This window comes from uncultured Croceicoccus sp. (assembly GCF_947496385.1).
GTDB lineage: Bacteria > Pseudomonadota > Alphaproteobacteria > Sphingomonadales > Sphingomonadaceae > Croceicoccus.
The window spans coordinates 170998-226579 of record NZ_CANMCP010000006.1 but is presented as its reverse complement, the minus strand read 5'-3'; the positions used below and the strand labels follow the sequence as shown (position 1 = coordinate 226579).

Annotated in this window: 52 protein-coding genes (1 of these 52 cut by a window edge); 27 read left to right on the top strand and 25 right to left on the bottom strand. The window is 64.9% G+C overall.

The annotated features are described in order from the left end of the window. The first annotated feature begins 78 nt into the window (after positions 1 to 78). Both Q0897_RS11560 and purU read left to right on the top strand, forming a co-directional pair. The gene (locus Q0897_RS11560) at positions 79 to 1038 is read left to right on the top strand and encodes a fumarylacetoacetate hydrolase family protein (RefSeq protein WP_299309602.1); all 960 of its coding nucleotides are present in this window, start codon (positions 79 to 81) and stop codon (positions 1036 to 1038) included. Between the two features lie 159 nt (positions 1039 to 1197). After that, positions 1198 to 2046 (top strand): formyltetrahydrofolate deformylase, encoded by an 849-nt coding sequence (purU, locus tag Q0897_RS11555; protein ID WP_299309601.1) that lies wholly within the window; start codon positions 1198 to 1200, stop codon positions 2044 to 2046. Between the two features lie 356 nt (positions 2047 to 2402). Here the strand turns inward: purU and Q0897_RS11550 are convergent, their stop codons facing one another. Then, the gene (locus Q0897_RS11550) at positions 2403 to 2936 is read right to left on the bottom strand and encodes an adenine phosphoribosyltransferase (RefSeq protein ID WP_202084998.1); all 534 of its coding nucleotides are present in this window, start codon (positions 2934 to 2936) and stop codon (positions 2403 to 2405) included. Between the two features lie 185 nt (positions 2937 to 3121). On the opposite strand from Q0897_RS11550, the gene Q0897_RS11545 reads away from it, so the two are divergent. Both Q0897_RS11545 and Q0897_RS11540 read left to right on the top strand, forming a co-directional pair. After that, positions 3122 to 4024, top strand: coding sequence for a hypothetical protein (locus tag Q0897_RS11545; protein WP_299309600.1), 903 nt, complete (start codon positions 3122 to 3124; stop codon positions 4022 to 4024). A 108-nt stretch (positions 4025 to 4132) separates the two neighbouring features. Beyond that, positions 4133 to 5128 (top strand): hypothetical protein, encoded by a 996-nt coding sequence (locus tag Q0897_RS11540; RefSeq protein WP_299309599.1) that lies wholly within the window; start codon positions 4133 to 4135, stop codon positions 5126 to 5128. Here the strand turns inward: Q0897_RS11540 and Q0897_RS11535 are convergent. The 5 genes from Q0897_RS11535 to Q0897_RS11515 are packed head-to-tail and all read right to left on the bottom strand — an operon-like array spanning position 5125 to position 12161. Further along, the gene (locus tag Q0897_RS11535; protein ID WP_299309598.1) at positions 5125 to 5931 is read right to left on the bottom strand and encodes a transporter; all 807 of its coding nucleotides are present in this window, start codon (positions 5929 to 5931) and stop codon (positions 5125 to 5127) included. The genes Q0897_RS11540 and Q0897_RS11535 overlap by 4 nt on opposite strands. Beyond that, a complete protein-coding gene (locus Q0897_RS11530; protein WP_299309597.1) occupies positions 5928 to 6887 on the bottom strand; it encodes a response regulator in 960 nt (319 codons plus the stop codon). The genes Q0897_RS11535 and Q0897_RS11530 overlap by 4 nt, the downstream gene beginning before the upstream one ends. Then, positions 6887 to 8350: a hypothetical protein gene (locus Q0897_RS11525; protein WP_299309596.1), complete on the bottom strand. Its 1464-nt coding sequence runs from the start codon at positions 8348 to 8350 to the stop codon at positions 6887 to 6889. Before Q0897_RS11525 ends, Q0897_RS11530 begins: the two co-directional genes overlap by 1 nt. Then, positions 8347 to 10233, bottom strand: a complete 1887-nt coding sequence (locus Q0897_RS11520; protein WP_299309595.1) for a glycosyltransferase — start codon at positions 10231 to 10233, stop codon at positions 8347 to 8349. The genes Q0897_RS11525 and Q0897_RS11520 overlap by 4 nt, the downstream gene beginning before the upstream one ends. A 2-nt stretch (positions 10234 to 10235) precedes the next feature. Next, positions 10236 to 12161, bottom strand: coding sequence for a hypothetical protein (locus tag Q0897_RS11515; RefSeq protein WP_299309594.1), 1926 nt, complete (start codon positions 12159 to 12161; stop codon positions 10236 to 10238). A 201-nt stretch (positions 12162 to 12362) separates the two neighbouring features. Here Q0897_RS11515 and Q0897_RS11510 point away from each other — a divergent pair, with 201 nt between their 5' ends. Further along, a complete protein-coding gene (locus Q0897_RS11510) occupies positions 12363 to 13343 on the top strand; it encodes a response regulator (protein WP_299309593.1) in 981 nt (326 codons plus the stop codon). A 33-nt stretch (positions 13344 to 13376) separates the two neighbouring features. On the opposite strand, the gene Q0897_RS11505 is transcribed toward Q0897_RS11510, so the two are convergent. Both Q0897_RS11505 and Q0897_RS11500 read right to left on the bottom strand, forming a co-directional pair. Next, positions 13377 to 13733, bottom strand: a complete 357-nt coding sequence (locus Q0897_RS11505; RefSeq protein ID WP_299309592.1) for a response regulator — start codon at positions 13731 to 13733, stop codon at positions 13377 to 13379. Between the two features lie 12 nt (positions 13734 to 13745). Continuing rightward, the gene (locus Q0897_RS11500; protein WP_299309591.1) at positions 13746 to 14825 is read right to left on the bottom strand and encodes a PAS domain-containing protein; all 1080 of its coding nucleotides are present in this window, start codon (positions 14823 to 14825) and stop codon (positions 13746 to 13748) included. A 334-nt stretch (positions 14826 to 15159) separates the two neighbouring features. Between Q0897_RS11500 and Q0897_RS11495 the strand changes: the two genes are divergently transcribed. Beyond that, positions 15160 to 15330, top strand: coding sequence for a CsbD family protein (locus Q0897_RS11495; RefSeq protein WP_299309590.1), 171 nt, complete (start codon positions 15160 to 15162; stop codon positions 15328 to 15330). A 113-nt stretch (positions 15331 to 15443) separates the two neighbouring features. On the opposite strand, the gene Q0897_RS11490 is transcribed toward Q0897_RS11495, so the two are convergent. Next, positions 15444 to 16247 carry an enoyl-CoA hydratase-related protein gene (locus Q0897_RS11490; protein WP_299309589.1) on the bottom strand — a complete coding sequence of 268 codons (804 nt, stop codon included), beginning with the start codon at positions 16245 to 16247 and terminating at the stop codon, positions 15444 to 15446. A 138-nt stretch (positions 16248 to 16385) separates the two neighbouring features. Between Q0897_RS11490 and Q0897_RS11485 the strand changes: the two genes are divergently transcribed. The 5 genes from Q0897_RS11485 (at position 16386) to Q0897_RS11465 (ending at position 20617) form a co-directional block, all read left to right on the top strand. After that, positions 16386 to 16721, top strand: a complete 336-nt coding sequence (locus tag Q0897_RS11485; RefSeq protein ID WP_299309588.1) for a septum formation initiator family protein — start codon at positions 16386 to 16388, stop codon at positions 16719 to 16721. A gap of 143 nt (positions 16722 to 16864) precedes the next feature. Next, positions 16865 to 17941, top strand: coding sequence for a pyruvate dehydrogenase (acetyl-transferring) E1 component subunit alpha (gene pdhA, locus Q0897_RS11480; RefSeq protein WP_236672157.1), 1077 nt, complete (start codon positions 16865 to 16867; stop codon positions 17939 to 17941). Then, on the top strand, positions 17941 to 19326 hold the full coding sequence (locus tag Q0897_RS11475) for a pyruvate dehydrogenase complex E1 component subunit beta (RefSeq protein ID WP_299309587.1): 1386 nt from the start codon (positions 17941 to 17943) through the stop codon (positions 19324 to 19326). The genes pdhA and Q0897_RS11475 overlap by 1 nt, the downstream gene beginning before the upstream one ends. A 94-nt stretch (positions 19327 to 19420) precedes the next feature. Continuing rightward, positions 19421 to 20086 carry a squalene/phytoene synthase family protein gene (locus Q0897_RS11470; protein ID WP_299309586.1) on the top strand — a complete coding sequence of 222 codons (666 nt, stop codon included), beginning with the start codon at positions 19421 to 19423 and terminating at the stop codon, positions 20084 to 20086. A 63-nt stretch (positions 20087 to 20149) separates the two neighbouring features. Further along, the gene (locus tag Q0897_RS11465; protein ID WP_299309585.1) at positions 20150 to 20617 is read left to right on the top strand and encodes an EF-hand domain-containing protein; all 468 of its coding nucleotides are present in this window, start codon (positions 20150 to 20152) and stop codon (positions 20615 to 20617) included. Here Q0897_RS11465 and trmFO read toward each other — a convergent pair whose 3' ends face one another. After that, positions 20618 to 22000: a methylenetetrahydrofolate--tRNA-(uracil(54)-C(5))-methyltransferase (FADH(2)-oxidizing) TrmFO gene (trmFO, locus tag Q0897_RS11460; protein ID WP_299309584.1), complete on the bottom strand. Its 1383-nt coding sequence runs from the start codon at positions 21998 to 22000 to the stop codon at positions 20618 to 20620. 76 nt (positions 22001 to 22076) lie between these two features. Between trmFO and Q0897_RS11455 the strand changes: the two genes are divergently transcribed. Further along, positions 22077 to 22733 carry a lysoplasmalogenase gene (locus Q0897_RS11455; RefSeq protein WP_299309583.1) on the top strand — a complete coding sequence of 219 codons (657 nt, stop codon included), beginning with the start codon at positions 22077 to 22079 and terminating at the stop codon, positions 22731 to 22733. A gap of 14 nt (positions 22734 to 22747) precedes the next feature. Here Q0897_RS11455 and gyrA read toward each other — a convergent pair whose 3' ends face one another. Then, the gene (gyrA, locus tag Q0897_RS11450; RefSeq protein WP_202084959.1) at positions 22748 to 25522 is read right to left on the bottom strand and encodes a DNA gyrase subunit A; all 2775 of its coding nucleotides are present in this window, start codon (positions 25520 to 25522) and stop codon (positions 22748 to 22750) included. 318 nt (positions 25523 to 25840) lie between these two features. Here gyrA and Q0897_RS11445 point away from each other — a divergent pair, with 318 nt between their 5' ends. Then, positions 25841 to 27202, top strand: a complete 1362-nt coding sequence (locus Q0897_RS11445) for a hypothetical protein (protein ID WP_299309582.1) — start codon at positions 25841 to 25843, stop codon at positions 27200 to 27202. Positions 27203 to 27280: 78 nt separating this feature from the next. Here Q0897_RS11445 and Q0897_RS11440 read toward each other — a convergent pair whose 3' ends face one another. From Q0897_RS11440 to tyrS, 3 genes are all read right to left on the bottom strand, one after another. Continuing rightward, positions 27281 to 28027 carry an NYN domain-containing protein gene (locus Q0897_RS11440; protein ID WP_299309581.1) on the bottom strand — a complete coding sequence of 249 codons (747 nt, stop codon included), beginning with the start codon at positions 28025 to 28027 and terminating at the stop codon, positions 27281 to 27283. A gap of 61 nt (positions 28028 to 28088) precedes the next feature. Continuing rightward, a complete protein-coding gene (locus tag Q0897_RS16105) occupies positions 28089 to 28289 on the bottom strand; it encodes a hypothetical protein (RefSeq protein ID WP_366519931.1) in 201 nt (66 codons plus the stop codon). A gap of 232 nt (positions 28290 to 28521) precedes the next feature. Continuing rightward, entirely contained in the window at positions 28522 to 29745 is a 1224-nt protein-coding gene (gene tyrS / locus Q0897_RS11430; protein WP_299309580.1) for a tyrosine--tRNA ligase, read from the bottom strand. An 83-nt stretch (positions 29746 to 29828) separates the two neighbouring features. Between tyrS and Q0897_RS11425 the strand changes: the two genes are divergently transcribed. Together Q0897_RS11425 and Q0897_RS11420 are read left to right on the top strand one after the other, a co-directional pair. Next, on the top strand, positions 29829 to 30383 hold the full coding sequence (locus tag Q0897_RS11425) for a DOMON-like domain-containing protein (protein ID WP_299309579.1): 555 nt from the start codon (positions 29829 to 29831) through the stop codon (positions 30381 to 30383). Next, positions 30380 to 31579 (top strand): DUF1343 domain-containing protein, encoded by a 1200-nt coding sequence (locus Q0897_RS11420; protein ID WP_299309578.1) that lies wholly within the window; start codon positions 30380 to 30382, stop codon positions 31577 to 31579. Before Q0897_RS11425 ends, Q0897_RS11420 begins: the two co-directional genes overlap by 4 nt. 1 nt (position 31580) lies before the next feature. Here Q0897_RS11420 and Q0897_RS11415 read toward each other — a convergent pair whose 3' ends face one another. The 4 genes from Q0897_RS11415 to Q0897_RS11400 all read right to left on the bottom strand — a co-directional run bounded on the left by Q0897_RS11415 (position 31581) and on the right by Q0897_RS11400 (position 37023). Next, positions 31581 to 32762 carry a VWA domain-containing protein gene (locus tag Q0897_RS11415; protein WP_299309577.1) on the bottom strand — a complete coding sequence of 394 codons (1182 nt, stop codon included), beginning with the start codon at positions 32760 to 32762 and terminating at the stop codon, positions 31581 to 31583. Between the two features lie 4 nt (positions 32763 to 32766). After that, entirely contained in the window at positions 32767 to 33615 is an 849-nt protein-coding gene (locus tag Q0897_RS11410) for a MoxR family ATPase (RefSeq protein ID WP_299309576.1), read from the bottom strand. 94 nt (positions 33616 to 33709) lie between these two features. Beyond that, positions 33710 to 35707, bottom strand: coding sequence for a DNA topoisomerase IV subunit B (parE, locus tag Q0897_RS11405; RefSeq protein ID WP_299309575.1), 1998 nt, complete (start codon positions 35705 to 35707; stop codon positions 33710 to 33712). 92 nt (positions 35708 to 35799) lie between these two features. Next, on the bottom strand, positions 35800 to 37023 hold the full coding sequence (locus tag Q0897_RS11400; protein ID WP_299309574.1) for a penicillin-binding protein activator: 1224 nt from the start codon (positions 37021 to 37023) through the stop codon (positions 35800 to 35802). Between the two features lie 39 nt (positions 37024 to 37062). On the opposite strand from Q0897_RS11400, the gene rsmI reads away from it, so the two are divergent. The 5 genes from rsmI (at position 37063) to Q0897_RS11375 (ending at position 40570) form a co-directional block, all read left to right on the top strand. Next, positions 37063 to 37926: a 16S rRNA (cytidine(1402)-2'-O)-methyltransferase gene (rsmI, locus tag Q0897_RS11395; protein WP_299309573.1), complete on the top strand. Its 864-nt coding sequence runs from the start codon at positions 37063 to 37065 to the stop codon at positions 37924 to 37926. Continuing rightward, entirely contained in the window at positions 37923 to 38273 is a 351-nt protein-coding gene (locus Q0897_RS11390; RefSeq protein WP_299309572.1) for a YraN family protein, read from the top strand. Before rsmI ends, Q0897_RS11390 begins: the two co-directional genes overlap by 4 nt. A 39-nt stretch (positions 38274 to 38312) precedes the next feature. Further along, the gene (gshB, locus tag Q0897_RS11385; protein ID WP_299309571.1) at positions 38313 to 39281 is read left to right on the top strand and encodes a glutathione synthase; all 969 of its coding nucleotides are present in this window, start codon (positions 38313 to 38315) and stop codon (positions 39279 to 39281) included. 103 nt (positions 39282 to 39384) lie between these two features. Next, positions 39385 to 40017 carry a DedA family protein gene (locus Q0897_RS11380; protein WP_299309570.1) on the top strand — a complete coding sequence of 211 codons (633 nt, stop codon included), beginning with the start codon at positions 39385 to 39387 and terminating at the stop codon, positions 40015 to 40017. Positions 40018 to 40057: 40 nt separating this feature from the next. After that, entirely contained in the window at positions 40058 to 40570 is a 513-nt protein-coding gene (locus Q0897_RS11375) for a DUF2721 domain-containing protein (protein ID WP_202084945.1), read from the top strand. Here the strand turns inward: Q0897_RS11375 and Q0897_RS11370 are convergent. Genes Q0897_RS11370 through rph form a run of 4 tightly spaced genes read right to left on the bottom strand, consistent with a single transcriptional unit; the run spans position 40567 to position 44065 of the window. Then, on the bottom strand, positions 40567 to 41496 hold the full coding sequence (locus tag Q0897_RS11370; protein ID WP_299309569.1) for a tyrosine recombinase XerC: 930 nt from the start codon (positions 41494 to 41496) through the stop codon (positions 40567 to 40569). The two genes, Q0897_RS11375 and Q0897_RS11370, sit on opposite strands and share 4 nt — an antisense overlap. After that, positions 41493 to 42644: a radical SAM family heme chaperone HemW gene (gene hemW, locus Q0897_RS11365; protein ID WP_299309568.1), complete on the bottom strand. Its 1152-nt coding sequence runs from the start codon at positions 42642 to 42644 to the stop codon at positions 41493 to 41495. The genes Q0897_RS11370 and hemW overlap by 4 nt, the downstream gene beginning before the upstream one ends. A 59-nt stretch (positions 42645 to 42703) precedes the next feature. Then, positions 42704 to 43339 (bottom strand): RdgB/HAM1 family non-canonical purine NTP pyrophosphatase, encoded by a 636-nt coding sequence (rdgB, locus tag Q0897_RS11360; RefSeq protein ID WP_299309567.1) that lies wholly within the window; start codon positions 43337 to 43339, stop codon positions 42704 to 42706. A 12-nt stretch (positions 43340 to 43351) separates the two neighbouring features. Further along, the gene (gene rph / locus Q0897_RS11355) at positions 43352 to 44065 is read right to left on the bottom strand and encodes a ribonuclease PH (RefSeq protein WP_299309566.1); all 714 of its coding nucleotides are present in this window, start codon (positions 44063 to 44065) and stop codon (positions 43352 to 43354) included. 171 nt (positions 44066 to 44236) lie between these two features. On the opposite strand from rph, the gene hrcA reads away from it, so the two are divergent. From hrcA to Q0897_RS11335, 4 genes are all read left to right on the top strand, one after another. Beyond that, a complete protein-coding gene (hrcA, locus tag Q0897_RS11350; RefSeq protein ID WP_299309565.1) occupies positions 44237 to 45292 on the top strand; it encodes a heat-inducible transcriptional repressor HrcA in 1056 nt (351 codons plus the stop codon). A 76-nt stretch (positions 45293 to 45368) separates the two neighbouring features. Further along, entirely contained in the window at positions 45369 to 45944 is a 576-nt protein-coding gene (gene grpE, locus Q0897_RS11345; protein ID WP_299309564.1) for a nucleotide exchange factor GrpE, read from the top strand. A gap of 97 nt (positions 45945 to 46041) precedes the next feature. Continuing rightward, positions 46042 to 46341 carry a hypothetical protein gene (locus Q0897_RS11340; RefSeq protein WP_366519930.1) on the top strand — a complete coding sequence of 100 codons (300 nt, stop codon included), beginning with the start codon at positions 46042 to 46044 and terminating at the stop codon, positions 46339 to 46341. A gap of 112 nt (positions 46342 to 46453) precedes the next feature. Next, entirely contained in the window at positions 46454 to 47434 is a 981-nt protein-coding gene (locus Q0897_RS11335; protein ID WP_299309563.1) for an endonuclease/exonuclease/phosphatase family protein, read from the top strand. Positions 47435 to 47437: 3 nt separating this feature from the next. Here the strand turns inward: Q0897_RS11335 and Q0897_RS11330 are convergent, their stop codons facing one another. Continuing rightward, positions 47438 to 47938, bottom strand: coding sequence for a vgr related protein (locus tag Q0897_RS11330; protein ID WP_299309562.1), 501 nt, complete (start codon positions 47936 to 47938; stop codon positions 47438 to 47440). 17 nt (positions 47939 to 47955) lie between these two features. Then, positions 47956 to 48519, bottom strand: a complete 564-nt coding sequence (locus tag Q0897_RS11325; protein WP_299309561.1) for a copper chaperone PCu(A)C — start codon at positions 48517 to 48519, stop codon at positions 47956 to 47958. A 182-nt stretch (positions 48520 to 48701) separates the two neighbouring features. Here Q0897_RS11325 and dnaK point away from each other — a divergent pair, with 182 nt between their 5' ends. Then, positions 48702 to 50624 carry a molecular chaperone DnaK gene (dnaK, locus tag Q0897_RS11320; RefSeq protein WP_299309560.1) on the top strand — a complete coding sequence of 641 codons (1923 nt, stop codon included), beginning with the start codon at positions 48702 to 48704 and terminating at the stop codon, positions 50622 to 50624. 178 nt (positions 50625 to 50802) lie between these two features. Beyond that, on the top strand, positions 50803 to 51924 hold the full coding sequence (gene dnaJ / locus Q0897_RS11315) for a molecular chaperone DnaJ (RefSeq protein WP_299309559.1): 1122 nt from the start codon (positions 50803 to 50805) through the stop codon (positions 51922 to 51924). A gap of 9 nt (positions 51925 to 51933) precedes the next feature. Here dnaJ and Q0897_RS11310 read toward each other — a convergent pair whose 3' ends face one another. Beyond that, entirely contained in the window at positions 51934 to 54249 is a 2316-nt protein-coding gene (locus Q0897_RS11310) for a patatin-like protein (protein WP_299309558.1), read from the bottom strand. A 111-nt stretch (positions 54250 to 54360) separates the two neighbouring features. On the opposite strand from Q0897_RS11310, the gene radA reads away from it, so the two are divergent. Next, a protein-coding gene (gene radA, locus Q0897_RS11305; protein WP_299309557.1) for a DNA repair protein RadA crosses the window boundary here: on the top strand, positions 54361 to 55582 show its 5' portion. Its footprint extends 155 nt past the window's final position; the window shows 1222 of its 1377 coding nt (coding positions 1-1222); it begins with the start codon at positions 54361 to 54363; the stop codon falls past the right edge of the window.

Below are 55582 nucleotides of genomic sequence, written 5' to 3'. Positions count from 1 at the left end.
ATGGGCCAATCGCACCGACAGCAACTGCCGCATCTGCTTCGTCCTCATCGACGGCAGGTTCGAACCGGAGTTGGAAGCATGAGGCTCGCGACGCTCGATAACAATACGTCCGATGGTGCGTTGGTGCTTGTCTCTGCCGATGGTGCGCGCATGATGGAGGTCGGGGCCGGCGCGCCGAATCTCCTTACGCTCATGGCGGACTGGACCGCGGGTCAGCCGGCGCTTGGCGACGCCGCGGCCCGGCTCGCCGCAGGGGAGGGCATGGCAACGGGGACACTGCGCGCGCCGATGCCGCGCAGCTGGCAATGGCTCGATGGTTCGGCCTTCGATCAGCATGGCAAGCTGATGCAGATCGCGTTCGGCCTCGATCCGATCGAAAGCGACCGGCCCCTGATGTATCAGGGGATGTCCGATCGTTTCTACGGCCCGAATGACGACATTCCCTTCCCGTCGGAGGAAGATGGCATCGATTTCGAGGGCGAGTTCGGCGTGATCGTCGATGCCGTGCCCATGGGAACGAGCGCCGCCGACGCAATGAAGCACATCCGCCTGATCGTGCAGATCAACGACTGGTCCCTGCGCACGATCGCCCCGATCGAGATGAAGACAGGCTTTGGCTGGGTGCAGGCCAAGCCTGCCTGTTCCATGGCGCCGATCGCCGTCACGCCTGATGAACTGGGTGAGGACTGGCGCGACGGGCGGGTATGTCTCGACCTTGACGTCGAATGGAATGGCGCGCGTTTCGGCGCGGCCAACGGGCGCGAAATGGCGTTCGGCTTCCATGAACTCGTCGCCCACGCCGCCCGCACGCGCGATCTGGTGGCCGGCACCATCATCGGATCGGGCACCGTGTCGAGCCCGGATTACGCCAAGGTCGGTTCAAGCTGTATTTCGGAGCGTCGCGCCATCGAGATGATCGAAAACGGCCTGCCCGAAACGCCGTTCATGCGCTTTGGCGACCGCGTCCGCATGGCGGGGCGGCGGGCAGATGGTACGTACCCCTTCGGAATGATCGAGCAGACGGTCGTCCAGCGCTGATCGCCGGGAATGACGGCGCGCGTTTGCCAACCACGGCAGGCGTGCGCCTTCGTTCGCGCCGGCGCTTGCGGTTTTGCCTTCGCCCGTACGGATTTTCGCCTATAGCGCGTCACCGGGGCATCGCGGCCCTTGCGTATGGGACGGAGCGGGAGAGACGCATTGGCACCAAGATTTGTTCTGAACCTGACCTGTGACGATCGTGCTGGTCTTGTCGCGAAGGTTGCCGGCTTCCTCGCCGAAAAGGGCGGGAACATCACCGAGGCGCAGCATTATAACGATGCCGCGACCGGGCAGTTCTTCATGCGGGTTCAGTTCGATCCCGGCGCCGCGACGCTGGACACCTACCGGGACGATTTCGCGGGGTCGGCCCAATCGATGGCGGCGCGCTGGACGCTTCGCGACACGGCGGTACGGCGCAAGGTCGTGTTGATGGTGTCGAAATTCGACCATTGCCTGGCCGATCTCCTCTACCGGCACAGGATTGGTGAGCTGTCGATGGATGTGGTCGCCATCGTGTCCAACCATCCGCGCAACGCGCTGACCCTGTCGCTGATTGGCGATATTCCGTATTATCATTTCCCGATCACGGCCGAGACCAAGCCGCGGCAGGAAGCGCAGGTCAAGCAGGTGATCGCGGATACGGGCGCCGAGCTGGTGGTGCTGGCGCGTTACATGCAGATCCTTTCGGACGATTTCGCGCGCTTTCTCTCAGGCCGGTGCATCAATATCCATCACAGCTTCCTGCCGGGATTCAAGGGTGCGAAGCCCTACCATCAGGCGCATGATCGCGGCGTGAAGATGATCGGCGCGACGGCCCATTACGTGACCGCCGATCTCGACGAAGGCCCCATCATTCACCAGGATGTCGAAGCCGTAACCCATTCCGATACGCCCGACATGCTGGTGGCCAAGGGGCGCGATGTCGAACGGCGCGTGCTCGCCCGCGCGGTCCGCGCGCATCTTGAGGACCGTGTCTTCCTCAATGGCTTCAGGACCGTGGTTTTTTAGACGCGTTGGCGGGCGGGCCGTCGCGGCGGCAACGCTTAATTCAGAATAACGTAATAGCAGGCCGCGAAGACCACGGCTGAAATCAGAAAGATGAAAAGTTCCGAATGCTTGCGCCGAAACCGACGCAACGCGCGTTTTCTGGAATGGTGTTTCAAGAGTGCCCCCCGACAATCGTTGAATATGGTCGACAATCTCACCGCTTTGCATCCGTGTCGCGGAATTTCGCCAAAAGCGACATCGCGCATCATGCTCTGGTCAGGTGATGTCTTAACATCCCCAAAGCGGAGGGGTGATGTCAAACGCTACTGCAGCAGAGCGCAGTCCCTTCTTGGGACAGTGGGTGCGAAAACCCGTCGTTAACCGATATTTATGAGCGAGCGCACCGCGATATTTTCTTCGCGCAGACGGTCCCCGCCGCCAAGGTCGACGAGATCGATCGCGAAGAGCGCCTGCTCGACTCGCGCACCCGCATCGCGGAGCAGGCGCGCCGCCGCCAGCGCGGTTCCCCCGGTGGCCAGCAGATCGTCGACCAGCACGACGGGTGTGTCGGGAACGCACGCATCGTCATGCATTTCGAGCGTATCGCTCCCGTATTCCAGCTCGTATTCGATCGACAGGCGCGTACCTGGCAGCTTTCCCGGCTTGCGAAGCATGATCATCCCCCACCCCATGCGATAGGCAAGCGCGGAGGCAAAAATGAAACCGCGCGCCTCGATACCGGCCAGCATGCACGGCTGCGTGCCGTTCAAAAGTTCCGCCATGCGGTCGATCGTGGTGCGAAACGCCGCACCGTCGAGCAGCAGCGTGCTGATATCGCGAAAGGCGATGCCCGGTTTGGGGTGGTCGGCGATTTCGCGGACGAGGGCGAGAAGATCGGCATTGTCGGTCATCGCCCGACGCTAGCCGCTCTTGCGCAATTGCTAAAGAGCGATCAAGGCGCGGCAAGCCGAAGCGCGCCCATCCCACGCACGCTGGCCAGCGCGACCGCCGGAACGGAACGACGGACGCCCTGCTCCATTATAGAAAAGCCATGCTGCGACATTTCAATTTGCCCGCGAATCTTCGCCCTTTTCCCATGGGCGCCGCCCTGATCGCCGCGGCCTCGGCCGGTTCTCCCGCGTTCGCACAGGATATCGAGGCTCCCGATGGCGACGAGCGTCCGCCCGAAGCGGTTCCGCCCGGCGCGGCGAAGGCACGGACGCAGGACCCGGATCGCGTGACCTGGTCCGTCGGGGCGACGGCGGTCGGCAAGTATATCTCGCGCGGCGTGGCATTTTCGGAGGAGCCGAGCCTGCAACCCTTCGCGTCGGCGCGCATTGCTTTGCCGGAGCTGGAGGGCGGGGCGCTCACCGTGGTAACGGCCTTCGTCGGCACCTGGAACAGCATTCAGAGCGGCGGCCCCGGCCTGGGCCAGGCGAACGACGGCCCGGTGCCGGGATGGTACGAAGCGGACATCTATACCGGCGTTGCCCTCACATTCCGGGAGCGGTTCACCGTGTCGCTCGCGTGGTATCGCTATATCTCGCCGGCCGATTCCTTTACCGATTACGACGATTTCGAAATGATCCTGCGTTTCGACGACACGCAATTCTGGAAAGGGCGGGTCCCGCTCGATAATTTCACCCTCTCGCCGTCGCTGCGCATGGTACAGGAAGAGGGGCAGCCACTGCGCGACGACGCCCTTTACGTGCAGCCATCGCTCACGCCGAGCTTTACCGTGGGCACGGAAATGCCGGTCACGGTGTCGGTGCCGTTGATGATCGGATTGTCGGACAGTTTCTACAGGGGCGTGGATGGCGGCAATCCCGATTTCGGTTTTTTCCGCACCGGCGTAACCCTCGCGATCAGCCCGATCGAGGCGGCGCCGGCGCTGTCTGTCAATGGCGGGGTGGATGTCTGGATGCTCAATGACGATGTCGCGAACGGACTGGACGACAATGAATTCATCGGCCGGATCGGGGCGCGCTACAGTTTTTGAGCCATCGCCGGGTGGCTATCGCCATGATCGCGCGCGTGGCCTATCCATGATCGTGACAGGCGATGGATCGGGCGGGGCATGACACTAAAAGGCGCATTGCGGACAAGGATGATCGGGCGGCGCGGTTTTGTGCAGGCGGCATGTGCGGCGCCGTGCCTCTCCGCGCTGTCCATCGTGGGACGTAGCGGGGGTATGCGGGTCGGTGTGAACCTTGTCGAGGATGCCGCCGCCCCCTTCGGCAGCGCGGCCGCGCTCCGCAGCTTTCGCCAGCTTGCCGAGGCGGGCGCGTCCGTCGTCGCGCTGATCCCCTTTTTCTGGCAGCCGGGGGAGAACGATCCGCAGCTCGTGCCGGGAAGCGCGCTGTCCCCCGATGGCTTGCGACGCGGCATCGCGCAGGCGCGCGAATGCGGGCTCGATGTCGTGGTGAAGCCGCATGTCTGGGTGCCGGAACGGTGGGCCGGGGCGATTTCCTTCGCTCGCGAGGAAGACTGGGCCACATGGTTTGCAGCCTACGAAGCGGCGCTGCGCCCCCATGCCGCGGCGGCGGCGCAGGCGGGCGCCTCGACCCTCTGCATCGGGACGGAGCTGCGCCATACGACACGACGGCCCGAATGGCGCGGCATCATCGAACGGCTGCGCGATGTGTTTCCGGGGCGGCTGACCTATGTGGCGCATAATGCCGCGGGGGCGGAAGCGGTCGCATTCTGGGACCGGCTCGATATGATCGCCATGACGTCATACCCCGTTCTGGGACCGGGTTCGGATCGCGGGGCATGGCGGGCGGCGATGCGTGCAGAGCTGAGCGTGCTGCGCGCGTTGAGCGAGCGTCATGCGAAACCGGCATGGCTGGGCGAGATCGGCCTGCGCTCGGTCGGTGGTGCGACGTTGCGCCCGTGGGAAAGTGCGGAGGAGCGGGCCGGAACGCCGAACCTCGCCGTGCAGCGCGACGTGCTGTCGATCTGGCTGGACGAGGCGCGTGCCTTCGGGATCGAAACGGCGCTGATCTGGCGGTGGTTGAGCGATCCCGACGGGGGCGGGAAAAGCGACACCGACTTCACCATTCAGAACAAGCCGGCGGCCCGGCTGCTCCGCCGCGGACGCTAAAACGCGAACCATACCCCGGTGAAGAAACCACGTTCGCGCAGGGCATTCGTGCCACCAATGGTGCCCATCAAGCCGGCCTGGAGCGCGACCGCCGGCGACACCTGCTGCACCGCGCCCAGTTGCACGTTATAATAGCGATATTCATCGAAAATGCCCTGTCCCGCGCCATCGCTGATCGTGTTGAAGCTTTGCGCCATGATGAGCAGTTCGGCGCTCGGCCGGTAGCCCAGCGTCACATCGGCGTGAAATTCGTTCGGCGGGTCGCCGTCGCGAAGGCGGTAGCTCGCCTGTGCATCGACGAAAGCACCATGCGCACCCGCCGCGATATTGTGAAAGCCGCGCAGGCGAAGATCATATTCGGTGCCGGTGTTGCCGACCTGCGCGAGCCGGTCGTCGCGCGTGAAGCCGGGAATGCGCACCGCCCCTTCGGCTGCGAGCCAGGCACCGTCGTCGCCCATCAACCGGTAACGCGCACCCAGATCGGTGTAGCCAAGCCCGCTGTCGTCGTCCTCGCCCTCGACCGAGATGTTGCGAAAGCTGGGCTTCACCACCAGCGTGAGGTCCGGCGTGACGCGATATTCGGCGAGCAGGAAAAGCTCCATCTTCTCGTAATCGGGGATGTCGATCGTGTCGCCATCCGCGCCGAAACCGCGTGTGCTGTCGGAATAGTAGAACGTGGCGATGATCTGCCCGTCGCTTGGCGGGGGCGGCGCCGCGTCGACCCCGCCATCCTGCGCAAAGGCGGGCAGGGCAGGGAACAGGGCGGCGCAGGCCAGCCCGATAATGCAGATTCGGGGGGTCATTGGCGCTCCACTAGCATAGTCTTGGTTTCGTGAATGATGCGATCGGCCGCCGGGCCGAGATCGCCCGGTTTCGCCCAGGCCGTCCGGATCATCAGGGCGACATGCCCCGACTGTATCGAATTGCCGTGATGGATGCGCCGCTCCGCGATCGCGCGCGCGGCCTGCGCCCCCCAATGGTCCAGCACGCCGGGCGACGAGGCGCCCGGCTCGATCGCCATGAACATGCCGGGGCCATAGGCGGTCAGCATGACGCCCACCGGCGCCGGGATCGTCCGCAGCATGCCGGCGACGTCGCGCACCATCGCCTCCGCGCTATCGTGGCCATGCAATTCGACGAAGCCGGGAAAATCGACGATCCGCACGAGAGCGATCGCGGCGGGCCGGTCGCGCTGGCGGCAATCGGACACGACGAGATCGAACGCCCGTTCGCGCAGGAGATCGGTGTCGGGGTCGATGAGGCTGAAACTGATCTGTCCCTGCTTGAGCGCGGCGTTCTGCAATTGCAGCTCTTCTTCGCGCAGGGCACGCCGCTCACGCTCGCGCTGCATCCGCAAGAGCGTGCGTATGCGGGCCAGCAGACGGACATCGTTGATCGGCTTGGTCAGGAAATCGTCCGCGCCTGCCATGAATGCCTGATTCAGCGTTTCGGCATCGTTCGTAGCGGTCAGCATTAGTATGGGCAGACGGCGCGTATGGCGCGACAATCGCATCCGCGCGCAGACCTCCAGCCCGTCAATATCGGGCATCCGGATGTCGAGCACGACCAGCGCATAGGAATGGGCAAAGGCCGCCGTACGGCCATCGTCGCCGATCCCGCACAGGCGCAGCGCTTCGCGCCCACCGCGCGCGATGTCGACATGGTCGAAGCCACCTTTGGTCAGCATCGCCTTCGTGATGAACGCACTTTCGGGCACGTCGTCGACCACGAGGATTTTCGTCTGTTCGCCTGTGCCCATTATCCTGCCTCGCCGCTTGTTTCGTAAACACGCCATCGAAGGCCATCGTAGACGAGATCGTAACCGGGATGGCCGTCGTCATAAAGATCGGGGAAAATACGGCCCACCCGGTCACTTCCGTAAACCGATCCCCGGTCGCGCACGACCAGCATGCGCGCATCGGTTCGCCCGCGTAGCGAGGCAAGCGTGAAGGGCGTGTCCGCGCTCGTCCATATTCCGTCCGGCCCCCCGCGCAAGGCGATGACCGCAGGCGCCGCCTCCGCATCAAAAAGAATCTCCGACCGGCCGCGAAGCACGCGGGATAGCCCGACCAGCTCCGGGTCGGCGACGGGAACGGGGCGCTGCAATGCGGCGGCTTTCCACCGCTCTGTCTCCGGCGAACCATCCGCGAGGATCAGCACCCCCCCGCCGACCGCACCTGCGAGCAGGAGCAGCAGTTCCACCCGGCGCAACCGGTTGAGCGGCCAGCGCGCGACGCAGCATGCCGCCGCCGTGACGCCGAGGCTGGCCGCGACCGCGGGGGAGGGGAACATGCCGAAAGCGAAGGCCAGAACCATCGCGCCGAGCAGCGAGAGAAACAGCGCCATCACGGCATAGCGCAGCGGAGCCATCCCGCGCGCTGCGAAAAACATCGACACTGCCGCCGGGCATACCGCGAAAAGACCGGCCGCGGCGAGGGCAACGGCCTGCCATGGTGCCGCGATGGCACGACCCGACGGATCGGCGCCCAGGCCGGCGGCCTCCCGGCTGATCGCGTGCGCGAAGGACAGCGGATCGAACGCGAAGACCCAGTTGACGTAGAGAAACGAAAGCAGGGCGAACATGACCGGGAAAAGCAGGATGAGATAAAGCGCCACGGGCGCCGTGCGCAACCGATCCGCCGGCATGATCAGCGCAAGGAAAGGCAGGCTCGCGAAGACGAGGATCAGCCCGTAGGGATGCGCGAATGCCATGATGCACAGCCCGACCGACACCAGCATCAGATCATTGACCCGTTCCCCCCGCCGCAGGCCGAATGCGCCCAGCGCGGTGAACCAGAAGCCCCAGTGAAGGATCACGAAGCCGATCCCCTCGCCCGCCGCGCGCAGGAATACCGGATTGAACAGCAGCGCGCCGCTCGCCGCCGCGGCCTCCCACCGGGACAGGCCATTGATGGTGAAGGCGCGATACCACGCCAGCGCAAGCAGCGCCGAAAGGCCCGCGCTCAACAGCGAAAGCCCGGATGTCCCTGCATCGGGAAGGACATAGCCGAACATCACCGCGGCAATGTAGGGCACGGGCGGAAACGCCGTCACGATGGAGGCGAAGGACAGCGATCCCGAAAGGCCGAGCAAGGTGCGGCCATGAAGGTCGAGATCGCTCGCCGATACGAAGCCGCGCAGGTGAAACGCGAACACTGCCGCGACGAACAGGCAGATGAGCAGCGACAGGACCGCGGGGAGGGCGAAACGCGATACGCTCATGCCGCCTGCTGTCCCGCGCGCGCCTTGCTCACTTCCTCGGCGGTGTGTTTCGACAGGCCATGCTCGGTCTTTTCCCAGTAGAACGGCTTGGTCACGAGCTGCCATGCGCCCTTCCACGCGGCGATGGACATGAGGACCCAGTACCAGATGACCGTCAGGCTGAACGGGACGAGCGAGAGCCAGTTTCGCCGGAACGGGGCAAGCATCATGATGAACACGAACAACCCATTGCCCGCCAGCAGGTTGAACAGCGAAAGATACAGCAGCGCCGGAGGGAATAGCACATCGAACGCGCCGATCTCGGTCACGAGCCAAGCCGCGAATATCGCCCAGAAAACGGGGTTCAGCAGGCCCGAAAGCATCGTCCCGCCGATGAAGAACACGAAGCCCAGTATGCCCAGCGTGCCGATGGTGCGGTAGAGATGCAGCGGCCGGCGCGTATGCACGAGGAACGTCTGCATATACCCCTTGATCCAGCGGGAGCGTTGCCGGATCCAGTTGGATTGCGAGACATTCGCCTCCTCGAACGTGGTGGAGGCGGCGAGCCGGACCTCGTAACCCTTCTGCGTAAGGCGAATGCCGAGATCGGCATCCTCGGTCACGTTGAAGGGATCCCACGCCCGCAATTCGCGCAGCACATCCATGCGGAAATGGTTCGACGTGCCGCCGAGCGGGATCGGGATCTTCAGCTTTTCCAGGCCCGGCAGCATGAGATCGAACCATAAGGAATAGTCGAGCGTGAACAGCCGGGTCAGCCAGTTTTCCTCGCGGTTGAAATAGTTGAGGCGGCATTGCACGCAGGCGACGTGGGCCGGCGAACGCTGAAACGTGACGACGACTTTCTTGAGCTGGTCGGGCTCGGGCTTGTCCTCCGCATCATAGATCACGAGATATTCGCCCCGCGCGAATTTCAGCGCGTAATTGCACGCCTTGGGCTTCGTCTGCGGCTGCGAGGGGGGGACGAGCACGATCTCGAATATGCTCTCCAGACCGAGCGCGGTCGCGGCGTCGATCGTGACCTGGTCGCCTTCCTCCAGCACGATCTTGATGTCGAGCCGGCTGGTCGGGTAATCGAGCTCGCGCAGAGCATTGGCGACGATCGGCAGCACGTCGGGTTCGCGAAACATGGGGACGAGCACGGTATAGACCGGCAGATCCTCGTCGCGCAGCATGGCGACCGCGGCCTCGAGCTGCCGCTCGCTCGCATGTTGACGCCGCCCGCCGGACCAGACCAGCACGCTCTTGAACACGAAATTGCCCAGATAGAACACCGTCATCACGAGGTTGACCGCGATCAACGTGGCCACGGGCGCGAGTGCGAGGCCGACAGCGATGGCGCTTATCCCGAGCCAGGCGCACACGATCTGTGCCGGGGTGAAAACCGTCTGCGCCGACATGACGGGATCGTGTTCGGCAAGATCGTAGACCGCGGCATGGCTGAACCGCTTTGAAAAGGCGTTTTGCACTGCATGCTGTATCTGCTGTTTCGAGGCGATGGCAATGCGGACATTTTCGCCCCAGCCTGTCCGCGCATAGAGGATCACCTCGGGCCCCGGCAGTGCGGTCACGATGGTCGTGACGCCGCCGTCCTCGCGCCAGGGAATGACCAGCGCGCGCATGTAATGGGCGACATCGCCTTCATTCAGAAGGTCGGGTGCGGGGGGATCGCGTTCGAGATCGACGAGCGCCACGCCGAACCGGTCGGCGAGCGCGGCATAATAATCATCCGCCGCGATCCAGTTCTTCGTCAGCATGACGTCGACGAGGCTGGAGCCCCAGCGCACGGCAAGCTCGCTCGCCTCGTTAAGCTGGCGCGTCGTCACCAGCCCGCGTTCGGCAAGGAAATCCCCTGTCCAGCTGTCGATGGAAAGGAAGCTCGCCACGCTTAATCGTCCGAGCGGTACGAGGACAGGACGCGCCGCAAGAGATAGACGAAGCCCAGCGTGACGAGCAGCCAGCCAAGGCCGATGATCCAGAGCCGATAGCGTTCGAAAAACTGCCAGACGGAGAACCGGTCCGGATAGCGAATGTCGATGAGCCTCTCACGCTCGCTATTGAATGCGAAGTCGATGCGGTCCCCGTCGAGGAACGCGACATTGCCAAAGCCGAGCACCGCCGGCTCCGCGCTCTGTGCAAGGCTTGCGAAGGCGCTGCCCGGCCTGATCCAGAGGAGCGTGCGGTCGCCCATTTCGCCGAACTGCACCGTAGTATGCCGGGCGATTGCGGCGGAATCGAGGATCGTTTCGCCCGCCGGGCTGTCGAGCCGGATCGCGCCCTGATCGAAACGGACCACCGGGTCGAAGCCCGCGGGCGCGTCGGTCCCGACGAACACGACGGGGCCGTGGTCGGGCACCTCGCCATAGGTCACGGCAAGGTCCGCGTCCGCGTTGACGAGCGGGCCGAGGAGTGCCGCCACCGGGCCAAGATCGCCGGGCCCGCGCAGCACCGCGGTGAACCCGCCATTGAGCGCGGCGGGCAGGTCGGAAAAATCCGCTGGCGAACCCGCAGGTGCGGTGACGATGCGGCTGGAGGGGAGGAGCTGTGCAGGGTATCCCTGCGGCGCGAACCTGCAATCACCGCCGGCGGTCTGCCGGGTGACGCGCACTTCCATCCGGTTGCGCGAGGCTACGATGCCGGCCGGGAAGGTGACGGGAATGCGCGTCGGCTCGTCCATTGCCGCCGTTGCACTGGCGAGGAGCACGCCGTTCATCGTCACGCTGATGACCGGTGTGGTGGCGCCCCCGTCGGCCGCGACCGCGACGTCGAGTTCCGCGCCCGTCATACGCTCCCCCGCCGGGATCGCGGAGGCCGGTATCGAAACGCCCCATTCTGCGCTTTCGGCGAAGCTTTTGGGCGTGGTATCGGCGCCCAGATCCGCGATGGTCAGCGTCTGCGCGTCGCCTGTTGCCGTGCGGCCGGCGGTCGCGGCCGCAGGCGTCGCGGCCAGCGTGCGTCCCTTGCTGCGCAGAAAGCGGACCGCCGCCGCCGGATCGTCGCCGCCGATCTGCAGCGCCGGACCGTCCGACCCATCCACGACGGTCAGCGCGGACCCATTGCCGCGCGCGATCCGCACCGTGCCGCTGGACCAGCGTGCATCGCCCGTGGCCGGCGCATCCCGGTCGCCCACCAGCCTCGCATCGGGAAAGCCAAGCAGAAGCGAGAGTGCCGCTGCTGCTTCTGCAGGGCGGGGGTTGGGGGGCAGGACAATATCGACGGCGCGCGGCATCGCGGCCGCGAGCACGCCGATATCGGACAATCCGCCCCTGCCGAAACGGGCGGACAGCCCGCCCGTCCCGTCAAAGGCGAGATAGGCGCCCGACACGCGCTGATCGACGCAGCGATCCTCCGTGATCGCGCCGGAATAGACGATGCGCGCCGCGAGAAAGCCGCCCTCTATCATGTCGGGCGAGAGCGGAATGTCGATCACGCCCTCCGAATACCCATCGGGCAAAGCCGCGGTAAAGCGCGTCCTGCCGCCGATTTCGATTCCAACGGCGCGGCGGCTTTCGAACGCCGCATCGGACCGGTAGCGCAGGCGAAGCCGCATGTCGTCGATGTCCAGTCCGGCGGGAATCGGGAAATAGAGTTCGCGCGTGCCCGAAAGCCCGTCCATCTCGAATCCGTCGGACAGGCCAAGCTCGCCCAGCGTGATGAAACGCGAAACGGATCCCGCCGCCTGCGCCGCGGACGGCGCCGCCATCGCGCGCTGCAACGCCGGCGCGGCAGCCTGCTCCGCCGCCCCCTGCGCAAGGACGGTCGATGCCAGAACGGCAACCGCGGAGGCGGTCCAGAAAGACGTGGTGATTTTCATTGCGAACCCTTGGGAGTTGCCGGTTTGCGGCCGTTAAACCGCAATCGGAACCCGGAATTGATTGGTATTCAGCATAGGACCAAATAGTTAATATTTCTCTCTTATTTGCTCCGTTCCGGTTCTAATGGAGGACGCGTTTCGATAGAAGTGCGGTTAAGACCATAGCCATGAATTTTACACAGATGAAGGAGAAGAACGCCGATGGACGACGCTGTGGTGGCTGCTCTTGCCGGCGTTGCGATCGGGCTGGCGATCGTGTGCGCATGGCTGCTTGTGCGCCGATTGCGGGCGGCGTCGCCACCGGCTGAGGAGGCGGGCGGGGCGGATGCTCCGGCACCTGTGGAGAGAGGCGACGATTCGCCCGAACTGCCCACTCCGCCGATCGTGCTTGAGGAAGCGCCGGAGCACACGGGCGATATTATCAATCGGACCGAAACGGAGGCAAAAGTCGCGGCGAATGCGCTAGGCGATTGGGCCGCATCCGGCCTGCGCGACGTGTCGGGCGCGCGCATATTGCTCGCCGAAGATTCCGACATCAGCCGCGATGTCATGCTCCAGATGTTGCGCGAGCTCGGCGTGGAGGCCGAGGCGGTCGCCGATGGCCAAGCGGCGGTCGATGCGGTGGAACGCGCGCACCGTGAAGGGCGGGTTTTTCGCGGCATATTGATGGACATGGAAATGCCGGTCATGGACGGCGTGACGGCCGCGCGCACGGTCCGCGCGAAGGGGTTTGCCGCATCGGATCTGCCAATCCTGGCCATTACCGCCAATGGCGGGGCGGAGGATACGGAGCGCTGTCTTGCCGCCGGCATGCAGGATCACCTCACCAAGCCGCTGAGCAGCGAACGCTTGCGCGACGCGCTTTGCAAATGGATCGATGCGCCCTTGGCGAGCCCGGACGAGGCAGCGCGCGGCGACGATACGATCGCCTCGCTGGAGGCGCTCTATGCACGGCGCAAGCGTGAGTTGCAGATCGAGATCGAGGATTATCTTGCGCTCGAAATCCCGGACGCCGACAGGACCGAGAAGCTGCGCGATGAAATGCACATCATGGCCGGCATCGCGGCGCATTTCGGCGATGCGCAGATCGGCGACCGGGCGCGCCGGCTTCAGGATGAGCTGGGCGATGGCGAAGGCCGGGCCGATCTCATCCGACTGTCACGCTGTCTGGAGCAGGGGTAGCAACACGGCGCCCAGCGCTTGGTGCGCGCGGGATCAGGCGTTGCTGGCGACCATGGTGACCACACGAGTGACGACATCCTCGGCCGGGCGCGGCTTGGCAATGACAGGGGCGTCGATCTCGCGCAGATATTCGCCGACCCGGTTGAGGTCGCCCGTGTGCAGCACGAAAGGTATCTTGCGATTGAGCAGTGCCGAGGCCGTCTCCGCACAGGTGACACCGCGCCCCAGGCTGACATCGAGGACGGCGCCCGCGATGGACCGCTGCTCGATACAGCGCAGCGCCTCTTCGTTGTCGGATGCGGTCACCGCCTCGTGGCCTGCATCCTCGAACGCGAATTTCAGGTCCATGGCGATGAATGGCTCGTCCTCGAGCACGAGAAAAGTTTTCATGTAAAGGTCAGTCTATCCGTTCTGAATGGGGATGGAAATGCGCGCGAACAATCCGCCGGCCCGCCATTCGAGGTCGAGCAGACCGCGCGCATGTTCGAGCAGGACACGCGCGATATTGAAGCCGGTCCCGCTCGTCGCTTCGGAGATGTCGGGCTCCCTTTCAATCGCCGGACCGCCCTGTTCCTCCCATTCGATTTCCAGCGCGGAATGGCCGAACCGGTCCCGCACATGGCCCCACGATACGGTGACCGTCCCCCCGCCATTGGAAAGCGCGCCATATTTCGTCGCATTCGTGGCAAGCTCGTGCAGGGTCAGCCCGATGGCCGACACCGCATTGGGTTCGGTGCGCGTGCCATTGCCCGAAAACCGGATGCGGTCGCCTTCGGGATCATAGGGGGCAAGGACGGAGCGTATGGCCTGTCCGATATGGATCGTGCCCATCGCCGCATCATCCAGCGTCGGTTCGTAGGACCGGCCGAGCGCCTGCACCCGTTCGTTGATCTTGCGCGCGACGGGGCGTGCGTCCATCGACCGTCCGGTCACGTTGACGATGCCGCCGATCACGGAAAAGACGTTTTTCAAACGGTGCGATATCTCGCGGGCAATCGCCTTGGCATGCCGTTCCTCGGCGCGGGACTCGTGGATGTCGGTGACGTCCCACTGGCTCCCGAAGAAATATTTCAGCCTGCCGTCCTCACCATAGATCGGCCCTAGGTGGAGCGCATTCCAGAAGGTCGAACCGTCCTTGCGATAATTCAGCAGTTCGACCACGATCACCTTCTCATCGGCGATGGCGTTGCGGATTTTTGCGACCTGCTCCTGATCCGTGCCGGGCCCTTGCAGAAAGCGGCAGTTTTCCCCGACGATATCCATTTCGTCATAGCCGGTCAGGCGCTGAAACGCTTCGTTGCAGAAGACGATCGGCATGTCTTCCACATGCGGATCGGACAGGCACACGGCCATGCGCGTCTGTGCCATGGCCTGTTCGAACAACAGGCCCGATGCGCCGGCAAAACGATTGTCGCCGCGCGATTTCCCCTCGATCGTGCGCATGGCCTGCCGCGAGGATACCGGTTTTTCGTCGTTGCTCATTCTTCTCCCCGCAATGCTCCGGCACCGTTCCTCTGCGCCCGGCCATCAACAGCGCCAAGGAGGCGCGTCGGCCAGCCTTGGCCGGTGAATCCGCCGCATCCAGGCTTCTGAACCCCGGCTTAGGCGTTAAGTTCCGTTCTGCCAATGTGCGGATTTCATGGCCGGATTTCATGATGCAGAAACCTGTGCGCCCATGCGAAACCGGCAATTCGCGACGATCCGCCCGCGCGGGACGACGGGCGGAATGCGCGGCCCGGACCCAAAGTGGACGCAGACCGTTGATAGGGCATGATGCAGACGACGCTTCGTCTGCGATGACGTAAAGGATTGAAAAATGGGCGAACTGACCGACAAGATCAAAGGCAATGCGAACGAAGCCGCCGGCAAGGCGAAGCAGCAGAGCAACGATCCCGAGACCCGCGCGGACGGCCGCGCCCAGGAAGCTGAAGGCAAGGGCCAGCAGCTCAAGGGCGAGGTCAAGGGCAAGATGGGCGACCACATCTGATCCCATCGGATCCGACGATGTAAAAGGCGCACCGTTCCCATATGGGGGCGGTGCGCCTTTTCATTGCGCGGCGATCCGGTGCAATGCCGGGCCGGTGCAGTGCGGGGGCGGAATTATCGGCCCGAAAAATCGGGCGCGCGTTTTTCCAGAAACGCGTCGACCGCCTCGCGATGATCGTCGGTGTCGTGGGCGATCGCCTGCATCGCAGCCGAGAGTTCCAGGACATCGCCCAGCGATTGCTGCCGTGCCCGGCGAAGCAGGCGCTTTGTCATGCGTGTCGCGCGCACGGGATTGCTCGCAATGCCGTCCGCCAGATCCATCGCCTCGTCCATGAGCCGGTCGGCGGGGTGCACCCCGTTCACCAGCCCGAGCGCGAGCGCCTGCGCCGCGTCATAGCGCCGCGAGGTCAGCATGATTTCCGCCGCGCGCGCATAGCCGATCGCCTGCTGCAATGCCCACGCGCCGCCATCGCCGGGGATCAGCCCGATTTTCGTGAACGAGGCGGCAAATATCGCCTCCTCGCTCGCGATGCGGATGTCGCACAGGCAGGCAATGTCGCAGCCAAGCCCCACCGCAGGCCCGTTCACCGCCGCGATGAGCGGAACCTCGCAGGCTTCCATCGTGCGGGAAATTTCCTGCACCCCGCGACGGTACACGCGGCGCGTATCGTCGGCGTTGTCGCGTGGGCCGATGCCGGTCTTCGCCTTCATCGCGGCAAGATTGCCGCCCGCACTGAAACCCCGGCCAATGCCGGTCAGGATCGCGGCGGCAACGGTGATATCGGCGTTGACCGTGTCGATCGCGGCAATCAGATCCTCGCAATCGGAAAAATCGGCAATGGCATTCAACCGGTCGGGCCGGTTCATGCGCAGGATCGCGACCGGACCCCTGCGTTCGATCTGTACGAAATCACCCATCGTTGCGCTCTCCTTTTGGCCTGCCGTCATAGGGGCTCTTCGCAGCGGCTGCCACCCGCGATCGGTTCGGCGCAAAAATCGCGACATTCCAACGAGTCGGCGCTTGCAACCCATGCGGTTTTGTGATTCTGTCGAGCGATGCCCGCAAAGCGTTCCAGACCCCACGACATTCGCGTGACGCGCCCCCGCGTGCGGCGTCGCAACATGGGCCGCGTCAGCGCCGCGATCACGGTCGGCGTGCTGTGTGCGACCGCGCTCGTCGGGCCGACAGGCGTGCGTGCCTGGGGCGATTCGACGCAGCTGCTCGAACAGAGGGAGGCGGAGCTCGCACAGCTTCAGGCCGAGCGTGACCGCGTGGCAAACCGGGTGCAGTTGCTTGACCCCAACAATGCCGATCCCGATCTGGTCGGCGAATTGCTGCGCCGCAATCTCAACGTGGCGCATCCCGACGAGGTCGTGATCCCCCGCGATTGAGCGTGTGGGCGGGTCGCTTTGTAATCGTGCATTGCGCGGCGCACAGCGTCTTGCACAATGGCGCTCACCGTCTCTATAGGATCGTGAAACGCGGTCCGCATTTTTCCGGACCTTTTGGCTGATCGAACCCGAGGATTTCTATCTTGTCAGACAAGCCCGCCGCGAAAGCGGACAGCGTGACCGCACCGGTCGAAGACCCCGATTTCAAGCTCGCGACGCTTCAAAATCGTTTCGAGGAAGCCGGTCGTTTCGAAGCATCGGACGATCAGCTTCTCGATTTCTACAAGCAGATGCTGCTCATCCGCCGGTTCGAGGAGAAGGCCGGCCAGCTTTACGGCCTCGGCCTGATTGGCGGGTTCTGCCATCTCTACATCGGTCAGGAAGCCGTCGCTGTCGGCCTGCAATCCGCGCTCGCGGAGGGCAAGGACAGCGTCATCACCGGCTACCGCGACCACGGCCACATGCTCGCCTACGGCATCGATCCCAAGGTGATCATGGCCGAGCTGACCGGGCGCCAGGCCGGCATTTCCAAGGGCAAGGGCGGCTCGATGCACATGTTCAGCACCGAACACGCCTTCTACGGCGGCCACGGCATCGTCGGCGCGCAGGTGCCATTGGGCGCCGGGCTCGCCTTTGCCCACAAGTATCGCGAGGACGGCGGCGTCTGCCTCGCCTATTTCGGCGATGGTGCGGCCAATCAGGGGCAGGTCTACGAAACCTTCAACATGGCCAGCCTGTGGCAGTTGCCGATCATCTTCGTGATCGAGAACAATCAATACGCGATGGGCACCAGCACGGTGCGGTCGAGCGCGGAAACCGAGTTCCATCGTCGCGGGGCCGCGTTCCGCATCCCCGGCATGGATGTCGACGGGATGGATGTGCTCGCCGTGCGCAGCGCCGCCGAAATCGCGCTCGAACATGTGCGCGGCGGGGGCGGGCCGGTGTTGATGGAGCTCAATACCTATCGCTATCGCGGGCATTCGATGTCCGACCCTGCGAAATATCGCAGCCGCGACGAGGTGAAGGACATGCGCGAAAACCACGATCCGATCGAGGCGGCGAAGGCCGAGCTCATCAAGCGCGGCATGGACGAGGCGAAGCTGAAGGACCTCGAAAAGGACATTCGCGCGCAGATCAGCGAGGCCGCCGATTTCGCCGAAAGCTCGCCCGAACCCGACGCATCCGAACTTTATACCGACGTTCTGGTGGAGAAATACTGATGGCCACCGCAATCAAGATGCCCGCCCTTTCCCCCACGATGGAGGAGGGCACGCTGGCCAAATGGCTGGTCAAGGAAGGCGACCAGGTCGGACCCGGCGACATCCTCGCCGAGATCGAGACCGACAAGGCGACCATGGAATTCGAAGCCATCGACGAGGGCACGGTCGGCAAGCTGACCGTGGCCGAGGGCACCGAGGGCGTGAAGGTCGGCACGGTGATCGCCGTGCTCGACGGCGATGAAAGCGACATCGAAGACGGCGCCCCTGCCAAGAGCGAAGCGCCCCAGGACGTCGCGGGCGAGGGCAAGGACACCGGCCGCGAGCCGAGCGAGGCCGAAGTGACCAAGTCCGAGGCGCAGGCCGAACCCGTCCGCGACCCCGAGGTGCCCGAGGGTACGAAGATGGTCTCGCTCTCCGTCCGCGAAGCGTTGCGCGACGCCATGGCCGAGGAAATGCGCGCCGACGACCGCGTCTTCGTCATGGGCGAGGAAGTCGCCGAATATCAGGGCGCGTACAAGGTTACGCAGGGCCTGTTGGACGAGTTCGGCGCCAAGCGGGTGATCGACACGCCGATCACCGAATATGGCTTTGCCGGCGTCGGCACGGGCGCGGCGATGGGCGGTCTTCGTCCCATTGTCGAGTTCATGACGTTCAACTTCGCCATGCAGGCGATCGACCACCTCGTGAACTCGGCGGCAAAGACGAATTACATGTCGGGCGGGCAGATGCGGTGCCCGGTCGTGTTCCGCGGCCCCAATGGCGCGGCATCGCGCGTCGCGGCGCAGCATAGCCAGAATTACGGGCCGTGGTATGCGAGCGTGCCGGGCCTCGTGGTCATCGCCCCCTATGACGCCGCCGATGCGAAGGGTTTGATGAAGGCCGCGATCCGCAGCGAGGATCCGGTCGTCTTCCTCGAAAACGAATTGCTGTATGGCAAGAGCTTCGACCTGCCCGATCTCGAGGACTGGGTGCTGCCGACCGGCAAGGCGCGCATCGTTCGGGCCGGGTCGGACGTGACGATCGTCTCCTATTCCATCGGGGTCGGCCTCGCGCTCGAAGCGGCGGAGGAGCTTGCCTCGCAGGGGATCGACGCGGAGGTGATCGACCTTCGCACGCTGCGTCCGCTCGACACGAAGACCGTGCTCGACAGCCTGGCCAAGACGAACCGGCTGATCGTTGCCGAGGAAGGCTGGCCGACCTGTTCCATCGCGAGCGAGATCATTGCGGTGTGCATGACCGAAGGGTTCGACCATCTCGACGCGCCGGTGCTGCGCGTGTGCAACGAAGATGTGCCGCTGCCCTATGCCGCCAACCTCGAAAAGGACGCCTTGCTCAAATCGTCGAGCATCGTCGCGGCGGCCAAGAAGGTCTGCTACAAGGATTGAGCGCGCCCAGATCGCGACCATGACCGACCCCGGCGCGACCTTCGCGCCGGGGTTTTTTCTTGCACCCGCACGAAGGCACGGCGATGGGTTGCCCATGAATTTCGAGGAAGACGAAGCCACCACGGCGCAGATCGACGCTCTGATCGCGCCGCCGGTCCGCCTCGCGCTGGCCTATGCGCCGCGGGGGGCGCGCGGTGTGTGGCGGGCGTTCATGGCGCTGGACCGGCGGCTGGCACAGTTGATCGACCCTTCGCGCGAACCGATGCTGGCGCAGATGCGGTTGGCGTGGTGGCGCGAGACATTTGCGTGCCCGGCCGGGGAGTGGCCCGCGGGGGAGCCGTTGTTGGCGGCGCTGCGTCCGTGGGGGGAGGGGCGCGCCGCTTTTACCGAACTGGTCGACGGATGGGAGGCGATGATCGGGGATGCGCCGCTCGCGACGGTCGACATTGCCGCTGCGGCGCAAGGCCGGGCGGCGGCGATGGCGGGGCTATCGCAGGTGCTCGACGGCGGGGCGGTTGCGGCGCTTGCCTATCGCTGGGCGCTGGCGGACCTCGCCGTGCACATGGGGGACGAGACGGAGCGGGAGCGGGCCATGACACTGCTGCGCGGGGCGGCGGCGCCCGAACGGCGCGCGGGGCGAGCGATGCGTCCGCTCATCGTGTTGGCGCGGATGACCGAACGGGCGGCCCATGAAAATCGTCCCATCGGCGGGGCTGGGGATTTCGCGCGGGCGGTGCGCGCGGGGTGGCTCGGCGCTTAATCGTTTCCATTTCGCGGCGCGCGGCTATACTCCTGTGGCATTACTTGTCAGGGGTCGCAAACCATGAACAGGACACTTCTCGGCGCCTTGGGTGCGCTCGTGCTGGTCGCCATCGGGCTTCTCTGGTGGCAGGGGCGCGCGATCGAGGCGCCCGGCCCGCCGCCGCCCGAACCCGCGCCAACCGCCGAACCGAAACAGCCCGACGTCCTCCCATCCGCCGATGTCGCGGACATGCGCGGGCCCGCTCTTCCCGAAGCGATCGAAATGACGAAGGAGCAGAAACGCTTCGCCCGTTACGACCGCAACAATGACAGCATCATCACCCGCAACGAAATGCTGTCGACGCGCGTCAATTCCTTTCGCAAGCTCGACAAGGACGGCAATAATCTCCTCACCTTCGAGGAATGGGCCGTCACCACCGTCGACAAGTTCGACAAGGCCGACGCGAATGGCAACGGACAGCTCAACCCCGCCGAATTCGCCACCACGCGCAGCCCGACCAAACCGCGAAAGCCGCGCTGCAATTGCTGATTACGCGGGCGCGGGGCTGCGCAGCGTGTTCTGCCATGCGGGGAAATCCTGCTTGGCCCGGTTGGTGTAGAACAGCTTGCGCTCCTTCTTCTTCACCTTGTCCTCCGGCGGCGGGAACAGGCCGAAATTGACGTTCATTGGCTGATAGCTGTCCGCCTCCGCATCGCCGGTGATGTGCGACAGCAGCGCGCCCATCGCCGTCGTGCGGGGCGGGGCGGTCCATGGCGCTCCCGAAAGCTCCGCCGCTGCCATCAAACCGGCCATCAAGCCGACCGCGCTGCTTTCGACATAGCCTTCGCATCCGGTGATCTGGCCGGCAAAGCGGACATGTTCCGCCCCGCGCAGGCGCAATTGCCGGTCGAGCAGTTCGGGCGAATTGAGGAACGTGTTGCGATGCAATCCCCCCAGCCGCGCAAATTCCGCATTCTCAAGGCCGGGAATGGTGCGGAACAGTTCTTTCTGTGCCCCCCATTTCAGCTTCGTCTGAAACCCCACCATATTCCAGAGCGTGCCGAGCCGGTTGTCCTGCCGCAATTGCACAACGGCATAGGGCCAGCGCCCCTGCGGAAATTCGGGCGTCGTATCGCGCGGATTGTCGAGGCCGACGGGCTTCATCGGGCCATAGCGCAACGTGTCGACGCCGCGGGATGCCATCACCTCGATCGGCATGCAGCCCTCGAAATAGGGGGTGTCCTTTTCCCACTCCTTGAACTCGGTCTTCTCCCCGTCGAGCAGGCCTTGGTGAAAGGCGAGATATTGCTCTCTCGTCATCGGGCAATTGATGTAATCGCCCTCCTGCCCCTCGCTTTCAGGGCCGGATACCTTGTTCCATCGCGACTGAATCCAGCAGATGTCCATGTCGATACTGTCGCGGTAGACGATGGGTGCGATCGCGTCGAAAAAGGCAAGGCTGTCACGGCCCGTCGCCTGTCCGATGCTGTCGGCGAGCGATGCGGCGGTCAGGGGGCCGGTCGCGACGATCGTCGGGCCATCTGTTGGCAGCCGGTCAATCTTTTCGCGCACGATGGTGATGTTGGGATGGTCGGCGAGCGCGCGTTCGACATGGGCGGAAAATACGTCCCGGTCCACGGCCAGCGCCGAACCGGCAGGCACGCGCGCCTTTTCCGCCGCGGCCATGATGACCGAATTGAGTTGCCGCATTTCATGGTGGAGCAGGCCGACCGCGTTGGACGTGTCGTCATCCGACCGGAACGAGTTGGAGCATACCAGCTCCGCCAGCGAATCGGAATGATGCGCCGGGGTCGTGCCGCCGCCCCCGCCACGCATTTCGGACAGGCGCACGCGAAATCCGCGCTGTGCCAGTTGCCATGCCGCCTCGCTCCCGGCGAGACCGCCGCCGATAATATGGATATCGTGTTTCATACCGGCGGGTTAGCGATTGCGCAGGCGGCTTGGCAAATGCAATCAGGGCCGGTGTACCGAATTGCTAAGGGAACCCATGGTAAAGCGCGCTTTGATCGAACGACGGCCCTGGCTGCTGCTCAGCCTGTTTTTCGGCGTCAGCTGGTGGTTCGTCGCGGGCGGCGCCATGCCCGGCCTGTACCAGATCGCGTGGAAGGGCGCGGCCGTCGGCGCATTGGCGATCTATGCGTTTCAACGCCATCTGGGCCGTGACGGCGCGCTTATCGCGGGGGTCATGACACTCTACGCACTGGCCGACATGGCGCAGGAATTGTGGCTGGCGGCGGGCGGCGTCTTGCATGCCATCGGCCATGTGCTTGCCATCTGGCTCTTTGCGCGGAACCGGCGCGCGGATCCGACCCGGTCGCAAAGGCTGGTGGGGATTGCCCTGCTCGTCGGTGTGCCGCTCGATGCGTTTCTCCTCACATTCGGGGGTGAGGGGCGCTGGCTGGTTGCGGGTTATGCGCTGATTCTCGGCGCGATGGCGGCGATGGCTTGGCTCAGCCGGTTTTCACGTTACCGCATCGGGGCGGGGGCGGTTCTGTTCGTGCTGTCGGATCTGCTGCTGATTGCGGCGAATGGTCCGTTGCGCAGCGTCGCGCTGGCCGGCGCGCTGGTCTGGCCGCTTTATTATATTGGCGTGCTGATGATCTGCACCGGGGTTGTCGTCCGCCTCAGGCGCGAGCGCGGCTGAGGCGGACGGGCCGGTTACACGTCGGTCGGCGTGGGATCGTCGCGGTCCTGCGTCGTGTCGGGCGTGGTCGCGGGCGTATCGCGGCCGACCATTTCCTCCACAATCGCCTCTTCGGCGGCATTTTCGGGCGATTCGTCGTCGTCGATCAACGCGACCGACACGACATGCTCGTTCTTGCCGACGTTGAACAGGCGGACGCCAGCGCTGTTGCGCCCGATCACGCGCAGGCTGTCGAGCCCGATGCGGATCAGCTTCGCCTGATCGGTGACGAGCATGAGCTGATCGGTCTTTTCCGCCTTGAAGCTCGCCACGACGAGCCCGTTGCGGGCGATATTGTCGATATTGGTAATACCCTGGCCGCCGCGCCCGGTGCGCCGGTATTCGTAGGCGGAGGACAGCTTGCCATAGCCGTTCTGACACAGGGTGAGGATGAATTCCTCCGCCTCGGCCATGGCGGCATGGTCGTCGGACAGGCCGGTTGCATCGTCGCCATTCTTCCACGGGGCGACGCGCAGATAGGCGTCGCGTTCCTCCGGCGTCGCGGTCCCGCCGGCAAGGATGGAGAGCGAGACGACCTCGTCATCGTCCTTCAAGCGCATGCCGCGCACGCCGGTGGAGGTGCGGCTCTGGAACTCGCGCACGTCTTCTCCGTCGAAACGGATCGCCTTGCCCTGCCGCGTGGCGAGCAGCACGTCGTCCCCGCTTTCCAGCAAGGCCACGCCGATCAGGCGGTCGTCGCTGTCGTCGTCGAAGCGCATCGCGAATTTGCCGTTCGACGGGATGTTGGCGAAGGCATCCATCGAATTGCGGCGCACGTTGCCCTTCGCCGTGGCGAACACGACATTCAGCGCGCCCCAGCCTTCCTCGTCCTCCGGCAAGGGCAGCACGGTTGCGATGCTCTCGTCCTTGTCGAGTGAGGGCAGCAGGTTGACGATGGGCCGCCCGCGCGTCGCCGGGCCGCCTTCGGGCAGTTTCCAGACCTTGAGGCGATAGACCTTACCCGAACTGGCGAAGAACAGCACCGGGTTGTGCGTGCTCGTCACGAACATTTCGGAAATGGCGTCCTCGTCCTTCGTCGCCATGCCGGCGCGGCCCTTGCCGCCGCGGTTCTGCGCGCGGAAGGTCGAAAGCGGGGTCCGCTTGATATAGCCGTCCATCGTCACAGTCACGACCATCTCGTCGCGCTCGATCAGATCCTCGTCCTCCAGCCCGTCCCAGGCCGGCGCGATTTCGGACAGGCGCGGCGTCGCATAGGTGTCGCGCACCTGCGTCAGCTCCTCGCGCATGACGGCATAGAGCTTTGCCCGGTCGGACAGGATTTCGAGATATTCGGCAATCGCCTTGGCGAGCTTCTCCAGCTCCTCGCCGATTTCGTCGCGGCCGAGCGCGGTAAGCCGGTGCAGCCGCAGGTCGAGAATGGCGCGCACCTGCGTTTCGGACAGGCGATAGGTCGCGTCCTTGCCTTCGTGCTCGTCGCTCTCGATCGCCTCGACCAGGCGCAGATATTGCGCGATGTCGCCGATCGGCCATTCGCGTTTCAGCAGCGTTTCGCGCGCCAGGGCAGGGGTCGCCGACCCGCGGATGATGCGCACCACCTCGTCGAGATTGGTCACCGCGATCACCAGGCCGAGCAAGATATGCGCCCGTTCGCGCGCCTTGTTCAGCTCGAACTTGGTGCGCCGGGTGATGACCTCCTCGCGGAAGCGGATGAAAAGCGAGAGAAAATCGCGCAGCGTCAGCGTCATCGGACGCCCGCCGCTGATCGCGAGCATGTTGGCGGGGAAGCTCGACTGCGCCGGGGTGTGCCGCCAGATCTGGTTCAGCACCACCTCCGGCGTGGCGTCGCGTTTCAGGTCGACGACGACGCGCATGCCCTCCCGATTGGATTCGTCGCGAATGTCGGACACGCCCTCGATCCGCTTGTCCTTCGCGGCCTCGGCGATCTTCTCGACCAGGTTGTTCTTGCCCACCTGATAGGGGATCGAGGTCAGCACGATGGAGCGCTTGTCCCCCCGCGCGGTCTCGATCTCGTGGCGGCAGCGCATCAGGACGGAGCCGCGCCCTTCGCGATAGGCGGCCCGCGCGCCCGTCTGACCCAGGATCAGCGGCGCGGTGGGAAAATCGGGACCGGGGATGATCTCGAACAATTCATCGACGGTGATCGCGGGATTGTCCATCATCGCCAGCGTGCCGTCGATCACCTCGCCCAGATTGTGCGGCGGGATGTTCGTCGCCATGCCGACCGCAATGCCGCCCGCGCCATTGACGAGCAGGTTGGGGTAGCGGGCCGGGAGGACCGAAGGCTCGCTCTCGCTGCCGTCGTAATTGTCGATGAAGTCGACGGTATTCTTGTCGATGTCGGAGAGCAGCGATTCCGAAACCTTCGCCAGCCGCGCCTCGGTATAACGCATGGCGGCGGGCGGATCGGGGTCCATCGAACCGAAATTGCCCTGTCCGTCGATGAGCGGAAGACGCATCGACCAGTCCTGCGTCATGCGGGCGAGCGCGTCGTAAATCGCGCTGTCGCCATGGGGGTGATACTTACCCATGACGTCGCCGACGATCCGGCTCGACTTGCGATAGGGGCGGCCGGCGACATATCCGGCTTCCTGACAGCTGTAGAGGATGCGGCGGTGCACCGGCTTCAGCCCGTCGCGCACATCGGGAAGCGCGCGCGATACGATCACGCTCATCGCGTAATCGAGATAGCTGGACTTCATCTCATCGACGATGTCGATCGGTTCGATGTCGGGTCCGCCATGGGGCAGGGTGTCGGTCAGGTCGTTCACGCCGGTTGGCTCTCTTTTATCAACGGTCATTTCCCGGATATTCGCCGGGGCGCCGCGACCCTAGGGCACGGGGCGCCCGAATGCCAGCCGAACGACCCCCGCACGGGCCGGGCCGCCATGCTTTTCCACAGGGTCAGGGGGAACGCCCCGCGCGCCATTCAATCGCTATTCAGCACGGCCCCTTCATAAGGAGCGCAAGAGAGATGACGCGGGCCACGGTTGCGTTCGCGGATTTTTAGCGGCATTTGAGCCCGCGTGTTTCATTCGGTCGGAGGCGAAAACCCGCTGGCCGTCAAGTTTTGGTGGAGAAAGATGAATATGAAACGTTCCATTTCCCGCATTGCGCTCGCCCTCGCGCTTTCGACCGGTGCCATTGGCGCCGGTGTGGCGCCCGCGATGGCGCAGGATATCAAGATTTCGAAGGAATTCCGCCCCACGGCCGCCGAATTGCAGCAGGCCGTTCAGGGTGCGAAGGAAGACGCCGCCGTGACCGCCGCGTCGCAGCAGGCGCAGCAGGCGCGCCAGGCCTATGTCAGTGCGCGCGAACCCGCCGCCAAGCAGCAGGCGCAGGCGCAGCTGACCGCCGCGCAGAACGGCGTGGATCAGGCGCTGGGCGGTATTCGCGCGAAGATCGACGCTGCCGCCGCCGCCGCGACGAAGCCGGACGACAAGTATTTCGTCGGCCAGATCGCGCTGACCACCGGACAGCTGATGTTCGATCCCAAGCTGCAGAAGCGCGGCATCGACATGATGCTCGCCAGCGGATTGGCGCCGGCCGCGAACGTGCCGACCTATCACTATTTCTCGGGCGCGCTCGCCTATGATTCGGGCGATTACGCCGGTGCGCGCGAGGCGCTGCCCCAGGCGATCGCTGCCGGTTACACCGAGAATGACGTTCGCATGCTGCTCGCCGAAAGCTATCTGGCCGACAACATGTACGAAGAAGGCCTGGTGAAGCTGAACGATGCGATCGAGGCGCGCCGCACCGCGACCGGTCAGCCGCAGACCGATCTCGTCTTCCGCGGGCTTGCCGTGGCGGCGAACAACGGTCTCAACGATCAGGCTTTCGAATGGGCGCTGCGCACGCTCGAAGCGTCGCCGACCGCGGATCAGCGCAAGCAGGCCTATAGCGTGGTCGCGTCGCTCTCCCCCTATACCGAGGAGGAAGAACTCGACCTGCTGCGGCTGATGCTGCGTGAGAATGCGATTTCGGATGAGGGTCAGTATCTCGCTTATCTGTATCAGACCGACCCCCGCCTGCGTCCGGGCGAGGCACGCGCCGTCGCCAATGCCGGGATCGAGGCCGGCGTTCTCGACCGCAATGCGCAGGCCGTGACCGAGACCCTCTCGACCGCCAATGCGCGTTATGATTCGGTGCTGTCCGAACTCAACACCGATGCCGCCGGCGCCCGCAATGCCGCGACTGGCAAGGACGCGATGACGCTGGCCGACATCTACCTCGGCTATGAAAAGTCGAGCGAGGCGGTCGCGCTGTATCGCGTGGCGCTCGAAAAGGGCGGCGTTGACAAGGAGAAGGCGCTGACCGGGCTCGGCATCGCGCTGGCCGACATGGGTCAGTTCGCCGAAGCCAAGAGCACGTTCGAGCAGATCCAGACCGGCAACCGCACCAGCCTTGCGCGGGCGTGGATGGCCTATGTCGATACGCAGATGGCCAGCTGACGGCCGGATGCATCGAAACGAGAAGGGCGGCCCCGCGGGGCCGCCCTTTTTCGTTTCGCCGTGTGAGGATGAGGGGGGTCAGCGCATGCGCTTGATGAAGGGTTGCCCGTTGCGCATGACGACATCGAACTGATCCAGCTCCCGCATGAGGTCGATGAGCCGCTTGTAGCCATAGTTGCGCACGTCGAAGCTGGACCGGTTGCCGGCGATCTGCCCGACCTCGCCCATGCGGGCGTAGCCTTCGTCGTCGCGACTGGCCGCGCGGAATGCCTTGCCCAGCAACTCGACCAGTTCCTCGTCCACCGTGGCGCGCTTGGGCTTGCGCGGCTTGCCCTCCTCGTCGGAACGGCGACCGGAGGTTCCGGTATCCTCCGCATCGCCGGCGATCAGCGCATCGATGTTGATGAAGCGCGTGCAGGCGGTCTTGAACGCGTCGGGCGCACGGTCCGCGCTGCCGAAACCGTATACGACGAGCCCGTCCTGACGGAGGCGCGTGGCAAGCGGGGTGAAATCGCTATCGGATGACATGATGCCGAAGCCGTCGACCTTGCCGCGATAGAGCAGGTCGATCGCATCGATCGTCATCGCCATGTCGGTGGCGTTCTTCCCCTTGGTCAGGTCGAATTGCTGTTGTGGATGGATCCCGAACTGATTCGTGATGTCGCGCCATTTCGCCAATTGGGGCTTTGCCCAATTGCCGTAAGCGCGGCGGATATTGACCTGCCCCAGCTCGGCCAGAACGGTCAGGACCGGATCGATTCCGGCGGGCGTGACATTGTCCGCATCGATGAGAAGCGCAATGTTGGAAAGAAGATCTTCAGACATTGCGCCCCTGTGCGATGGCGCGCGCGCCAATGCAAGGTCGATTGCCGATGACGTCGCCCCGTCATTCGCGCGGGCGAATGCGCGCTTTCGGCTTCATCTGCGAGAGCATCCGGGTAAAGCGGTCGGGCGGGATCACGCGTTCGAGCTGACACCCGGCGCGCCCGTCCGCGGACCAGATGACATGCGCCTCGATCCGTCCGATCTCGGGCAGGCGTACGGTCAGCCTTTCCCCGCGATCGAGCGCGACATCGCTTTGCGCCATGAAACCGTTCGCGGAAATATTGCAAAGGCGCATCGGCAGATCACCGTGGATGCGGTGGTCCGCCACCACCGGACAGTCGACCGGGTGGCGTGTCGCCCTGCGAAGATCCGTAACCGATAATCGTGCGCCGCCCTGCACCTGCGCCCCCATATGTTAATCCAGATCATGGGGTTAACGCCCACTGGATAACATATGGTAAACACGCGCCTACGGATAAGGCGCAGGTCGGGGATCAGCCGCGCAGAATGCCGTGGCGCTTCTTTCCGGCCGAAATGCGCATGTCTTCGGACGGGGCCGCGACATGCAGGGTTTCGTCCGCGACCTGTTCCCCGTTCAGCCGCGCACCGCCGCCCGCGATCAGGCGGCGTGCCTCGCCCTTCGACTTGGCAAAGCCCACGCCGATGAGCGCATCGACAATCCCGACGCCTTCTGCGGGCACCGCGAAAACGGGAAGATCGCCGCCGACGCCGCCCGCGGCAAAGGTCGCCTGCGCCGTGGCCTCGGCCTTTTTCGCGGCATCCTCGCCCCGGCAAAGGGCGGTCACCTCGTTGGCGAGCCGGACCTTCGCGGCGTTGATCCCGGCGCCTTCCGCCGCCTCCAGTTCCGCGATTTCGGCGAGCGGCAGATCGGTGAAAAGCCGCAGGAACCGGCCCACGTCCCGGTCGTCGCAATTGCGCCAGTATTGCCAGAAATCATACGCGGGCAGCATCTCTTCATTGAGCCACACCGCACCGTTCACCGACTTGCCCATTTTCGCGCCATCCGCCGTCGTCAGCAACGGCGTGGTCAGCCCGTACACCTCGCGCGCATCGACGCGGCGCGTGAGTTCGATCCCGTTGACGATATTGCCCCACTGATCCGAACCGCCCATCTGCAACCGGCAATCATACCGCCGCGACAATTCGCGGAAATCATACGCCTGCAAGATCATGTAATTGAATTCGAGGAAGCTGAGCGATTGCTCCCGATCGAGACGCAGCTTTACCGAATCGAAGCTTAGCATCCGGTTGACCGAGAAATGCTGCCCGATGTCGCGCAGGAAGGGGATATATTCGAGCCGGTCGAGCCATTCCGCATTGTCGACCATCACCGCATCGGTCGGCCCGTCGCCAAAGGTGAGCAGGCGCGAAAACACCTTCCGGATGGAGGCGACATTGGACGCAATGACGTCCTCCGTCATCATCGAGCGGGCCTCGTCCTTGAAGCTGGGGTCGCCGATCTTGCCCGTGCCGCCGCCCATGACGACGATCGGCTTGTGCCCGGCCTGCTGCAACCGGCGCAGCATCATGATCTGCACCAGCGATCCGACATGCAGCGATGGCGCCGTGGGATCGAACCCGATATAGCCGGGCACGATCTGCTTTGCCGCCAGCGTGTCGAGCGCATCGGCATCGGTCGCCTGATGGATATAGCCGCGTTCGTCCAGCGTGCGAAGCAATTGGGATTTGTAGGTCATCGTGGCTGTCCGTCCGGCAAGAATGGTTTGCGCGGCGCCCGTAACACGGGTTCCGCCGCGCGGGTAGGGGGAAGGCGAAGCGCATGGCGATGAATGAAGACGAATGGATCGCACTGCTCCCGCATCCGGCGGGCGAGGAGGCGCCCTACGCGGTGTCGGCGCGGGTCGGCTTCGCATCCGACGGGCGCTGGCGCATCGACTATCGCGTGACGGGCGACGTTGGCGGCATCGTGTGGCCGCGGCCCCGCGTGCCCGAACGCGCCGACGGTTTGTGGCAGCATACATGCTTCGAATTGTTCGCAATGGGCGAGGGCGGCGGTTATCACGAGTGGAACTTTGCGCCCGATGGATGCTGGGCCGCGTATGAATTTGCCGATTATCGCGCGCCGGTCAGCCCGCCGCCCGCCACCTTTCCGCCCGTGATCGACCTGCGGATGGGCGATGTCGCCGCCATGCGCGTCGCCGTCGATGTCTGGCCGGTGACGGGTGTGCAGCCTTTGGCGGTCGGCCTTTGTGCGGTGATCGAACGGACGAGCGGGGATCGCGATTTATGGGCTTTGGCGCATGGCGAGGGGCGGCCTGATTTTCACGCGCCCGCTTGCTTTGCCGCGAAGATTTCGCCACCGATGAACGCATGAAATTCGGTATCGATCGCCTCATCGCCGATGCGGAACTGCGCCGCCCGCTCATCGGGCGCCGCGTTGCGCTGGTGGCTCATCCCGCATCCGTTACGGCGGACCTGACCCATTCGCTCGACGCGCTGGCCGCGTGCGAGGGGATCACGCTATCCGCCGCCTTCGGCCCGCAACATGGGCTGAAGGGGGACAAGCAGGACAACATGGTCGAAACCGCCGACGAGACGGATCCCGATTACGGCATCCCGGTCTTCAGCCTCTATGGCGAGGTGCGCCGCCCGACCGCCGCGATGATGGACAGCGCCGACGTGTTCCTCTTCGATCTTCAGGACCTGGGCTGCCGGATCTATACCTTCGTGACGACGCTGCTCTACATGCTGGAGGCCGCGGCGGAGAGTGGGAAGGCGATCTGGGTGCTCGACCGGCCCAACCCCGCCGGACGCCCGGTGGAGGGGACGATTTTGCGCGCAGGACAGGAAAGCTTCGTCGGCGCCGGGCCGATGCCGATGCGGCACGGGCTTACCCTGGGCGAGATGGGACACTGGTTCGTGGCGCATTTCGGGCTGGACGTGGAATATCGCGTGATCGGGATGGAAGGCTGGCAGCCGGACGGTCCGGGCCATGGCTGGCCGCAGGACCGGGTGTGGATCAACCCCAGCCCGAATGCCGCCAATGTGAACATGGCGCGCGCCTATGCCGGGACCGTCATGATCGAGGGCGCGACCGTGTCCGAAGGCCGCGGCACGACCCGCCCGCTGGAGATATTGTTCGGCGCGCCCGACATCGATGCGAAAGCGGTTCTCACCGAAATGCGCGGGTTTGCGCCCGAATGGCTGGCGGGCTGCGCGATCCGCGAATGCTGGTTCGAGCCGACGTTTCACAAACATGCGGGCACGCTGTGTCACGGGCTGATGATCCATGCGGAGGGGCCGTTCTACGACCATGCCGCGTTCCGGCCGTGGCGCTTGCAGGCGCTGGCGTTCAAGGCGATCCGGCGGCTCTATCCCGATTACGATCTGTGGCGGGACTTTCCCTATGAATACGAGTTCGACCGGCTGGCGATCGACGTGATCAATGGCGGGCCGGACTTGCGCGAATGGGTGGACAACCCGGACGCGGCGCCCGCCGACCTCGACGCCGTCGCATCGCGGGACGAGGCGGCGTGGCGGGACGAAATCGCGCCGCTGCTGCTGTATTGACCTAGCCGCGCTTGCGGCTCAACTCGCGCATCGCATCCTCAAGCCCGTCCATGGTGAGCGGGTACATGCGGTCGTTCATGATCTCGCGGATCATGCGGTTCGACTGCGTGTAATCCCATGCGCGCCGCTCCTCCGGGTTAAGCCAGACCGTCGCCGGATAGGTATCGACCACCCGTTTGAGCCACACGCCGCCGGCCTCGGCATTCATATGTTCGACCGAACCGCCCGGATGCGCGATTTCGTAGGGGGACATGGCCGCATCGCCGACGAACACGATCTTGTAATCGTGGCCATATTTGTGAAGCACGTCCCATGTCGGCGTGCGATCGGTCCAGCGGCGGTGGTTTTCCTTCCACACCCCTTCGTACAGGCAATTGTGGAAGTAGAAGAATTCGAGGTTCTTGAACTCCGCATGGGCCGCGCTGAACAATTCCTCCACCACGCGGATATGCGGATCCATCGAGCCGCCCACGTCGAGGAACAGCAGCAATTTCACCGCGTTGCGCCGTTCGGGCCGCATCTTGAGATCGAGATACCCCTGCCGGGCGGTGCCGCGAATCGTCGCGTCGAGGTCGAGCTCGTCCGCGGCCCCCTCCCGCGCGAAACGGCGCAGGCGGCGCAGCGCCATCTTGATGTTGCGCGTGCCGAGTTCGCGCGAATTGTCGAGATCAGCGAACTCGCGCTTCTCCCACACCTTGATCGCGCGGCGGTGCCGGCTCTCGCCGCCGATCCGCACGCCGGCGGGGTTATAGCCCGAATGGCCGAACGGCGAGGTCCCGCCCGTGCCGATCCACTTGTTGCCGCCCTGGTGGCGCGAATCCTGCTCCTCGAGCCGTTTCTTCAACGTCTCCATGATCGTGTCCCAGTCGCCGAGCGCCTCGATCTTCTCCCTTTCCTCGGCGCTCAGATATTTCTCCGCAACCGCGCGCAGCCAGTCTTCGGGAATGTCGACCGCGTCCTGGCCCATATCGGCGAGGACGCCTTTGAACACCTTGTGAAACACCTGGTCGAAGCGGTCGAGCAGGCCTTCGTCCTTCACGTAGATCGCGCGTGACAGGTAGTAGAACGCCTCGGGCGTGCGATCGATGACGTCTTGGTCGAGCGCCTCGAGCAGGACGAGATGCTCCTTCAGGCTGGCCTTGATCCCCGCGGCGCGCAATTCGTCGAGAAAGCCGAGAAGCACAGGCTCACCGCTCCCGCCGGGCGAGGAAGGCGAGCCTTTCGAGCATCATCACGTCCTGCTCGTTCTTGAGCAGCGCACCGTGCAAGGGGGGGATCGCCTTCGACGAATCGCGGCTCTGCAACACGTCCATCGGCATGTCCTCCACTAGGAGCAGTTTGAGCCAGTCGAGCAGTTCCGACGTGCTGGGTTTTTTCTTCAAGCCCGGCACCTCCCGCAATTCGTAGAAGATTTCGAGCGCCTCGCTCACCAGTCGCGTCTGAATATCCGGGAAATGGACGGCGATGATCGCCTGCATCGTCTCCCGGTCGGGGAACTTGATATAGTGAAAGAAGCAGCGGCGCAGAAACGCGTCCGGCAGTTCCTTTTCATTGTTCGAGGTGATGACGACGATGGGGCGTTCCTTCGCCTCGACCCGCTCGCCCGTTTCGTAAACGTCGAAGCTCATCCGGTCGAGTTCCTGAAGCAGGTCGTTCGGAAACTCGATGTCGGCCTTGTCGATCTCGTCGATGAGCAGCACGGGCAGGTCGGGGCTGGTGAACGCCTCCCACAGCTTGCCCTTGCGGATGTAATTGCCGATGTCGTGCACGCGCTCGTCGCCAAGCTGTCCGTCGCGAAGCCGGGCCACGGCATCATATTCATAAAGCCCCTGCTGCGCCTTCGTCGTGGATTTGACGTTCCATTCGATCAATGGTGCACCGGTGGCCTTGCTGATTTCATGGGCGAGCACGGTCTTGCCCGTGCCCGGCTCCCCCTTGATGAGCAGCGGACGGCGCAGCGTCACCGCGGCGTTCACCGCGACCTTGAGATCGTCGGTCGCCACATAGTTGCTGGTGCCTTCGAAACGTTCTTTCATTGCCTGTCCTGCCGATCGTTGGGTTCGTGTTCGCGTGCCTTCGTGCCACGGCCCCGGCCATTCGGACAAGCCCCGCCGTAACGTGGGCCGGCAATCAGGCGTCGATCATGTCGCGGTCGAGCTCGCCGGCGCGGTTCTGAATGAAGTTGAAGCGATGTTCGGGATTGCGCCCCATGAGCTGATCGACCAGCTCCTTCACCGCGGCGCGCTGCTCGAATTCGGGGGGCAGGGTGATGCGGATCAGGCTGCGGCTTTCGGGGGCCATTGTGGTTTCGCGCAATTGCTGCGGGTTCATTTCGCCAAGGCCCTTGAACCGGCCGACGTCGACCTTCTTGCCTTTGAACACCGTCGCCTCCAGCTCCGCCCGGTGGGCATCGTCGCGGGCATAGCGGCTCTCCTTGCCCGCGGTGAGCCGGTAAAGCGGCGGCTGCGCGAGATAGAGGTGACCGCCGCGCACGATGTCGGGCATTTCCTGAAAGAAGAACGTCATCAAGAGCGTCGCGATATGCGCGCCGTCGACATCGGCGTCGGTCATGATGATGATGCGGTCGTAACGCAGATTATCCGTATCGCAATCCTTGCGCACCCCGCAACCGATCGCGAGCATCAGGTCCGCGATTTCGGAATTGGCGCGGATCTTGTCGAGGCTGGCCGACGCAACGTTCAGGATCTTGCCGCGAATGGGCAGGATCGCCTGCGTCTTGCGGTCGCGGGCCTGCTTTGCGCTGCCACCGGCGGAATCGCCTTCCACGATGAACAGTTCGGTGTCGCGACCGGGCTCCCCCGAACAATCGGTGAGCTTGCCGGGAAGGCGCAGTTTTCGCGCATTGGTGGCGGTCTTGCGCTTGACCTCGCGCTCCTGCTTGCGGCGGAGGCGTTCGTCCATGCGCTCCATCACCTGCGAGAGCAGCGCCTTGCCCCGGTCCATGTTCGCGGTCAGGAAATGGTCGAAATGGTCGCGCATGGCGTTTTCGACCAGCCGCGCAGCCTCCGGCGAGGTGAGGCGGTCCTTCGTCTGCGACTGAAACTGCGGGTCGCGGATGAAGAGCGAGAGCATGATCTCGCTGCCATTGGTGACATCGTCGGGGGTGATGTCCTTTGCCTTCTTAACGCCGGTCAGTTCGGCAAAGGCGCGCAATCCCTTGGTCAGCGCGGCGCGAAGCCCCTGTTCATGCGTGCCGCCGTCGGGCGTCGGGATGGTGTTGCAATACCAGCTATAGGATCCGTCGGAATACAGCGGCCAGGCGATGGCCCATTCGACGCGCCCCTGATCCGATCCATCCTCGCCCTTGGGAAAATCCTGGCGTCCGGCAAAGAAATCGGTGGTGGCACATTCGCGTGTCCCGATCTGTTCGCGCAAATGGTCGGCAAGGCCGCCGGGAAACTGAAACACCGCCTCCTGCGGCACGTCGTCGCTCGCCAGTGAAGCCGCGCATTTCCAGCGGATTTCGACCCCGGCGAACAGATACGCCTTCGACCGGGTGAGGCGGAACAGGCGCGCGGGCTTGAACTGCTGCTTGCCGAAAATCTCGGTGTCGGGGGTGAAGCTGACCGTGGTGCCGCGGCGGTTGGGCGCGGCGCCGATCTTTTCGAGCTTGCCCTGCGGAAGGCCGCGCGAAAATTCCTGCGCAAACAGTTCCTTGTTCCGTGCGACCTCGACCCGCGTCAGGCTGCTCAGCGCGTTGACGACCGACACGCCGACACCGTGCAGACCGCCGCTCGTCGCGTAGGCCTTGCCCGAAAACTTGCCGCCGGAATGCAGCGTGGTCAGGATCACCTCGAGCGCGGATTGCCCCGGATATTTGGGATGTTCATCGACCGGAATGCCGCGTCCGTTGTCGCTCACCGTCAGGCGATTGCCTTCCTCCAGCGTGACCTCGATCCGGTTGGCGTGGCCGGCGACGGCTTCGTCCATGGCGTTGTCGATGACTTCGGCGGCGAGGTGGTGCAGCGCGCGTTCGTCGGTGCCGCCGATATACATGCCGGGGCGGCGGCGCACCGGTTCCAGCCCTTCGAGCACCTCGATCGAGGAGCCGTCGTAGTTTTCCCCCGCGACGGAGGGTGCGTTTTCGAAAAGATCGTCGTCGGACATGGGCGCCAGACTAGCGGGACGAACGGCGCACTGGCAAGCGCGCCGTTCGGCTTATGTCCCGTTTTCGCGGTGGTATGCCGCCAGCCGCGCGATCAAAAAGCGGTCGGCGCCTCCGACACGACGCGCATGCCGTTGGCGGTCACCTCGCGCACTTCGAACATGCGTTCGATCTCGCCATCGCGGTCGAAACGGAACGCCCCGTCGAGCCCGATGAACCCGCCTTCGTCCTCCAGCCTTTCAAGCGGGAAGCGCGTGCCCACGGGCCATTCCTGCGCAATATTGATGGCGAGCAGCACTGCATCGTAACCCAGCGTGGCGACGCGATAGGGCGCGCTGCCGAAGCGGGAACGATAGCTGTCGCTGAACCGGCGATAGCGTCCGTCCGAAATGGCGGAGAACCACGCGCCGCGCAATGCGCTGCTCTCGGCGATGTCCGCCTCGCCGCTCCACAATTCGGTGCCGAGGAACCGGGCCGAGGCGTTCCGGTCGCGCAGCAGGGATGCCGCACGTACCGCCACGCGCGCGCCATCGGCAATCAGCACCGCGCCGAACCCGCCCTGCGCCGAAAGGCGATTGGCGGCCGCGGTGATCGAGCTCGCGCTACGGTCGTAGGTTTCGACGCCCGCGATCCGCACGTCGAGATCGCGCGCGGTGCGCACCATCGCCTCCGACGCGCGGCGGCCATATTCGCCCTCGGGTACAAGCGCGGCGAAATCGCGCACGCCCTGCCCCGCGGCATAGCGCATCGTGCGGTCGATCGACTGCTCCGGCACCTGTCCCATGATGTAGACGCCGCGGCCCGAGGCCTGGCTGTCATTCGAAAAGCTGATGATCGGGACGCGCGCGGGGCCGGCGACGCGGGCGATATTGTCGATATTGTCCGAAAGCAGCGGGCCGAGGATGAGCCGGTTGCCATCCGCGATCGCACGCTCCGCCGCGGTGCCGGGCTGGCTCGCGGTGTCGTAGGTGGTGATACGGATGTTCGACGTATTGGTGTCAAGCAGCGCCATCGTGGTCGCATTGGCGATGGATTGCCCCACCGCGGCATTGTCGCCCGACAATGGCACGAGCAGGGCGACACGGTGCCGATCCTCGTCCGCGTCGGGGAGGCGTTCGGCACTCGGCCCCGTATCTGTCGGCGGGGGCGGCGGGGGCGGGGCGCGGTCGCTGCCCGGAATGATCCCGGCGCACCCGCCGAGCGCAAGCGCCAGCGCGCCCGTAATCCCGCGACGCACAAACGCCCCGCGGCTCAACGTGCCGGGGCGTTCCCCCGCCGCCGGCTTGTCCGCCAGATTGGCTGCGGCCCGTTCAAACATTGCTTGCAACTCCTCGATATACGCGTGCATCACGGCGCCATGACCGAAAATGCCGTTCCGGGCCAGCACGATGGCGCGCCCCTTGCTCCGGGCCTTTATATTGTCGCCACGCCGATTGGCAATCTTGGCGACATGACAATCCGCGCCGCCGACGTGCTTTCCCGGTGCGATGCCGTCGCGTGCGAGGATACGCGCGTCACGGGAAAATTGCTCCACCATATCGGGGCGAAGAAGCGGCTCGTGCGCTATGACGACCATGCGAGCGAGGAGACGCGCGACTTTCTCCTCGGCCTGATGGCGCAGAGTGCCGTCGCGCTGGTGTCGGACGCGGGGACGCCGCTGATTTCCGATCCGGGCTACCGGCTGGTGCGGGCCGCGCGCGAGGCGGGTCTTCCCATCACCAGCCTGCCGGGGCCGAGCGCGGCGGTCGTCGCACTCACCCTGTCGGGCCTGCCGACGGACCGGTTCCTGTTCGCCGGGTTCTTTCCGGCCAAGGACAAGGCGCGCGCCGACGTGCTCGCCGAACTGGGCGCGGTAGCCGCGACGCTGGTGTTCTACGAAACCGGGCCGCGCCTCGTTTCGGCGTTGGGTGCGATCGCGGCGATCTGTCCGGAGCGGGAAGTCTCCGTCGCGCGCGAACTGACCAAGAAGTTCGAGGAATGCCGCACCGGGACCGCCGCCACTCTCGCCGATCACTACACGGCGCACCCGCCCAAGGGGGAGATCGTGTTGATGATCGGCCCGCCGGTCGCGGCTGCGGCGCAGGACATCGACATTGACGCGGCCCTTCGCGCCGAAATGGCGCAGCGCAAGCCGAGCCAGGCCGCGGCCCATGTAGCAAAGACCCACGGCCTCGACCGCAAGGCGCTCTATGCCCGCGCGATGGAACTTAAATCCCCATGAAGCGGCAGATCGCCGAAAAGCGTGGCCGCACGGCGGAGCGCAGCGCCGCGCAATATCTGCAATCGAAAGGGTTTCGCATCCTTGCCGAGCGCGTGCGCAATGCGGGCGGCGAAATCGACATCGTCGCACGGCGCGAAACCATGGTCGTCTTTGTCGAGGTGAAATGGCGGGCGCGCGCCGCCGATCTCGACACCGCCATCGATGCACGCCGTCTGTCGCGGGTCAGCGCCGCCGCCGCGATCGCCATGCCCAACTATATGCAGGATGGCGACGATTGCCGGATCGACGTGCTGCTCCTTGCGCCGGGGCACATGCCGCGCCATCTGGAAAACGCCGGGCAGTTCTGATCTGCCGAAAACACCCGAAGATATGCGGAGAATTGCCCAGTGTCCGAACAATTGCGCGTCGCGGTCCAGATGGACCCGATGGATTCGATCAATATCGCCGGTGACAGCAGCTTTGCCCTGATGATGGCGGCGCAGGCGCGGGGGCATACGCTGTTCCATTACGACGTGCGTTCGTTGAGCTGGCAGGACGGGCGCGTGACCGCCTTTGCCGCGCCGGTCACGGTGCGCAACGTTGCGGGCGATCATTTCGACATGGGTGATCATCGCACGATCGACCTTGGCCGCGATGTCGATGTCGTGCTGATGCGGCAGGATCCGCCGTTCGACATCGGCTATCTCACCGGCACCTGGCTGCTGGAGCGGATTGCGGGGGAGACGCTTGTGGTGAACGACCCGGTTTCGGTGCGCAACGCGCCGGAAAAGGTCTATGTCCTCGATTACGCGCGCTTCATGCCACCCACGCTGATAACCCGGCGGATCGAGGAGGTGCGGCGTTTTCAGGAAGAGCACGGCGCGATCGTGCTCAAACCCCTGCACGGCAATGGGGGGAAGGCGGTGTTTCGCGTCGATGCCGATGGCGCGAACCTGTCCGCGCTGATGGAGATGTTCAACCAGACCTGGCCCGAACCGCACATGGTGCAGCCCTTCCTTCCCGAAGTGGCGAAGGGCGACAAGCGCATCGTGCTGATTGACGGGGAGGTGGCTGGCGCCATCAATCGCAAGCCGGGCGAGGGGGAGTTCCGCTCCAACCTGGCGCAGGGCGGCTTTGCCGAGGCGGCGGACCTGACCCCGCGCGAACGGGAAATCTGCGACGCGATGGGGCCGGATTTGCGCGAAAAGGGGCTGACGTTCGTGGGCATCGACGTGATCGGTGGCGAATGGCTGACCGAGATCAACGTGACCTCGCCCACCGGCATCGTCGCCATCGACCGTTTCAACGGCAGCGATTGCGCCGGCATGATCTGGACCGCGATTGAGCGCCGGATCGCCGCGCGGGCGCAATCCTGATCCGTGCCTTTGCCAATGGGCGGAGCTTTTGCCGCTCTCGCCGGTTGGGTAAGCGATATGGACGTTTCGACATGAACGACGCTTCGGCATTGGCGATTGGGGCATGAGCGACTGGATCGTCTCGATCATCGAGGGCGGCGGCTATGTCGGCATCGCTTTTCTCATGGCGCTGGAGAATATTTTCCCGCCCTTGCCCAGCGAGGTCATCATGGGCGTGGCCGGCGTCGCCGTGGCGGAGGGGCGGATGGCGTTCTGGCCCCTGCTGATCTGGAGCACATTGGGGGCGACACTCGGCAATTATGCGTGGTTCCTGCTCGGCGACAGGCTGGGATACGAACGCATGCGGCCCTTCGTCGACCGGCATGGGCGCTGGCTCACCATGGACTGGCGACAGGTGGAGGCGACGAGCCGCTTCTTTCGCCGCTGGGGCCAATGGGTCGTGTTCTTCCTGCGCTTTTCGCCCTTGATGCGCACGATCATCTCGCTGCCGGCCGGTCTTGCCCACATGGGGCACTGGAAATTCCTGATCTACACGCTTGCGGGGACGGCGATCTGGAATGCGGCGCTGATCTGGGGTGCGGGATTGATGGCAAGCTGGTTCCGGGAATTCGAACACTACTTGGGCGATGTCGTGCTCGTGCTCGTCGTCGCGATGACGGTGTTCTACATCTACCGCGTGGTCACGTGGAAGGCCGTGGACCACGAGCCGGGCGATCCACGCGATCCGCCGGCGTGACCGTGTTGATATGGCCCGCGGCCCGGCGTATCGAGGCGGCATGATCCCCGATATCCTCGCCGTGAATACGCAGATCGCCTCCGACCTCGTGTCCCGCACCGCCAGCACGGCGCGGGTGCAGCAGATCCTGCAACTGTCGCTGGCGCCGGCGTTCCTGCTCGCTGCGGTCGCGGCGATGCTGAACGTCATGAATCAGCGGCTGACATGGATCGTTGACCGGGTCGAACGGCTCGAGCGCAGGGCCGAGCGCGGCGGGCTCGACCGGGAGGTGCAGGAATTGCCCGCCCTCCTGCGGCGTCAGAAATTCGCCCATGTCGCCATTAATTTCAGCACGGGCTCCGCGCTGATGATCTGTATCGTGGTCAGCCTGATGTTCGTGTCGGCCTTCATCCGCCCGCCGCTCGGCACATGGGTTGCGGCGGCGTGGATCGCGGCGATGATGGGCGTGTTCGTCAGCCTGCTCTATTTCCTGCTCGAAACGCAGCTTGCAACCCGCTCGTCCCGCGACCGGCGCCGCATCTCGCGCGAATTGCGCCGCCGCGAGGAGGATTAGCCGATGTCGCGCGGCTGCCGCTCGCCGGTCCGTTCGCGGGGGTGCGCCTCCCGGTAGATGTCGAGCATGGTCGCCGCGTCCACCTTGGTATAGATCTGCGTCGAGCCGAGGCTCGCATGGCCGAGCAATTCCTGCAGGCTGCGCAGATCGGCCCCCGCGGCGAGCAGGTGCGTGGCAAAGCTGTGGCGCAGCGCATGGGGTGTGGCCGACGACGGCAGGCCGAGAATCTGCCGCGCAGACGCCACCGTTTTCTGCACGACACCTTGCGACAAGCGCCCGCCCTTCGCACCGCGGAACAAGGGATCGCCGGGTCGCGCCGGCCATGGGGAGCGGGCGAGATAATCCGCGACCGCGTCGCGCACGATGGGCATGATGGGCACGATGCGCTGTTTCCGGCCCTTGCCCATGACGGTCAGCGTGTCGCCCGGCGGCCAGGCCTCGCAATCCAGCGCGAGCGCCTCCCCAATGCGAAGCCCCGCGCCGTAGAGCAGCAGCAGCACGGCCCGGTCGCGCGCGCCGATCCAGTCCTCGTCCGAGCCTTGCGCCACCATGTCGGAAAGGCCCACCGCCTCGTCCGGGGTAATGGCACGCGGAATGCCCTTCTTGACCCGCGGCGCGCGCAGGCGGGGCGGCGTTTCATGTTCGATTCCAGTGCGTTGGCGGGCAAAGGCGATAAATGCTTTCAACGCGGAAATCTCCCGCGCCGCCGATGCGTTGGACAATCCGTCGCCGCGCCGCCGTGCCATATGCCCGCGCAGGGTCGCCGCATCGCACCGCGCCAGCTCAGCCCATTCCACATCACCGCCAAGATAATCGAGCAGGCGTTTTGCCGCGGCCTGATACGCGCGCACGGTGTGGGCGGAACGGCGAAGGTTGTGCGTCTGATGCGCGTGCCATTCGGCCAGCAGATCGGCGAAATGCGTCACGACAGCAGCAATTCGGGCTGCACCAGCTCGCCCAGCAGACCGTCGAGCAGGACCATCCCCCGCGGCGTCACCGTAAGCCGCGAGCCATCGAGCGTGACGAAGCCGAGATCGCGGTAAAGCGCCACCTGCCGCATCGCCACCAGCCCGTCCATCGGCATGCCGAACCGCGCCGAAAGCCGATCGAGATCGACACCCTCGTCCAGGCGGAGGCCCATCATCAGCGCCTCTGCCGCCTGCTCGCCCGTCGGCAGCGCATGGCTGTCGCAAATGCCGTGTCCCTGCCGCTGGACCGCGGTGAGGTAATTCTCCGGCTTGCGGTGCCGCTGCGTCGCCGTGGCGCAACGCCGGCCATGCGCGCCCGGCCCGATCCCCGCATAATCGCCATAGCGCCAGTAGGTGAGATTGTGCCGGCTTTCCTCCCCCGGCCGCGCATGATTGCTCACCTCATAGGCGGGCAGCCCCGCCGCGGCCGTCATCGCGCGCGTCATGGCGAACAACTCGGCGGACAGATCCTCCTCCGGCATCACAAAGGCACCCTGTCGCAGGTCGGTGGCAAAGCGGGTGCCCGGCTCGATCGTGAGCTGATACAGCGAAAGATGCCCCGTCCCGAAGCCGAGTGCGCGGGAGAGCATCGCTTGCCATTCCTCCTCCGTCTGACCGGGGAGGGCGTAGATGAGATCGAAACTGACCCGCTCGAAATGCGCCTGCGCCGTGTCGAGCGCGGCAAGCCCTTCGACCGCGCCATGCAGTCTGCCCAGGAATTTCAAGGCCTTGTCATCGAGACTTTGCAAACCGAGCGAGGTCCGGTTGATTCCCGCCCGAGCCAGATCGGCAAAGCGCGATGCCTCGACCGAGGAGGGATTGGCCTCCAGCGTAATCTCGATATCATCCGCAAAGGCCCAGTGCCGCCCCGCCGCCGCGATCAGCCGCTCGACCAGTTCCGGCGGCATCAGGGACGGCGTGCCGCCACCGAAAAAGATCGAGGTGAGGGTGCGTTGTCCCGTCCGCTCCGCCTCGAATGCCATGTCGGTTAGCAGCGCCGCCTCCCACGCGGCCACGTCCACCGTGTCGCGCACGTGGCTGTTGAAATCACAGTAGGGGCATTTCTTCGCGCAGAAGGGCCAATGGATGTAAAGCGCAAGCGTCATGCCGCCATTTCAGCGCCGCATCGCCCGCCAAAGTCAAGCCCGACGAACGTGCTTCGGGTTCAGGTGCCGAACTGATCCGCGCGCAATTTGGCAAAGGCGTCGGCGCGGTGGCTGATTTTGTGTTTTTCCGCCGGGTCGATTTCGGCGAAGGTCCGGTCACGGCCCGCGGGCACGAAGACGGGATCGTATCCAAAGCCCAGCTGCCCGCGCGGCGGCCATGTCAGCGAACCGTCCACGCGCCCTTCGTACACCGCTTGCCGCCCATCGGGCCAGGCGATGGCGAGAACGCAGCTGAACCACGCGTCGCGCGCGACGTCCGGTCCGCGCTCGGCCAGCATCCCCTCGACCTTGCCCATCGCCATGTACCAGTCGCGCCCGGCATCGCCCTCGAACCATTGCCGTTCGGCCCAGTCCGCGGTGTAGACGCCCGGCCGCCCGTCCAGCGCGGCGACCGACATGCCGCTGTCGTCGGCCAGCGCCGGCAATTGCGAGGATTTTGCCGCCGCATGCGCCTTGATCAGCGCGTTTTCAACGAAGGTCGTCCCCGTCTCCGCCGGCTCCGGCAGGCCGAGCGAGCCCGCCGAAAGACATTTCATCCCATAGGGTTCGAGAAGGGCGGAAATCTCCTTCAGCTTGCCCGCATTATGGGTGGCGATCACCAGCGAACCGGCGCCGAGACGGGGATTGTCACTCATCACATGCGTCCTTTATGCGACGGCCTTTTCCTGTGCCGCGAAGATTTCGCTGCAACCGGTGCGGGCGAGGCGAAGCAGGCGCAGCAGAGCCTCATCGTCATAGGTCGCGCCCTCCGCGGTGGCCTGCACCTCGGCGATATGCCCGCCTTCGATGAGAACGAAATTGGCATCGGCGTCGGCGTTGGAATCCTCCGCATAATCGAGGTCGAGCACCGGCGTCCCGTCAAAGATGCCGCAACTCACCGCCGCGACCTTGCGGGTGAGGGGGTCCTGCTTGATCGCGCCCGCCTCCATCAGGCCCTTGACCGCGAGTTTGAGCGCGACCCATGCGCCCGAAATCGCCGCCGTGCGCGTGCCGCCATCGGCCTGGATTACGTCGCAATCGAGCGTGATCTGCCGTTCGCCAAGCAGCTTCAGATCCGTGACGGAACGCAAGGAACGTCCGATAAGCCGTTGAATTTCCTGCGTTCGTCCGGACTGCTTGCCCTTGGCCGCCTCGCGCGATCCGCGGGTGTGGGTGGCGCGCGGGAGCATGGAATATTCGCCCGTCACCCATCCTTCGCCCTTGCCGCGCAGCCATGGCGGCAGGCGTTCCTCGACACTGGCGGTGCACAGCACGCGTGTATCGCCAAATGCGATCAGGCACGAGCCTTCGGCATGCCTGGTAAAGCCGGTTTCGATCGAGATCGCCCGCATTTCATCGGGGGCGCGGCCGGATGGGCGCATGAATGTGTTCTCCTGTGGTAATTCGCACGCGGTCTTACGGATGGCGCGGCGCGGCGCAAGGGGGATCGCCATGGAATCCGGTAAAGCGGCCATCGTCCGCGATGCCGTTTCGCCGGGTGCGATGGCCCGAAACGCTTGAGCATGGGCGCGTTGCACCCTATTTCGAATGGCATGACAGCGCCGCCCATCACCGAACTGACCACTCGCGCACGCGAAATCTTTCGCCTGGTGGTCGAGGGATATATCGAAACGGGCGCGCCGGTCGGGTCGAAATTGCTCGCAGGGGCGGATGGCGTCAATCTCTCGCCCGCGTCGATCCGGTCGGTCCTGGCCGATCTGGAGCGGGCCGGGTTGTTGTCCGCGCCGCATACCAGCGCGGGGCGGATGCCAACGGAAAGCGGGCTGCGTCTGTTCGTCGATGGCATGATGCAGGTCGCCGAACCGACCGAACAGGAACGCGCCACGATCGAGCGCGAGCTTGCCAATCCCGGCCCGGTGGAGACGGCGCTTTCGCGGACGAGCGAGGCATTGTCGAACCTGTCCGCGTGTGCCGGCGTGGTCATGGTGCCGCCGCGCGAACCCCGCCTCGACCAGTTCAGCCTCGTGCCGCTGGGGCAGGGGCGCGCGCTTGTCGTGATGGTGGGCGAGGATGGCGGGATCGAGAACCGCGTGATCGAAGTGCCTGCCGGCGCCGGTCCCTCCGCTCTCGAACAGGCGGCCAATTTCATCAGCGCCCAGTTGCAGGGCCGCACCCTGCCCGAAGCGTCGCAGGCCGTGCGCCACGAGCTCGACGCCGACCGGGCGAGCCTCGATGCCGCGGCGCGCGACCTTGCCGAACGGGGCCTCGCCATATTGAGCGAGGATGCCGCGCGGCGCCCGGTGCTGATCGTGCGGGGACAGGCGCGGCTGCTCGACGACGGGGCGGTGGCGGATCTCGAACGGGTACGCTCGCTCATCGACGACATCGAACGTTCCGAACAGGTGGCGCGCCTGCTCGACAGCGCGCGCGATGCGCAGGCGGCGCGGATTTTCATCGGGTCGGAGAACAAGCTGTTCTCGCTTTCGGGGTCGTCGGTCATCGCCTCGCCCTATCGCGACCGCGAAGGGCGGGTGATCGGCGTGGTGGGGGTCATCGGCCCGACGCGGTTGAATTACGCGCGGCTCGTCCCCATGGTGGATTTCACGGCCCGGTCATTGGGGCATTCGCTGGGCAATCCGCGCGGATGACCGATGGGGCAAGCGCCGGTGCGCGGCGACAATCGCGCCCGGTTTCATCACCGGACAACAGGACATGGAAACGTCAATGAACGACGAAGGCACTCACGACGAAGCGGTGGAACACGAACTGAAAGGCGTGCCCGAAGACATGCTGGACGATGGCGCGCCGGAGGAAGAGGGCGAGGCGAGCGGCGGCGACCGCGTCGCGGAACTGGAAAACGAACTCGCCGAGGCGAAGCAGCAGGTGCTCTATGCCCGCGCCGAGACGCAGAACGTGCGGCGCCGCATGGAGAAGGAGGTCGCCGATGCCCGCGCCTATGCCGCGACGGGTTTCGCGCGCGACATCCTCTCCGTCTATGACAACATGCAGCGCGCGCTGGAGGCGATTCCGCCCGCCATGCGCGAGGACGAGAAGATGAAGGGTCTCGTCGCCGGGCTGGAGGCGACGGGCCGCGAACTCGACAAGATTTTCGGGCAGCATGGCATCACGCGCATCGCGGCCATGGGGCTTCCCCTCGACCCCAATCAGCATCAGGCCATGATCGAGGTTCCGTCGGACGAAGAGCCCGGCACGGTGGTGCAGGAAATGCAAAGCGGCTGGATGATCCGCGAGCGTCTTCTTCGCCCCGCCATGGTGGGTGTCGCGAAAAAGCCGGATTGATCTCCTCCGCCCCGATTTCGTTTCTGCCGGAACGGTTCGCGCATTGGATCGTATCATCCAGCAGAATGAAACAGGGGCGGACAAGGAAAGTTTTGCCATGAATACGATGAAGATGATTGCTCTGCCCATGATGGGCGCCGCTGCGCTTTCGATGGGCGGCTGTGCCGACAATTACGCGGCCGAAGGTGCCGGCATCGGCGGCGCGCTGGGCGCGGGCGTCGCGGCCGTCACGGGCGAGGACGTGATCACCTATGCCGCCGTGGGTGCGCTTGCGGGTGGTCTTGCCGGCACGTTCAAGGACAAGAACAACGATTGCAACGGTTTCCGCGACCGCAACGGCAATCGTTACATCGACGAGGATTGCCGGAACGACGATCGCTATCGCAATTATTTCTGATCGCGGTCTTTCCCTCCGGGGTTGAAAGGGCGCTGCCTTTCGGTGGCGCCCTTTTTCGGTTTTGGAGGTGGGGACCGTTCGCGATCAACGCACGAAAACAAAGGGGGCAGATATGCGCAAGGGCTTGAAATGGATTCTGGGGATCGTGGCGGCGGTCGGCCTGGTGCTGACGCTGGTATCGCTGATCCCAAGCGACCAATGGTTCATTCGCGCGCTGGACATGACGCGGGAGCCGGTGATGTGGGCGGCGATCATCCTCGCGGTCGTGGCGGTGATCGTCCTGCGCGCGGGGCGATGGGTCGTGGCGGGCACGTTCGTCGTGATCGCGGTAATTCACCTCCTGCGCATCTGGCCCTATAACGCGCTTGCCGGCACGGATATCGCATTGGCCAACCCGAACGATGAAAGCGCACAATGCGTCACCGCGCTCGCCGTCAATGTGAAGGTGAAGAACGACGGCTATGCCGAGGTTATTCGGCAGATCGAGCGTGTTTCGCCCGATCTCCTGCTCTTGATGGAAACCGACGCGACGTGGGAGCGGCAGCTCGATCCCCTGCTTCGCCAGTATGATTACCGGACGCAGGATATTCAGCCGCACGCCTTCGGCATGATCTTCGCATCGCGCGTCCCGGTGTCGGGTGCGCGCATGGTCGAAAACACCTCGCGCGATACGCCGACGCTTTATGCCACGGTGGCGCTGCCCAACGGGCGCCGGTTCGATTTCATCGGCCTGCATCCCAAACCGCCCATTCCCGGCATGGATACCGAGGAACGCGACGCCAATATCGTGCGCGCGGGCACGGAAACGCCGAATGGCCTTCCCGATGCGCTGGTCATGGGCGATTTCAACGATGTGCCGTGGTCGACCACGACGAGCAAATTCCGCAAGGAAGGCGACTGGCGCGATCCGCGGATCGGGCGGGGCACCTATCCGACCTTTCCGGCCGACATGACCTGGCTGGGCTGGCCGCTCGATCAGGTGATGGTGCGCGGCGACATGGAATTGCGCGATTTCACCGTGATGCCGGCGAACAGCTCCGACCACCGGGCCATCCGCACCACGGTGTGCCTCGGGGACCGCACCGCGGGATGATCGCTACTGCGGGGTGAAGGGCAGGATGGTTTCCAGCTGTTCGCGCGGCGGCGCGCCGATCAGCGGGAAACCATGGCGTAGCAAAAATGCATGGCGTACGATTTCGGCCTGCTGCTCGATCCCGTATTGCGTCAACTTGCGGCCCGGCATCACGGCATAGCCATAGCGGCAAAACGGGTGCCGCATCATCACGAGCCAGTATTTGCCGCGCTGCTGCGATTGCCAGACATGCGTCATTTCATGCAGGAACAGCCCTTTGAGCCAGAGCGAGGCATGGGCGAAATCGTCGCAATAAAGCCGGGTCCGCGCGGGAAAATGGATATGTCCGGTCGGCGCCATCAAGGTGTTGGCGGGTTGGAAGGGAAACCATTTTCGCCGCTTGATCCGCACCGGATCCGGGTCGAGCGCGCCGCCGAAGACGGAGGCGACGAGCGCCTTCTCCCCATCGGTCAGGCCGCGCTCCCCGCCCACAGGACAGGCGGCGGGTGCAGGATGGGGGAGCACAGGATCGGGCGCCGGGTTCAGCGCATCGCCTCCATCCCGCCCATCTCGTCGCTATCGCCGAGGCCGCCGGGGCTTTCGCCGGGTTTCAGGATGGGGGCGGCGAACGATGCCTTGTCGCCATTGTCGAACGTTACGGTCAGGTCGGCGGTGGTGCGCGCCATCATCGCAGGGGCGAGATCGAAGAGCATCACGTGATAACCACCCTGTTCGAAGGCGACCGTCTGACCCGGCTGTACCGCGATTTCGGTGACCGGCTCCATCGACGACACGCCGCCTTCCTGCATCGTGCGGTGCATTTCGGTGCGGCCAACGTTCTTGAGCGAGACGGAGGCGATGTTGCGGACCGCGTCGCCATTGTTGACCACGTTGAAATAGGCGACGCCGGGCCGGCCGTTCACGGCGGGGAGGCGGACATAGGCATCGGTGAGCTGAATTCCCTCGGGCGTGTTGGGGTCGGTCGCCTCCTCGATCAGTTCGTCGGCGGGCGGCGCCTCCGTCGTGTCGCCGCATGCCGAAAGCATCAGCGCGGCGGGGACGAGCGGGGCAAAAATCGCAAAACGGCGCATGTGTGTGTTTTTCATCCTCGGCATGGCGCGCCCGATACAGGCTGCGCGTTTCTCAACCGTCGATAGGCGCTTTCAAGCCCTTGTTCCATGAAAAACCGCCCCTATATCGCGCCCTGTTACTGAGCCGCGTGGCGGGCTTGCCCGTGTTTGGGGGGCCCCGAATGCGCGGTGTCCAATGAAGAGGTGGGAACACTTAAATGTCTAAAGTTATCGGTATCGACCTTGGCACGACCAACAGCTGCGTTGCGGTGATGGATGGCGACAAGCCGAAGGTTATCGAAAATTCCGAAGGCGCGCGCACGACGCCCTCGATCATCGCCTTCACCAAGGATGGCGAACGCCTCGTCGGGCAGCCGGCCAAGCGCCAGGCCGTGACGAACGGCGACAACACGATTTTCGCGGTGAAGCGCCTTATCGGCCGCCGCTTCGACGACCCGGTGACCAAGAAGGACACCGAGCTCGTCCCCTATTCCATCGTCAAGGGCAAGAACGGCGATGCGTGGGTCAACGCCGGCGGCAAGGATTACAGCCCGTCGGAAATCAGCGCCTTCACGCTGCAGAAGATGAAGGAAACGGCCGAGAGCTATCTTGGCGAAACCGTCACGCAGGCGGTCATCACCGTGCCAGCGTACTTCAACGACGCGCAGCGCCAGGCGACCAAGGACGCGGGCCAGATCGCGGGTCTTGAGGTATTGCGCATCATCAACGAGCCGACGGCGGCGGCGCTGGCCTACGGTCTCGACAAAGCGGACGGCAAGACGATCGCGGTCTATGACCTTGGCGGCGGTACGTTCGACGTGTCCATCCTCGAAATCGGCGATGGCGTGTTCGAGGTGAAGTCCACGAACGGCGACACGTTCCTCGGCGGTGAGGATTTCGATACCGCCGTGGTCGAATATCTCGCCGACAGCTTCAAGAAGGACGAGGGCATCGACCTTCGCGGCGACAAGCTTGCGCTGCAGCGTTTGAAGGAAGCGGCCGAGAAGGCGAAGATCGAGCTGTCCTCGGCACAGAGCACCGAGGTCAACCTGCCCTTCATCACCGCGGATCAGAACGGTCCGAAGCACCTCGTGAAGACGATCAGCCGCTCCGATCTCGAAAAGATGGTCGGCAATCTCATCGAACGCACGAAGGAGCCGATGAAGAAGGCACTCGCCGATGCGGGCGTCACGGCCAAGGAGATCGACGAGGTCGTCATGGTCGGCGGCATGACCCGCATGCCCAAGGTGCGCGAAGCGGTGAAGGATTTCTTTGGCAAGGAACCGCACACCGGCGTGAACCCCGATGAGGTCGTCGCGATGGGCGCCGCCATTCAGGCCGGCGTGCTGCAGGGCGACGTGAAGGACGTGCTCCTTCTCGACGTGACGCCGCTGTCGCTCGGGATCGAGACGCTGGGCGGGATCATGACCAAGATGATCGACCGCAACACCACGATCCCGACCAAGAAGAGCCAGGTCTATTCCACCGCGGACGACAACCAGCAGGCCGTGACCATTCGCGTGTTTCAGGGCGAACGCGAGATGGCGAGCGACAACAAGATGCTGGGTCAGTTCGATCTCGTCGGCATTCCGCCCGCACCGCGCGGCGTTCCGCAGATCGAGGTGACGTTCGACATCGACGCCAACGGCATCGTCAACGTGTCGGCCAAGGACAAGGGCACCGGCAAGGAGCAGCAGATCCGCATCCAGGCATCGGGCGGCCTGTCCGACAGCGACATCGAGCAGATGGTGCAGGACGCGGAGAGGTTCGCCGAGGAGGACAAGAAGCGCAAGGAGCAGGCCGAGGCCCGCAACCAGGCCGACAGCCTCGTCCACTCGACCGAGCAGCAGCTGTCCGAAAACGGCGACAAGATCGACGCATCGCTCAAGTCCGACATCGAGGCCGCGGTGGCCGAGGTGAAGACCGCGCTCGAAGGTGAAGACATCGACGCGATCAAGTCCAAGAGCGAGGCGCTCGCCCAGAAGGCCATGCAGATGGGCCAGGCGATGTACGAGCAGCAGCAGGCCGAAGGCGCGGCAGCGACCGACGGTGCCGCCGCCGGGTCCGAAGCGGGCGGCGCGGAAGAAGACGTCGTCGATGCCGAGTTCTCGGAAGTGAACGAGGACGAGAACAAGGGCTGAAACGCCCGATGAAACCGAGCGCCGCCCGGCCATCGTGCCAGGCGGCGCCGGAACACGGGAAGCGGTCGGCGTCAGCGAGAGTTCGCCGCCGGCCGCTTCGACATATTCAGGCCGTGCGCGCGGGCCGGTTCCTCCGGCACGATGACAGGCGCGGCGTATCGCAACGGCGGGATGGGCCATGGAAACCGAAATCGACTTTTACGAACTGCTTCAGGTCGAACGAAGCGCGGACGACAAGACGATCAAGTCCGCCTATCGCAAGCTGGCGATGAAATTTCATCCCGATCGCAACCCGGGCGATGCGGAGAGCGAAGCGAAGTTCAAGGCGATCAGCCGCGCCTATGACTGTTTGAAAGATCCGCAGAAACGCGCGGCTTACGATCGCTACGGCCATGCCGCCTTCGAACAGGCGAGCAGCGGCGGCGGCGGCGGGCAGGCCGGATTTTCCGACATCGGCGATATTTTCGAGACCATTTTCGGACAGGGTTTCGGCGGCGGTCGCGGGGCCGGGCCACGCCCGCGCCGCGGCGCCGATCTGCGCTACGACATGGAAATCACGCTCGAGGATGCGTTCCACGGCAAGGATACCGAGATCACGATCGAGGTATCGCAGGCGTGCGAACCGTGCGACGGCACCGGCGCGGAGCCGGGCACTGGCAAGCGCCGCTGCCCCATGTGCGAAGGCTATGGCAAGGTCCGCGCGCAGCAGGGCTTCTTCATGGTCGAACGCGCCTGCCCGACCTGCCACGGGCGCGGCGAGGTCATCGAAAGCCCGTGCCGCAATTGCGGCGGCGAAGGCCGGGTCGACAAGCCGCAGACGCTGGAGGTCAACATCCCGCCCGGCGTGGAGACCGGCACGCGCATCCGTCTTTCGGGCAAGGGTGAGGCGGGGCCATACGGCGCGCCGCCGGGCGATCTCTACATCTTCCTGCACGTCAAGCGCCACTCGGTGTTCGAGCGTGAGGGCACGACCTTGCTCACCCGTGTGCCGATCACCTTCACGAAGGCGGCGCTGGGCGGGACGGTCGAATTGCCGGGCATGGACGATGAATGGATCACCGTCACCATTCCCGCCGGCGTGCAGTCGGGCGAGCAATTGCGCAAGCGCGGCGAAGGCATGCCGGTGCTGCAAGGACGAGGGCGCGGCGATCTGGTGGTGGAGGTCAATGTCGAGACTCCCCGCAAGCTGAGCGCGAAGCAGAAGGACTTGCTCCGCGAATTTCAGGAAACCGAAACCGGCGCCGAATGCCCGGATTCGCGCGGGTTCTTCGAACGTATCCGCGACAGTTTCACAGGCTGATCGCCGGATCTACGTATAGAATTTGTCGGCGATCTCCGCGCGGAGCCGGGCGATGAGGTCGGGGTTGCAATTGCCGTCCTCGTCCTCCTCGTCGAGGATTGCGGCGAATGCGTCGCGCTTCAGATCGCGCAGCATTTGCGGTGGCAGCGCGTGTTCCGCGTCCAATGTCGAGGCGGTGATGTCGATCAGGCGATCGGCCCCCTGAAGCCTGCCCCACAGGTAATCGTTCTCCCGATAGGCGCGGGAAAAGAAGGCGCCGAAGCGGTAGAATTCGACGCCGCGCAATGTCTGCGCCGCGCCGCCCGAACGGATGGCATTGGCATCCTCGGGTGAAATCCGGTCCACCTTGATCGGGTCGAATTCGTCGGGCCCGCGCCCGCCCAGGATGGGAAGCGTGGCGATGTCGTAAAAGGGAAAGCCGAGATAGCTCAACAGCAGCGTGCGGCGCACCTCGCGCGGCAATTGCGCCATCGCTTCGGCGAGCATGGCGTCGACCTCGGCATCCGTGCGCCTGAGATCGCGCCGGTCTGCGAGCCGGGCCATCGCGCGTTCGGGATGGCGCAGAGCATCGGCGGCGAGCGCAGCAAAATCCTCCCCCAGCGTTTCGACCTGCTCCAGCTCGCCATAAAGCGCGAGCGCCTTGAACACGGTGTCGCGCGCGCCCTCGCGCTCCGCCGCGGTAAGCTGCCCGCCGATCCCGCTCTCCCCCACCGGTAGCAGCCGCCGCGCCAGCAGGCGAAGCCGCCGCACGCGGAACGCGATGTCATGGGTGCGGAAAAAGGAGATGGCCGCCTCGCTCGCCCCGCCGCCGTCCGCGGCAAGCCGGTCTAGCCCGGCTGCATCGAAATGGCGGGTCAACGCATCGACGATTCCGCCCCTCGGCGGTGCCTCGTCCGGATTGGCGCGGCGGATCGTTTCGGCCAGCGTATCGAGAATGCGCGTGTATTTCGCCTTGGCATAGCCGTGGAAGGCGAAGCCGGATTGCTTGGCCGCGGCCTGCTGCGCCTTGTTGCGCCATTTGCCGAGCCGCGCCGGCGTCGGCCGGTCGAGGAACAGCGTGCGCCCGAACAGGCGGTCGACCGCGGCCTCCACCTCCGGGCGGAGCGCATCGACGATGGCGCGGGCACGCTCGGCCTCCTCGGAATGTTGCGCGATGCGTTCGATATCGTCGCGGATCGGCTGTTCGCGCGGGATGGAGGACAGCGCGCCGAAGATCGTGCTGAAGAAACCGGTGCTGCGCGGCTCGGCCTTGGCATCGGCATGTTGCGGCGGGTGCGGATCGATATAGACGAAGCGCCGGTCGACCTCCCGCATGGAGGGCCGGTTGTCGAGCGCGCCGATCGCCTCTGCAAACGGGCGTCCGGCCAGAACCGCCCCGTCGATGAGCGCGACGTCCTCCACATCCCCGCCTGCAATATGTTGCGGCATGATGCGCCGCAGGAACCGTTCGCGGCCCGGCCATTCGGCGCCGCGTTCCTGCAACAACGTGTCAATCTCGCCGACGCGCAAGGGTGGGAAGGCGCCGGGAAAGCTGGCCGTGGCGCGCGCGGCGAACACGAGCTCGGGCCGCGCCGCCAACCGTCCGTCCCCGCTTCGCGCACGGAACGAAATTGGCAGGCGATGCTCCGCCTCCACCGCGAAATCCGGGCTGTGCAGTTTGAGGACGCTGCGGTGCCCGTGAAAATCGGTCGCGGTGACGAACAGGTCGATCGGATGGCGCGGCGGCAACAGCGGCGGTCCGGCGATCTGCGCATCCATGGCCAGCAGCGCATCGTCGATGAGCCGGGAAAAGCCGATGCCCGAAAACGGCGGCGCGAACCAGCGCGAGCGCATGAGCCGCGACAGTTTTTCCCGCAGTTCCGCACGCGTTTCGGGCGCCACCGTGCGGTTGATGGCATTGCCGGGCCGTTTCAACGTCCATTTGACCAGCGGCGTCGCCCAGAATTTGGAGAGCCGGTTGCGCGCCATCGCATCCGGCGCGATCAGCAGGTCGCTATCCGCCTTTTCAAGCCAGAGCCGCGTCAACGGATCGAGCGAGCGCCCGGTCACGAGCGCCTCTGCGAGAAACACCGCGTTCATGCCCCCCGCGCTCGCCCCGGATAATATGTCGGGCAACACGCGCAGCCGCGTTTCACCCTTTTCGGCGATCAGCGTGAGAAGCCGGAAATAGGCGCGCTGCGACCCGGTTTGCGGCGGTTCGTCGAGACGGAACGCGCGGCTCGCCTGCGCCAGTTTCCACACCTCTTTCGTGATGCCGTGCATGTAGACGGCGAGGCTGACGCCGCCATAGCACACGAGCGCGATCCGCAGTTCCTTTTCCCGCATAACCACGGTGATGGCAGGCCCGCGCCGCGATGAAAAGACCTGCGTGAAAACGGAGGGGGAGCTTTACCGCAACGTGGTTGTGTTCCCCTCCTGTTCCGGGTAGGCGAGGCCATGGCAAAGACAAAGCGGAAATATGTGTGCCAGGCCTGCGGCAGCGTATCGCCCAGATGGCAGGGGCAATGCAGCGATTGCGCCGAATGGAACAGCCTTGTCGAGGAGGCGGCACCGACTGTCTTTTCCGCAAAGCACGACCTTTCGGGCGGCGGGCAGACGATCCGTTTCGTGCCGCTCGACGCGCCGGTCCCGCTCCCGCAACGGCGCCCGACCGGTCTTGCCGAATTCGATCGCGCACTGGGCGGCGGGTTCGTGCCGGGAAGCGCCATATTGATGGGCGGCGATCCGGGCATCGGCAAATCGACCCTGCTGCTTCAGACCTGCGCAACGGTGGCGCGCTCGGGCGGGCGCGTCGTCTATATCAGCGGGGAGGAAGCGGCGGGGCAGGTGCGGCTGCGCGCCGAACGGCTCGGCCTTTCGGACGCGCCGGTGAGCCTTGCGGCGACAACCTCGGTGCGCGACATCCTGACGACGCTGGGCGATATGGAGCCACCGGCGCTGCTCATCATCGATTCCATACAGACCATGCATTCCGACCAGATCGAGGGCGCACCCGGAACGGTGAGCCAGGTGCGCGGCTGCGCGCTCGAACTCATCCGCTATGCCAAGCGGAACGGGGTGGCGATGGTGCTGGTCGGGCATGTCACCAAGGATGGCAATATCGCCGGACCGCGCGTGCTCGAACATATGGTCGATGTCGTGATGAGCTTCGAAGGCGAGCGTTCGCATCAATATCGCATCCTGCGCGCGTTGAAGAACCGGTTCGGGGCGGTCGACGAAATCGGCGTCTTTTCCATGGAAGGGGCCGGCCTTGTCGAGGTGACGAACCCGTCCATGCTGTTCCTGTCGGGCCGTGACGAGCCGCTCGCGGGAAGTGCGGTGTTTCCCGCGCTCGAAGGGACGCGCCCGGTGCTGGTCGAGATTCAGGCGCTCATCGTGCGGTTGCAGAGCGGGGCGACGCCGCGCCGCGCGGTCGTGGGGTGGGACAACGGGCGCATGGCGATGCTGCTCGCCGTGCTGGAGGCGCGGTGCGGGCTCACTTTCTCCTCGGCGGAGGTTTATCTCAACGTGGCTGGGGGATACCGGCTGACTGATCCGGCGGCGGACCTCGCCGTGGCGGCGGCGCTGGTATCCGCATTGTCGGAGCGCGCCTTGCCAGCGCAATCGGTGTGGTTCGGGGAGGTGTCGCTGGCGGGTGAGATTCGGCCCGTGGCGCATG

What these genes read in the sequence shown, in the direction of transcription:
- Q0897_RS11560 (WP_299309602.1), top strand. Translation starts at nt 79, where the DNA reads ATGAGGCTCGCGACGCTCGATAACAATACGTCCGATGGTGCGTTGGTG.
- Q0897_RS11550 (WP_202084998.1), bottom strand. Translation starts at nt 2,936, where the DNA reads ATGACCGACAATGCCGATCTTCTCGCCCTCGTCCGCGAAATCGCCGAC.
- Q0897_RS11545 (WP_299309600.1), top strand. Translation starts at nt 3,122, where the DNA reads ATGGGCGCCGCCCTGATCGCCGCGGCCTCGGCCGGTTCTCCCGCGTTC.
- Q0897_RS11540 (WP_299309599.1), top strand. Translation starts at nt 4,133, where the DNA reads ATGATCGGGCGGCGCGGTTTTGTGCAGGCGGCATGTGCGGCGCCGTGC.
- Q0897_RS11535 (WP_299309598.1), bottom strand. Translation starts at nt 5,931, where the DNA reads ATGACCCCCCGAATCTGCATTATCGGGCTGGCCTGCGCCGCCCTGTTC.
- Q0897_RS11530 (WP_299309597.1), bottom strand. Translation starts at nt 6,887, where the DNA reads ATGGGCACAGGCGAACAGACGAAAATCCTCGTGGTCGACGACGTGCCC.
- Q0897_RS11525 (WP_299309596.1), bottom strand. Translation starts at nt 8,350, where the DNA reads ATGAGCGTATCGCGTTTCGCCCTCCCCGCGGTCCTGTCGCTGCTCATC.
- Q0897_RS11515 (WP_299309594.1), bottom strand. Translation starts at nt 12,161, where the DNA reads ATGAAAATCACCACGTCTTTCTGGACCGCCTCCGCGGTTGCCGTTCTG.
- Q0897_RS11510 (WP_299309593.1), top strand. Translation starts at nt 12,363, where the DNA reads ATGGACGACGCTGTGGTGGCTGCTCTTGCCGGCGTTGCGATCGGGCTG.
- Q0897_RS11505 (WP_299309592.1), bottom strand. Translation starts at nt 13,733, where the DNA reads ATGAAAACTTTTCTCGTGCTCGAGGACGAGCCATTCATCGCCATGGAC.
- Q0897_RS11500 (WP_299309591.1), bottom strand. Translation starts at nt 14,825, where the DNA reads ATGAGCAACGACGAAAAACCGGTATCCTCGCGGCAGGCCATGCGCACG.
- Q0897_RS11495 (WP_299309590.1), top strand. Translation starts at nt 15,160, where the DNA reads ATGGGCGAACTGACCGACAAGATCAAAGGCAATGCGAACGAAGCCGCC.
- Q0897_RS11490 (WP_299309589.1), bottom strand. Translation starts at nt 16,247, where the DNA reads ATGGGTGATTTCGTACAGATCGAACGCAGGGGTCCGGTCGCGATCCTG.
- Q0897_RS11485 (WP_299309588.1), top strand. Translation starts at nt 16,386, where the DNA reads ATGCCCGCAAAGCGTTCCAGACCCCACGACATTCGCGTGACGCGCCCC.
- Q0897_RS11475 (WP_299309587.1), top strand. Translation starts at nt 17,941, where the DNA reads ATGGCCACCGCAATCAAGATGCCCGCCCTTTCCCCCACGATGGAGGAG.
- Q0897_RS11470 (WP_299309586.1), top strand. Translation starts at nt 19,421, where the DNA reads ATGAATTTCGAGGAAGACGAAGCCACCACGGCGCAGATCGACGCTCTG.
- Q0897_RS11465 (WP_299309585.1), top strand. Translation starts at nt 20,150, where the DNA reads ATGAACAGGACACTTCTCGGCGCCTTGGGTGCGCTCGTGCTGGTCGCC.
- trmFO (WP_299309584.1), bottom strand. Translation starts at nt 22,000, where the DNA reads ATGAAACACGATATCCATATTATCGGCGGCGGTCTCGCCGGGAGCGAG.
- Q0897_RS11455 (WP_299309583.1), top strand. Translation starts at nt 22,077, where the DNA reads ATGGTAAAGCGCGCTTTGATCGAACGACGGCCCTGGCTGCTGCTCAGC.
- Q0897_RS11445 (WP_299309582.1), top strand. Translation starts at nt 25,841, where the DNA reads ATGAAACGTTCCATTTCCCGCATTGCGCTCGCCCTCGCGCTTTCGACC.
- Q0897_RS11440 (WP_299309581.1), bottom strand. Translation starts at nt 28,027, where the DNA reads ATGTCTGAAGATCTTCTTTCCAACATTGCGCTTCTCATCGATGCGGAC.
- Q0897_RS16105 (WP_366519931.1), bottom strand. Translation starts at nt 28,289, where the DNA reads ATGGCGCAAAGCGATGTCGCGCTCGATCGCGGGGAAAGGCTGACCGTA.
- tyrS (WP_299309580.1), bottom strand. Translation starts at nt 29,745, where the DNA reads ATGACCTACAAATCCCAATTGCTTCGCACGCTGGACGAACGCGGCTAT.
- Q0897_RS11425 (WP_299309579.1), top strand. Translation starts at nt 29,829, where the DNA reads ATGGCGATGAATGAAGACGAATGGATCGCACTGCTCCCGCATCCGGCG.
- Q0897_RS11420 (WP_299309578.1), top strand. Translation starts at nt 30,380, where the DNA reads ATGAAATTCGGTATCGATCGCCTCATCGCCGATGCGGAACTGCGCCGC.
- Q0897_RS11410 (WP_299309576.1), bottom strand. Translation starts at nt 33,615, where the DNA reads ATGAAAGAACGTTTCGAAGGCACCAGCAACTATGTGGCGACCGACGAT.
- parE (WP_299309575.1), bottom strand. Translation starts at nt 35,707, where the DNA reads ATGTCCGACGACGATCTTTTCGAAAACGCACCCTCCGTCGCGGGGGAA.
- Q0897_RS11400 (WP_299309574.1), bottom strand. Translation starts at nt 37,023, where the DNA reads ATGTTTGAACGGGCCGCAGCCAATCTGGCGGACAAGCCGGCGGCGGGG.
- rsmI (WP_299309573.1), top strand. Translation starts at nt 37,063, where the DNA reads ATGACCGAAAATGCCGTTCCGGGCCAGCACGATGGCGCGCCCCTTGCT.
- Q0897_RS11390 (WP_299309572.1), top strand. Translation starts at nt 37,923, where the DNA reads ATGAAGCGGCAGATCGCCGAAAAGCGTGGCCGCACGGCGGAGCGCAGC.
- Q0897_RS11380 (WP_299309570.1), top strand. Translation starts at nt 39,385, where the DNA reads ATGAGCGACTGGATCGTCTCGATCATCGAGGGCGGCGGCTATGTCGGC.
- Q0897_RS11375 (WP_202084945.1), top strand. Translation starts at nt 40,058, where the DNA reads ATGATCCCCGATATCCTCGCCGTGAATACGCAGATCGCCTCCGACCTC.
- hemW (WP_299309568.1), bottom strand. Translation starts at nt 42,644, where the DNA reads ATGACGCTTGCGCTTTACATCCATTGGCCCTTCTGCGCGAAGAAATGC.
- rdgB (WP_299309567.1), bottom strand. Translation starts at nt 43,339, where the DNA reads ATGAGTGACAATCCCCGTCTCGGCGCCGGTTCGCTGGTGATCGCCACC.
- rph (WP_299309566.1), bottom strand. Translation starts at nt 44,065, where the DNA reads ATGCGCCCATCCGGCCGCGCCCCCGATGAAATGCGGGCGATCTCGATC.
- hrcA (WP_299309565.1), top strand. Translation starts at nt 44,237, where the DNA reads ATGACAGCGCCGCCCATCACCGAACTGACCACTCGCGCACGCGAAATC.
- grpE (WP_299309564.1), top strand. Translation starts at nt 45,369, where the DNA reads ATGAACGACGAAGGCACTCACGACGAAGCGGTGGAACACGAACTGAAA.
- Q0897_RS11340 (WP_366519930.1), top strand. Translation starts at nt 46,042, where the DNA reads ATGAATACGATGAAGATGATTGCTCTGCCCATGATGGGCGCCGCTGCG.
- Q0897_RS11335 (WP_299309563.1), top strand. Translation starts at nt 46,454, where the DNA reads ATGCGCAAGGGCTTGAAATGGATTCTGGGGATCGTGGCGGCGGTCGGC.
- Q0897_RS11325 (WP_299309561.1), bottom strand. Translation starts at nt 48,519, where the DNA reads ATGAAAAACACACACATGCGCCGTTTTGCGATTTTTGCCCCGCTCGTC.
- dnaK (WP_299309560.1), top strand. Translation starts at nt 48,702, where the DNA reads ATGTCTAAAGTTATCGGTATCGACCTTGGCACGACCAACAGCTGCGTT.
- dnaJ (WP_299309559.1), top strand. Translation starts at nt 50,803, where the DNA reads ATGGAAACCGAAATCGACTTTTACGAACTGCTTCAGGTCGAACGAAGC.
- Q0897_RS11310 (WP_299309558.1), bottom strand. Translation starts at nt 54,249, where the DNA reads ATGCGGGAAAAGGAACTGCGGATCGCGCTCGTGTGCTATGGCGGCGTC.